General features: G+C 40.8%; 43 protein-coding genes, 1 pseudogene and 2 other annotated features. Of the genes and pseudogenes, 39 read left to right on the top strand and 5 right to left on the bottom strand.

Going from position 1 to position 44,607, the window contains the following annotated elements:
* Positions 1 to 180 precede the first annotated feature (180 nt).
* The 4 genes from V7266_RS17630 to V7266_RS17645 all read left to right on the top strand — a co-directional run bounded on the left by V7266_RS17630 (position 181) and on the right by V7266_RS17645 (position 5,921).
* Positions 181 to 492, top strand: coding sequence for a hypothetical protein (locus V7266_RS17630; RefSeq protein WP_335469529.1), 312 nt, complete (start codon positions 181 to 183; stop codon positions 490 to 492).
* Positions 493 to 536: 44 nt separating this feature from the next.
* Complete coding sequence (locus tag V7266_RS17635; RefSeq protein WP_335469530.1) at positions 537 to 1,490, top strand: O-antigen ligase family protein; 954 nt, start codon at positions 537 to 539, stop codon at positions 1,488 to 1,490.
* Between the two features lie 116 nt (positions 1,491 to 1,606).
* Positions 1,607 to 1,842: a binding site (T-box leader), on the top strand.
* Between the two features lie 52 nt (positions 1,843 to 1,894).
* Positions 1,895 to 4,537, top strand: coding sequence for a valine--tRNA ligase (locus tag V7266_RS17640; protein ID WP_335469532.1), 2,643 nt, complete (start codon positions 1,895 to 1,897; stop codon positions 4,535 to 4,537).
* 64 nt (positions 4,538 to 4,601) lie between these two features.
* Complete coding sequence (locus V7266_RS17645) at positions 4,602 to 5,921, top strand: bifunctional folylpolyglutamate synthase/dihydrofolate synthase (protein WP_335469535.1); 1,320 nt, start codon at positions 4,602 to 4,604, stop codon at positions 5,919 to 5,921.
* A gap of 62 nt (positions 5,922 to 5,983) precedes the next feature.
* On the opposite strand, the gene V7266_RS17650 is transcribed toward V7266_RS17645, so the two are convergent.
* The 3 genes from V7266_RS17650 to V7266_RS17660 are packed head-to-tail and all read right to left on the bottom strand — an operon-like array spanning position 5,984 to position 8,160.
* Positions 5,984 to 7,219, bottom strand: a complete 1,236-nt coding sequence (locus V7266_RS17650) for a hypothetical protein (protein ID WP_335469537.1) — start codon at positions 7,217 to 7,219, stop codon at positions 5,984 to 5,986.
* Positions 7,219 to 7,683, bottom strand: coding sequence for a PulJ/GspJ family protein (locus tag V7266_RS17655; RefSeq protein WP_335469538.1), 465 nt, complete (start codon positions 7,681 to 7,683; stop codon positions 7,219 to 7,221). Before V7266_RS17655 ends, V7266_RS17650 begins: the two co-directional genes overlap by 1 nt.
* Positions 7,684 to 7,695: 12 nt before the next feature.
* On the bottom strand, positions 7,696 to 8,160 hold the full coding sequence (locus V7266_RS17660) for a type IV pilus modification PilV family protein (protein ID WP_335469539.1): 465 nt from the start codon (positions 8,158 to 8,160) through the stop codon (positions 7,696 to 7,698).
* 256 nt (positions 8,161 to 8,416) lie between these two features.
* Between V7266_RS17660 and V7266_RS17665 the strand changes: the two genes are divergently transcribed.
* From V7266_RS17665 to pheA, 28 genes are all read left to right on the top strand, one after another.
* Positions 8,417 to 9,220 (top strand): hypothetical protein, encoded by an 804-nt coding sequence (locus V7266_RS17665; RefSeq protein ID WP_335469540.1) that lies wholly within the window; start codon positions 8,417 to 8,419, stop codon positions 9,218 to 9,220.
* A 24-nt stretch (positions 9,221 to 9,244) separates the two neighbouring features.
* A complete protein-coding gene (locus tag V7266_RS17670) occupies positions 9,245 to 10,612 on the top strand; it encodes a VanW family protein (protein WP_335469542.1) in 1,368 nt (455 codons plus the stop codon).
* Positions 10,596 to 12,287, top strand: a complete 1,692-nt coding sequence (locus V7266_RS17675; protein WP_335469543.1) for a GspE/PulE family protein — start codon at positions 10,596 to 10,598, stop codon at positions 12,285 to 12,287. Before V7266_RS17670 ends, V7266_RS17675 begins: the two co-directional genes overlap by 17 nt.
* An 11-nt stretch (positions 12,288 to 12,298) precedes the next feature.
* The gene (locus V7266_RS17680; protein WP_335469544.1) at positions 12,299 to 13,348 is read left to right on the top strand and encodes a type IV pilus twitching motility protein PilT; all 1,050 of its coding nucleotides are present in this window, start codon (positions 12,299 to 12,301) and stop codon (positions 13,346 to 13,348) included.
* Positions 13,341 to 14,546: a type II secretion system F family protein gene (locus V7266_RS17685; protein WP_335469545.1), complete on the top strand. Its 1,206-nt coding sequence runs from the start codon at positions 13,341 to 13,343 to the stop codon at positions 14,544 to 14,546. The genes V7266_RS17680 and V7266_RS17685 overlap by 8 nt, the downstream gene beginning before the upstream one ends.
* Positions 14,547 to 14,700: 154 nt before the next feature.
* Complete coding sequence (locus V7266_RS17690; protein WP_335469546.1) at positions 14,701 to 15,129, top strand: type II secretion system protein; 429 nt, start codon at positions 14,701 to 14,703, stop codon at positions 15,127 to 15,129.
* On the top strand, positions 15,129 to 15,875 hold the full coding sequence (locus V7266_RS17695) for a prepilin peptidase (protein WP_335469547.1): 747 nt from the start codon (positions 15,129 to 15,131) through the stop codon (positions 15,873 to 15,875). Before V7266_RS17690 ends, V7266_RS17695 begins: the two co-directional genes overlap by 1 nt.
* Positions 15,876 to 15,902: 27 nt before the next feature.
* Complete coding sequence (gene pilM / locus V7266_RS17700) at positions 15,903 to 16,901, top strand: type IV pilus biogenesis protein PilM (protein WP_335469549.1); 999 nt, start codon at positions 15,903 to 15,905, stop codon at positions 16,899 to 16,901.
* Complete coding sequence (locus V7266_RS17705; RefSeq protein WP_335469550.1) at positions 16,901 to 17,749, top strand: PilN domain-containing protein; 849 nt, start codon at positions 16,901 to 16,903, stop codon at positions 17,747 to 17,749. The genes pilM and V7266_RS17705 overlap by 1 nt, the downstream gene beginning before the upstream one ends.
* Positions 17,746 to 18,561, top strand: coding sequence for a type 4a pilus biogenesis protein PilO (gene pilO, locus V7266_RS17710; protein WP_335469551.1), 816 nt, complete (start codon positions 17,746 to 17,748; stop codon positions 18,559 to 18,561). Before V7266_RS17705 ends, pilO begins: the two co-directional genes overlap by 4 nt.
* A gap of 134 nt (positions 18,562 to 18,695) precedes the next feature.
* On the top strand, positions 18,696 to 19,778 hold the full coding sequence (locus V7266_RS17715; RefSeq protein WP_335469552.1) for a hypothetical protein: 1,083 nt from the start codon (positions 18,696 to 18,698) through the stop codon (positions 19,776 to 19,778).
* A 353-nt stretch (positions 19,779 to 20,131) separates the two neighbouring features.
* A complete protein-coding gene (locus V7266_RS17720; protein ID WP_335469554.1) occupies positions 20,132 to 20,704 on the top strand; it encodes a Maf family protein in 573 nt (190 codons plus the stop codon).
* Positions 20,705 to 20,736: 32 nt separating this feature from the next.
* Positions 20,737 to 21,426, top strand: a complete 690-nt coding sequence (gene radC, locus V7266_RS17725; RefSeq protein ID WP_335469555.1) for a RadC family protein — start codon at positions 20,737 to 20,739, stop codon at positions 21,424 to 21,426.
* Positions 21,427 to 21,589: 163 nt separating this feature from the next.
* On the top strand, positions 21,590 to 22,612 hold the full coding sequence (locus V7266_RS17730; RefSeq protein ID WP_335469556.1) for a rod shape-determining protein: 1,023 nt from the start codon (positions 21,590 to 21,592) through the stop codon (positions 22,610 to 22,612).
* A 254-nt stretch (positions 22,613 to 22,866) separates the two neighbouring features.
* On the top strand, positions 22,867 to 23,736 hold the full coding sequence (gene mreC / locus V7266_RS17735) for a rod shape-determining protein MreC (protein WP_335469558.1): 870 nt from the start codon (positions 22,867 to 22,869) through the stop codon (positions 23,734 to 23,736).
* A 2-nt stretch (positions 23,737 to 23,738) separates the two neighbouring features.
* Positions 23,739 to 24,257 (top strand): rod shape-determining protein MreD, encoded by a 519-nt coding sequence (mreD, locus tag V7266_RS17740; protein WP_335469559.1) that lies wholly within the window; start codon positions 23,739 to 23,741, stop codon positions 24,255 to 24,257.
* A gap of 299 nt (positions 24,258 to 24,556) precedes the next feature.
* Positions 24,557 to 25,237, top strand: coding sequence for a septum site-determining protein MinC (minC, locus tag V7266_RS17745; protein ID WP_335469560.1), 681 nt, complete (start codon positions 24,557 to 24,559; stop codon positions 25,235 to 25,237).
* Between the two features lies 1 nt (position 25,238).
* The gene (gene minD, locus V7266_RS17750; RefSeq protein ID WP_335469561.1) at positions 25,239 to 26,042 is read left to right on the top strand and encodes a septum site-determining protein MinD; all 804 of its coding nucleotides are present in this window, start codon (positions 25,239 to 25,241) and stop codon (positions 26,040 to 26,042) included.
* Between the two features lie 105 nt (positions 26,043 to 26,147).
* Entirely contained in the window at positions 26,148 to 26,972 is an 825-nt protein-coding gene (locus tag V7266_RS17755) for a peptidoglycan DD-metalloendopeptidase family protein (protein ID WP_420491442.1), read from the top strand.
* Positions 26,965 to 27,831 carry a M50 family metallopeptidase gene (locus V7266_RS17760; RefSeq protein ID WP_335469563.1) on the top strand — a complete coding sequence of 289 codons (867 nt, stop codon included), beginning with the start codon at positions 26,965 to 26,967 and terminating at the stop codon, positions 27,829 to 27,831. Before V7266_RS17755 ends, V7266_RS17760 begins: the two co-directional genes overlap by 8 nt.
* A 91-nt stretch (positions 27,832 to 27,922) precedes the next feature.
* Positions 27,923 to 29,380, top strand: a complete 1,458-nt coding sequence (locus tag V7266_RS17765) for an Rne/Rng family ribonuclease (RefSeq protein ID WP_335469564.1) — start codon at positions 27,923 to 27,925, stop codon at positions 29,378 to 29,380.
* A gap of 74 nt (positions 29,381 to 29,454) precedes the next feature.
* Positions 29,455 to 29,537 (top strand) — a sequence feature (ribosomal protein L21 leader region).
* Positions 29,538 to 29,550: 13 nt separating this feature from the next.
* A complete protein-coding gene (rplU, locus tag V7266_RS17770; protein ID WP_098529848.1) occupies positions 29,551 to 29,859 on the top strand; it encodes a 50S ribosomal protein L21 in 309 nt (102 codons plus the stop codon).
* 15 nt (positions 29,860 to 29,874) lie between these two features.
* Complete coding sequence (locus V7266_RS17775; RefSeq protein WP_335469565.1) at positions 29,875 to 30,216, top strand: ribosomal-processing cysteine protease Prp; 342 nt, start codon at positions 29,875 to 29,877, stop codon at positions 30,214 to 30,216.
* Position 30,217: 1 nt separating this feature from the next.
* Entirely contained in the window at positions 30,218 to 30,514 is a 297-nt protein-coding gene (gene rpmA, locus V7266_RS17780; RefSeq protein WP_098529850.1) for a 50S ribosomal protein L27, read from the top strand.
* A gap of 347 nt (positions 30,515 to 30,861) precedes the next feature.
* A complete protein-coding gene (locus tag V7266_RS17785) occupies positions 30,862 to 31,407 on the top strand; it encodes a Spo0B C-terminal domain-containing protein (protein WP_335469566.1) in 546 nt (181 codons plus the stop codon).
* Between the two features lie 41 nt (positions 31,408 to 31,448).
* Positions 31,449 to 32,741 (top strand): GTPase ObgE, encoded by a 1,293-nt coding sequence (gene obgE, locus V7266_RS17790; protein WP_335469567.1) that lies wholly within the window; start codon positions 31,449 to 31,451, stop codon positions 32,739 to 32,741.
* A gap of 28 nt (positions 32,742 to 32,769) precedes the next feature.
* Complete coding sequence (locus tag V7266_RS17795) at positions 32,770 to 33,219, top strand: ACT domain-containing protein (protein ID WP_335469568.1); 450 nt, start codon at positions 32,770 to 32,772, stop codon at positions 33,217 to 33,219.
* Positions 33,220 to 33,451: 232 nt separating this feature from the next.
* A complete protein-coding gene (gene pheA, locus V7266_RS17800; RefSeq protein ID WP_335469569.1) occupies positions 33,452 to 34,306 on the top strand; it encodes a prephenate dehydratase in 855 nt (284 codons plus the stop codon).
* 43 nt (positions 34,307 to 34,349) lie between these two features.
* Here the strand turns inward: pheA and V7266_RS17805 are convergent, their stop codons facing one another.
* Positions 34,350 to 34,886, bottom strand: a complete 537-nt coding sequence (locus tag V7266_RS17805; protein WP_335469571.1) for a transcription repressor NadR — start codon at positions 34,884 to 34,886, stop codon at positions 34,350 to 34,352.
* A gap of 59 nt (positions 34,887 to 34,945) precedes the next feature.
* A complete protein-coding gene (locus tag V7266_RS17810) occupies positions 34,946 to 36,088 on the bottom strand; it encodes an IscS subfamily cysteine desulfurase (RefSeq protein WP_335469573.1) in 1,143 nt (380 codons plus the stop codon).
* A gap of 99 nt (positions 36,089 to 36,187) precedes the next feature.
* Here V7266_RS17810 and nadB point away from each other — a divergent pair, with 99 nt between their 5' ends.
* The 7 genes and pseudogenes from nadB (at position 36,188) to V7266_RS17845 (ending at position 44,433) form a co-directional block, all read left to right on the top strand.
* Positions 36,188 to 37,765 (top strand): L-aspartate oxidase, encoded by a 1,578-nt coding sequence (nadB, locus tag V7266_RS17815; protein WP_335469575.1) that lies wholly within the window; start codon positions 36,188 to 36,190, stop codon positions 37,763 to 37,765.
* Positions 37,734 to 38,582 carry a carboxylating nicotinate-nucleotide diphosphorylase gene (nadC, locus tag V7266_RS17820; protein WP_335469578.1) on the top strand — a complete coding sequence of 283 codons (849 nt, stop codon included), beginning with the start codon at positions 37,734 to 37,736 and terminating at the stop codon, positions 38,580 to 38,582. Before nadB ends, nadC begins: the two co-directional genes overlap by 32 nt.
* Before the next feature lies 1 nt (position 38,583).
* Entirely contained in the window at positions 38,584 to 39,681 is a 1,098-nt protein-coding gene (nadA, locus tag V7266_RS17825; protein ID WP_335469580.1) for a quinolinate synthase NadA, read from the top strand.
* Positions 39,682 to 39,989: 308 nt separating this feature from the next.
* Positions 39,990 to 40,136 (top strand): annotated as a pseudogene (gene safA, locus V7266_RS30780) (SafA/ExsA family spore coat assembly protein); the annotation flags it as partial.
* A 1,621-nt stretch (positions 40,137 to 41,757) separates the two neighbouring features.
* Entirely contained in the window at positions 41,758 to 42,783 is a 1,026-nt protein-coding gene (locus V7266_RS17835) for an aminoglycoside phosphotransferase family protein (protein WP_335469582.1), read from the top strand.
* Positions 42,784 to 42,870: 87 nt separating this feature from the next.
* The gene (locus tag V7266_RS17840; protein ID WP_335469583.1) at positions 42,871 to 43,557 is read left to right on the top strand and encodes a YhcN/YlaJ family sporulation lipoprotein; all 687 of its coding nucleotides are present in this window, start codon (positions 42,871 to 42,873) and stop codon (positions 43,555 to 43,557) included.
* A gap of 327 nt (positions 43,558 to 43,884) precedes the next feature.
* Positions 43,885 to 44,433: an intercompartmental signaling factor BofC gene (locus V7266_RS17845; protein ID WP_335469585.1), complete on the top strand. Its 549-nt coding sequence runs from the start codon at positions 43,885 to 43,887 to the stop codon at positions 44,431 to 44,433.
* The last annotated feature ends 174 nt before the right edge of the window (positions 44,434 to 44,607 follow it).

Genomic DNA, 44,607 nt, shown 5'->3' on the forward strand with positions numbered 1-44,607 from the left:
TAAACATTTTATTTATTTATATTCAAAACACCCAGTTTGTTCCTCATTAATTTTTAAAAAATTCTCCGTCGTATCCTCCAATCATCTAAAATAACCAGTTGAAATGTCCTAGTAGAAATGGAATAATAATTAGGAATTCATTTACCAGTTCTTTATACATAATCGAGGGAGTTATTTGGGATGTATTGGTTTATCATACTGTTTCCGCTATTAATCTATCCATGGGGATATGATCCGTATTATACAACAACAAAAACCAACTACTTATATTTATTTGTAGGTGCGGTCTGGCTTTATCTTATTTTTAAGAAAAAGTATCGTGTGCTCCTTCCGGAAAAGCGGGATTCTGCCGTTGAATTAATTCTATTAATCCTATTAAGTTTAATAGAAATATCGACCGCATTGTCCAAGTATACCTATACAGCAATCCATGGTTCTTTAGACCGGTGTGAAGGCCTGATTACTTTCTTTTGTTATTTTCCTACAGATTAATAGATAAAAATAAATTAAACAGGGTAGTCTTTGGCATTTCATTGGTGTCCATCTTTGTTTCTATCTATGGGATTTTGCAGCATTACTCATTGGACTTCTTCCCTCGGAACAGTGCGATGCGTTATTATTCAGGAACCTATACCTTTTTTGATAACCCCAACTTCTTTGGATCGTATCTAGTGTTGGTATTATTACTCTCATTAACAATCTATTTAACTGTTGAAAAGAAAAAAGCAGTCTCTTTATACTTTCTTACAGCATCTCTAGTGTTTATTTCACTTATTTTTTCTAGTACGAGAAGTGCTTATCTTGGCGTATTTTTTGGGACTGTTTTTTTAACAGTCTTTGTCGTATTAAAGAGAAAATACCTGTGGAAGAGATGGGTTTCATTGTTGCTTACGTTTGGCCTGCTGTTGTTCGCCATCAACCTCACTGAAAATGGTTTTTACTTTCAACGGATTAACTCGGTTGTCACGGATTCCATGAGTGTTGCCACCGAACAAGCTACCGGTCACGAAGGGTCTTCACGATTTTTTATTTGGAAGAAGTCGTTGCCGCTTGTAAAAGACTATTTTTGGATTGGGTCTGGACCTGATACTTTTGAATTTATTTTTAAGGCGAGTCCAAAAGAAATGCTGGAATTCCTCGGAAGCACGGATACTAAGGTTGATAAAGCTCATAATGAATATTTGCAGATTGCCATTACCTTAGGCACCCCGGTGCTGGTCATTTATTTATTACTGATATTTGTCGTATTAAGGAAAGCTTTTCTGGCTGTAAAAAAAGTACAAGGAAACGAAAAAATTATTATCTATGGACTTATTGCAACCATCTTTGGTTATCTAATTCAGGCATTTTTTAATATCAGCACTGTCCCGGTCGCGCCTATTTTTTGGTCAGTCCTCGGAATTTCTCTGGCAAAATCGAGCCCATATCTTCAAAAGTCGAACAACCAAATTCGTACAGAGAAAAGGGAAGACACAATAAAAAGTGCATAATTCATAATCGGGCTTGCAATCCAAAGCAAACTGCCATATAGTATAAAAAATAAAAAATCTGGTCATCCTGTTGACGTCACTCCCCTTTTTTGGGTAGTATAACAATATAATTTAAAATGAGAGCTATGACAGGGAAGAGTACAATGCACTCCTGCTTTAAGAGAGGGAAATCACTAGCTGGAAGATTTCCTAGGCGGAACATTGGAAAGTCGCCCATGAGCTTCTTCTGCGAACGGAGAAATCCAATTAGTGGAAGACGGATAAAATCCGTTATCTAAGTTAAGAGCCAATCATGTTTTTTTTCGATTGGAAAAAAGGTGGTACCGCGAAGCATACTCCATTCGTCCTTTTATAAGACGAATGGAGTTTTTTGTGTTAACCGGAATTTTAAAAGGAGGATTTACATGGAAACAAAAGAATTAACAATGCCGACCAAATACGATCCGCAGACAATTGAAAAGGGTCGTTATGAATGGTGGCTGGAGGGTAAATTTTTTGAAGCAAAGGATGACGAAGGCAAACAGCCATACACAATCGTTATCCCGCCCCCAAACGTTACGGGAAAGCTTCACTTAGGTCATGCTTGGGATACAACGCTGCAAGATATTTTGACACGAATGAAACGGATGCAGGGTTATGATGTTCTTTGGCTGCCTGGTATGGACCATGCGGGTATCGCAACTCAAGCAAAAGTAGAAGAAAAACTTCGTAACGAAGGCAAAAGCCGCTATGATTTAGGCCGAGAAAAATTCGTTGAAGAAACATGGAAGTGGAAAGAAGAATATGCGTCTCATATCCGCCAGCAGTGGTCGAAATTAGGCTTAGGTCTTGATTACAGCCGCGAACGCTTCACCCTAGATGAGGGTTTATCTGATGCAGTTAAAGAAGTATTTGTCACCCTTTATAAAAAAGGTTTAATCTACCGCGGTGAGTACATTATTAACTGGGACCCATCTACAAAAACCGCTTTATCTGATATCGAAGTTATCTACAAAGATGTTCAAGGTGCGTTTTATCATATGAACTATCCACTTGCAGATGGTTCCGGCTCCATCGAAGTAGCCACTACTCGTCCGGAAACGATGCTAGGTGATACCGCAGTAGCCGTTCACCCGGAAGATGAGCGTTACAAGCATTTAATCGGCAAAACCGTTATCCTGCCAATCGTTGGCCGTGAAATTCCGATTGTTGGTGATGATTATGTGGATATGGAATTTGGTTCAGGGGCTGTAAAAATTACACCTGCCCACGACCCAAATGACTTTGAAGTAGGTAACCGCCACAACTTAGAGCGTGTCCTTGTTATGAACGAAGATGGTTCTATGAATGACAAAGCTGGCAAATACCAAGGCATGGATCGTTTCGAATGCCGTAAGCAAATTGTGAAGGACTTACAAGAGCAAGGGGTTCTTTTCAAAATTGAGGAGCACATGCATTCCGTTGGTCACTCTGAGCGCAGCGGTGCAGTTGTTGAACCATACCTTTCAACCCAGTGGTTCGTTAAAATGCAGCCGCTCGCAGACGAAGCGATTGCACTGCAGGAAAAAGAAAATAAAGTAAACTTTGTTCCAGACCGTTTTGAAAAAACATATCTTCGCTGGATGGAAAATATCCGCGACTGGTGTATTTCCAGACAGCTTTGGTGGGGCCATCGTATTCCAGCTTGGTATCACAAACAAACAGGTGAAGTTTACGTAGGAACGGAAGCACCTGCAGATGCTGAAAACTGGGAACAGGATAAAGACGTATTAGATACTTGGTTTAGCTCTGCCCTATGGCCTTTCTCCACAATGGGCTGGCCAAACACGGAAGCGGCAGATTATAAGCGTTACTTCCCAACAGATGCACTGGTAACTGGTTACGATATCATCTTCTTCTGGGTATCCCGGATGATTTTCCAAAGCATCGAGTTCACAGGAGATCGTCCATTCAAAGATGTTCTTATTCATGGACTCGTACGTGACGAGCAGGGCCGTAAGATGAGTAAGTCACTTGGCAACGGTGTTGATCCAATGGATGTTATTGAAAAATATGGTGCCGATGCCTTACGTTATTTCCTATCTACTGGCAGTTCACCAGGACAGGATTTACGTTTCAGCTTTGAAAAGGTGGAGTCCACTTGGAACTTTGCCAATAAGATTTGGAATGCTTCCCGTTTTGCCTTGATGAATATGGATGGATTAACATATGAAGAAATTGATTTCAGCGGCGAAAAATCGGTTGCCGATAAGTGGATTTTAACACGCTTAAATGAAACGATTGAACATGTAACAAGACTGTCTGAACGCTATGAATTTGGTGAAGTCGGCCGTGCTTTATATAACTTTATCTGGGATGACTTCTGTGATTGGTATATTGAAATGGCGAAGCTTCCATTATACGGTGAAGATGAAGCAGCTAAGAAAACAACGCGTTCAATCCTTGCGTATGTTTTAGACAATACAATGCGTTTGTTACATCCATTCATGCCATTTATCACGGAAGAGATTTGGCAGAACCTTCCGCATGCAGGTGAATCCATCACAACAGCAGCATGGCCAGTTGTCAAACCAGAGCTAACAGACGACCAGGCTGCTCAAGAAATGAAGCTGCTTGTAGAAATGATTCGCTCTGTACGAAATATCCGTGCTGAAGTAAATACACCATTAAGCAAGAAGATCAAGATGCTTGTCAAAGCAAAAGATGAAGCCGTTCTGAAAGCAGTGGAAAGCAACCGCAGCTATATTGAACGCTTCTGTAATCCAGAAGAATTGCAAATGGGCGTAGACATCGAAGTACCTGAAAAAGCAATGACAGCTGTTGTGACCGGCTTGGAAATTATCCTTCCGCTTGAAGGCTTAATTAATATTGACGAAGAAATTGCTCGTCTAAATAAAGAATTAGACCGGTTAAATAAAGAAGTGGACCGCGTTCAGAAGAAATTAAGCAACGAAGGCTTTATGAAAAAAGCACCTGAAAGTGTTGTAGCCGAGGAACGTGCGAAAGAAAAGGATTACATCGAAAAGAGAGATACGGTCGAAGCCCGTATCAAAGAGTTAAGAGGATAACAAGTTGTGCGAGACGAATTCAGTACTGAGTTCGTCTCGCTTACATAGAAGGGGTGTACCAAAATTGTTTACTACTTATCAAGAAGCCCTCGACTGGATTCACGGGAGACTAAGACTTGGGATTAAACCTGGCTTAACCCGAATGGAATGGATGATGGACAAGCTTGGCTTTCCCGAAAAGAAAATCAAGGCGGTCCATGTAGGCGGAACGAATGGAAAGGGCTCCACTGTCACCTTTTTACGTTCAATCCTACAAGCGGGAGGATATACGGTTGGTACCTTTACATCACCGTATATTGAACAATTTAATGAACGAATCAGTGTGAATGGAAAACCAATTAATGATGAGGAAATATTAGAGCTGACCAATGTCATTAAGCCGCTCGCAGATGAATTAGAAGGAACGGAACTAGGCGGCCCAACTGAGTTTGAAGTGATCACGGCAATGGCCTTTTACTATTTCGCTAATACAAGTAATATTGACATCGTCATTTTTGAAGTAGGATTAGGCGGGCGATTTGACTCCACCAATATTATTCAACCATTAGCTTCAATTATTACAAACATCGGATTAGACCATACCAATATCCTCGGCGATACTTATGAGGAGATTGCCTTTGAAAAAGCAGGGATTATCAAGAATAACACACCGATCTTTACCGCGGTAAAACATCCAGGTGCCCTGCACGTGATTGAGGAAATGGCTGAAAAGAAGTCTGCCCCAATCTATAGATTGAATCAAGAATTTCAGATTTCCGGGCAAAATTCATTAGCCAAGGGTGAAATGTTTTCCCTGAAATCTAAATCTCTATCCTTTGAGGAACTTGAGATTAGTATGATTGGACAGCATCAAACGGAAAATGCCGCCCTGGCGGTTCTTGCCGCTGACTATGTTAACCAAACGGGATTTCAAGTAACAGAACAAGCTATTCGTAAGGGACTAAAAGACGCATACTGGCCTGGGCGATTTGAAATCCTTTCGGAAAAACCGCTTGTTATTATTGATGGAGCCCATAATCAGGAAGGAATTACTTCCTTAGTCCATGAGCTGTCTAGCAGATACAGTGATCGAAATATTCATATTGTATTTGCTGCTTTAAGGGATAAGAAGCTGGATGAAATGATTGCCATGTTAGATGGGATTGCGGATCAAATTTCGTTTGTCAGCTTTGATTTTCCTCGCGCTGCCAAAGCAGAAGATTTGTACAAAATAAGTAGTTCAACAAACAAGCTGGCAGTGGATGATTGGCAGTCCTGTCTGCTGGAAAAAATAAAAAGGCTAGGATCTGACGATATATTAGTTGTTACGGGTTCGCTTTATTTTATTTCAGAAGCGAAACCAGTTTTAGCTAAGAATTTAAAGGATAACCCGATCTCCCTATAAAAATAAAAAGGTGTGTACGTGATTGTATGATACAACTATGTACACACCTTTTTAATTAATTGTTAATAGACAACATTACTAATGACAGTACTTAAATTTTCTCCCCAGTAAATCTGAAATTCAGGTGGTACATAGGTTCCACATTTACTCGAAAATGTATTGTAATCTACCTTGTATGGTGAGTTTGTTACTGCCTGATAAACTCCATTTACTAATTTATTTACCGTTCCATAAACTAATAATGCACTTGGCGTTTCTCCGTTTTTTGTTGTAACAGTTGGGGCATTAGAATATTTTAAATCACCATAGACACACATTTTGGACGATGAAGAAATATCTAAATAATTAACAGTTGCCGTCTCACCAACGTAAACAAAAGATTCATTAGAAATATCCAAATGTTGTTTCACAGTCAAGCTTTTTCGAACTAAAACGCTTGATGTGGTATCGACTTTTAAATTTTGTTCAAAGGTGGCACTATCATTTGTTTCGATCTGTAAATTTGTTTGGCTATTCATATTTTTTCCAATGGTTATAGGACCATCTGCATGTATCTTGACAACACGTGTATTGTTTTCATTTCCTTGTCCAGTTAACGTTAATGAACCTTTTGTGTAAATGGTTTGGTTACTACTCAATAAGTTATTTCCATCAAATATTCCAGGTCCGTTAATATATACGGGATTACAACTTAACGTACTGCATAAAACTGTTGGTTCAATTATATTGTTGTAATTTGGTAGTACATAATTATTGGATTGACCACTTGTTGGGAGATTGAGGATTGAATCTAAATCAATATACATTTCTGTAAAAAGAGTAGTCTCTTTTCCGTTTTCATTACCAATAATATTAAAACTGATTTTGACTTTTTTTGAGTTACCAGCGGTATCTGCTACCGCGGTAAAATTCCTAATAGCAAAGGAAGCATTCGATCGTCCATCGATTGGAATTGCTGCTGGCGAACTGCCAGGTGGGAACTCATGTTGAAGTGCCGCTGCCATTTCCTCTGCTGCTTTACTCTTAAAATTCCCAGATGGATTCGTCTTCATAAATCCACTAACTGCCGTGTTTACCGATGATTGTTTGCTTTCAAAAAGTTTTTGTATTTGAACTTGATAGTAGGAAATACCCATTTCCGCAGCCGAGACAGATTGAGTCCGCTTTTCAACTATTTGATTTTGTTTTGTACTTGAAAAGGCTTGTCCCATGAAAGAAAGAGAAAGAATCATAAAGACAGTTACAACAAACAGCACAACCAAAAGGGCATAGCCTTGTTCGTTTTTTATACTTTTCATTAATATTTTATACCCTCCTTCATACGATAGAGAAAAGTATCTATCGTTATATTATTATTGGAATCATTCTTATCACTTGTGGTTAACTTTAATTGGACAATGTTCCCTTCTAGCCTAGGTTGAATAGGTTGTGTAACGGTATTCTTTATCTCAAACTTAAAACACATATAAGTATGTTTAAAAATCTCCGTTTTAGTTGTATTATCTGTATTTGTAATATTAACCGTTATTTCACAATTCGAGCTCGTATTTGTAATGGTATAATTTTTAGCTGATCGGTGAATTTTTAATAGATTTGTTATTAAAAGATTCGTTTCTTGCTGCATTTGGTTTTTGGTAATGGCTTTTTCGGATAAATTATAACCTTGAAAAAATACGCTCCAAATAATCACACTTATTATTGAAAAGATTGTTAGTGTGGCTAATACTTCGACCAAAGTTAAACCACTTTCATCGTGATTCACTCTCATCCTCTCCTATCTAATGACATAACCATATGTTTCAGCTACCATATTTCCTTTGCTATTAAACAATTGAACATCAATTTGGTTAACAAAAGAATTATTAGAATTATTATCAGGGGTCCTTTTTATTTTTATTTGCACTTTATATTCGTCTTTCGTGGTTTCAAAATAGTAATAATTCGTAAATTTAGTTAAAGAAAATAATGTATAATTTATGTTTTCATCTACATATGCAGGAGTAAAGCCAGTTGTTTGATTTGAGCTCTGGAGAAAAGTCTTGACTACTTGTGATTCTTTCCAATTTATAAGCACTTCTTTTGCGGTGTTAATAGCTTGGGTCTTTTGTTCATTTTGATTATTTAGCAGGCTCATTTGAGGAAAAATACTCATGAGTGAAATGAGGACTATTGACAATATAACAATTGAAACTACAACCTCTATCAAAGTTAAACCTTTTTCGTTTTTTAATATTTCCATTAGAAACCATTCCTTTATAGGAGAAAATATAGTTATATAGATATACCTTACCAAATTCGTAGAAAACTAGGTACACAAATCAGTAATTAATACCTAGAAAAAGTTTTCCAGCTTCTTTCAAAAAACATAATAGTATTATACAATATTTAATAGGCGAATTTTGTCTATTTTTTGTATAAAAGCTAAAAACATTAGTGATTTTAAGATAAATTGTAGTTTAATAGGATAAAAGTTCACACGGAAAAGGAGTATTTAAATGCTGTCACTTGTATGGGCCTTTGGTGCTACGTTAACTTTATTGTTAATTCTTTCATTATTACGAATTGGATTCTCTTTCAAAGGGAAGCTAATTGTCGCTTTAACCGGTTTTGTGCTGGCCCTTGCAGGACTGGCAGCAGTTTCTTCCTTTCCATTATGGCAAACGGGGTTAATCTTGGTGTTACTAGTTTTGGCTGCGGCCTATGTAATGGATAGCCGATTTGCCGCCTTGATCTTTGAACAGGGAACGGATTTGTTCAAACTTGAGACAGAGGAAGAAATGGAAGAGGATATTCTCCAGCTGAAAAAAGAAAAACAAGCGGATCTAGAATTACTGGATTTAAACACAGATGGGGATGAATTAGCTCCGTTAATGACTCTAGAAGATATACAAGAGCCTTCCTTACAAGAACTGTCACAAGCCAATTTAGAGACAGAAGCATTTTTACAAGAATCAGATGAGCTTTTACAAGAGAATGATTTTCTAATTGATGAAAATCCTATCCCAGATGATGAAAATACAGAAATCGTTGGAGAGAAATACCCAGAAGAAGGTTATTTAGCAGATATCGAAAGCTTACTACTCGAAGAATCAGATGTTATTGATCATTCTGAAGATGAAGGATGGCTTGAAGAAATAAACGATATTGAGATTTTAACCGATGAGGAAGACATCTTGGAAGAGATAAAAGATGAGAATCTACTTGAAGAATTGTTCCTTGCTGCCGAAGAAGCTGCAGCCGGAACTGAAGAACTCAAAAAAGATCGCGATATGGAGAGGGAAGTCAAATTACAAAAGTAGTTTGATGAAGTGGGGGGCTAGTATATGAAAAAAAACACTCAGTTTATAAAATTATTTATTGTACTAGTTTTTAGTACAGCTTTTATCTTTAGTTCCTCTCACTTTGGCGCAAAAGCCTATGAAAAATTGGCTAATCTAGATGGGAAATACTCCGATGGGACCCAAATCGGTACGATCGATATTTCGGGGAAAACCGCTGCAGAAGCAGTCAGTTTACTTGAAAACCAGTATGTTGATTGGATGAAAAAGACAAAATTCACTTTGCAATATAGTGAAAAGAGCGTTGCGTTTGACTTAAACGGTTTTTACCTCGATAAACAAACAACTATCGAATCAATAAAGGATGGACAGTCTAATCCTGTTTTTATTTCACTTGACCTTACCCAGCTTGAGGACCAAGTTAGTATCCTGTTCCCTGAGATTAATAGTAAAGAAGTAGATTTTACAAAGCTGAAAACAAATTTAGAATCGTCAGCATCCAAGCTTCAGAATGGGGAACAAATTTTTAATCTGACAAATGATTTCATGCTGGCAAACGCCGCTGATAAGAACTTTGTGATTAATGAAGCCATGCTCACATTAAAGGAGATTCCTTATGGGCTTCCAGCCTTCATTAAGAAAAATCCAGAGATAAAAATAGACCAAGGAGCAACCTTCTCAGTAGTTGACTTTGCGAAGATTCAAAAAATAACCGACTCCTCTTTATTAAGTGTGCTTGGAACTGGGATTTATCAAGCAGTATTACCTTCCAACTTTACGATTGTGGACAGAAATATTAGCAATACACTTCCTGATTATGCGGGCTTAGGATTTGAAGCGCGCGTCAATGCGGATAAAAACATCGATTTAATCATTACAAATCCTAATAAAACCAGCTATACAATAGAACTGGCATTAAAAGATAATCGATTAACTGTAAAATTAAAGGGAGAAAAACTCCTTTACAGCTACAAAATCATAAAAAAAGACGAGCAGAAAATAAAACCGAAAACCATTGTGCAATATAGCCCCTTGATAACAGCGGGCAAGACAATAGTTAAAACTGCAGGTGCTGATGGCCAGTTCGTGAAGGTTAATCGCGAGGTTTACCAAGCTGATCAGCTTTTAAAGACGGAAGCTATTTCTGAGGATTATTATTCGCCATCCTATCGAATTGAGATTCATGCCTTAACTGGTACAGCTCAAGGAACAACGGCGGCAGAAAGTCAAACAACAACTAATACGACAACAACAACCGGAAGTCAAACAATAACTAATGCGACAACAACAACTGCTACTCCTTCAACTGTAACTAATCCTGATGGAAGTCAAACTACTTCAACATCTGGGACAACACAACAAGATTCCAATGTTGATGACCTTTGGGGGAAACCGAATGAACAGCCAAAATAAGGTTGATAACAATAGAAAACAATCAAGGAAACGTCTTGGGGAATTGTTGATTGTACAAGGACTTATTTCAAAGGAACAACTTGCTTCGACCTTAGATGACAAAGGGTCTAGTCAGAAACTTGGCGAGGCCTTGCTCCAAAAAGGTTTTATTACGGACCAGCAATTAGCTGAAGTGTTAGAAAATCAGCTGGGGATTCCTCATGTCAATCTTGTTCAATACCCTTTTGACACCAGCCTTTTTTCCTTGATATCAAAGGATATGGCGAAAAGAAATTTGATTGTCCCGCTAAAAAAAGAGGGGAACAAGCTGTTTGTAGCAATGGTCAATCCAATGGACTTTATTGTCATGGATGATTTACGTCTTGCCACTGGATTTCAAATTGAGGCAGGGATTGCTACGAAAGAGGAGATCCTCCGCACCATCAACAAGTATTACGAAGAAGATGATGGATTTGAGGAACTTTTTGATGACCTAGCGGCGAATGACCGGGCCAGGGATGAAGATGTAACCAACCAGGATTCACCTATTGTTCGGCTGGTTAATCAACTTCTTACCAATGCGGTTATTCAAAAAGCCAGCGATATTCATATCGACCCGCAAGAAACAAAAATCGTGATCCGCTACCGTGTCGATGGAGTTCTTAGAGTAGAACGGACACTGCCACGACACATGCAAAGTGTATTAACAGCGAGAATCAAGATTATGTCCAATCTGGATATTACCGAACACAGGATACCACAAGATGGCCGGATAAAATTACATCTTGATTTTTATCCGATTGATTTGCGTGTATCGACACTGCCCACCGTCTACGGCGAAAAAATCGTTATGCGTTTATTAGATATGGGGGCCGCCTTAAATGATTTAAATAAAATTGGCTTTAATGCCCTTAATTTTAAACGGTTTAATTCCTTAATTGAACAGCCGACCGGGATCGTTCTGATTACCGGGCCGACAGGATCAGGGAAATCCTCGACTCTTTATGCGGCACTCAATCAATTAAACAGCGAAGAGGTCAATATCATTACTATTGAGGATCCGGTTGAATATCAATTGGAAGGGATTAATCAAATCCAAGTCAATCCAAATGTGGGGATGACATTTGCGGCCGGACTGCGTTCAATTCTTCGGCAGGATCCGAATATTATCATGGTCGGAGAGATTCGTGATAAAGAGACCGCGGAAATTGCCATACGTGCTTCCTTAACGGGGCATTTAGTTTTGAGTACACTTCATACTAACGATTCACTCGGTACTATTACCCGTTTGAATGATATGGGTGTAGAGCCGTTTATGATTGCCTCATCTGTCAGCGGCATTGTCGCCCAACGACTTGTCCGAAAGGTTTGCCGCGATTGTGCAGAGGCACAGGAACCTTCTTTAAGAGAAAAAGAAATCTTCGCCAGACGCGGTTTGAAGATTGATAAGATCATTAGAGGAAAAGGATGTCCTTCTTGTAATATGACAGGTTACAAAGGAAGGATTGCCCTTCATGAGGTACTCGTCATTGACGATATCATGCGCAGAATTATCATGAATGATAATTCGTTCCAAAAATTAAAAGAACAAGCGATTAAAAATAAAACCATCTTTCTTATTGACGATGGGTTACTAAAAGTGAAACAAGGTTTGACAACAACAGAAGAAGTACTACGTGTTGCCATTCTAGAGTAGGAGTATGAGACATGACGGAGAGAATTGACAATATACTTAGGGCCGCAATTGAATTTAAAGCGTCTGATATTCACTTAACCGTTGGGGTACCGCCGATTTTTCGTATTAACGGAGATATTAAACGCTACGGGAAAGAGATGCTCTTACCACCTGATACTGAGGCGATAGCTAAACAAATTATTCCTGAAAACCTCTGGGAGCAATTTAAAGAAAAAGGGGAGCTTGATTTCTCCTATGGGATCCCAGGTGTATCCCGCTTCCGTGTGAATGCCTATCATCAACGCAAAAGTGTCTCTCTTGCGCTAAGGGTAGTAGCATCAAAAACGCCAACACTTGAAGACTTAGACTTGCCGGAAATCATCCCGAGGCTTGTTGAAAAACCACAAGGACTCATTCTCGTGACCGGACCAACAGGAAGCGGGAAATCAACAACGCTTGCTTCCATGATCGATTACATGAACCGGACGATGAGAAAACATATCATTACCCTAGAAGACCCGATTGAATATCTTCATAAACACGGAAATTCCATAATTGATCAGCGTGAAGTAGGTTTTGATACCCAAAATTATGCGAGTGGTTTAAAAGCGGCCCTTCGTCAAGACCCTGATGTCATTCTTGTAGGGGAGATGCGTGACTTAGAAACGATTGGTATTGCAATTACAGCAGCTGAAACAGGCCACCTTGTTTTCGGGACGCTTCATACATCAAGTGCACCAGCAACCATCAACCGTATCATTGACGTTTTCCCGCCAGCGCAGCAGCCGCAGATTCGTGTTCAGCTTGCTTCGGTATTAGTGGGGGTTATTTCTCAGCGTTTATTCCCAACTGTTGATAAAAAGGGGCGTAGAGCTGCGACGGAGATATTAGTAAATAATCCTGCGATAGCCAACTTGATTCGTAATGAGAAGATCCACCAAATTCAAAGTACAATGCAAACCTCTCGAGCACAAGGTATGCACACGTTAGAAATGAGTATTCGAGATTTGCTTGACCGCAACGTCATTCAGAAAGAAGCTGCAACCAAATATCTACAAGAAAAGATGATGATGGATGCCTAGATTTAAGTATTCCGGACGAGATAAACGCGGAAAAAAGCAGGGTGTGATTACGGCCGCTTCCCGCCGTGAAGCCATGGTAAAGCTAAAGGATGATGGGGTTCGGGTTGTCGAAATGACGGAAGTCCCCGAGACGTTAATGACAATGGAACTATCCTTTGGGAATCCCGTCAAAATGCAGGATTTTGTCATTTATTTACGGCAATTTGCGACCCTGCTAAAGGCAGGTGTCACCATTGTAGAGGCAACAGCGGTTCTCGCGGCTCAAACAGAAAGTAAGGGACTAAAGCGTGCACTACTTGATGTCGAACAAGAACTCCGTGAAGGAAATCCCTTTTCTGACGCTGTTTCAAAACATCCTAAAATCTTTAATTCTATGTTTGTCAATATGGTTAGGGCAGGGGAAGTCAGCGGTAATATGGATGGAACACTTGAACGTCTAGCGGAGGATTTCGAAAAACAGCATCACACAAGAGAAAAAGTCAAATCAGCTCTTACGTATCCAATAGCGATAGGAATTATTGCTATATTCGCTGTCATCTTTTTACTTGTTGGAGTTGTCCCTAAATTTGTAACAATGTTCTCCGATATGGATCTCGAGCTTCCGGTGATTACCAAATTTGTTTTATCCGTTAGTAAATTTATGCAATCCTTTTGGTGGCTGGTTGCGATTATTTTTGTTGCTATCTATGTATTTTTCGTGTTCATGAAAAAAAATAAACAGGCAAAATACTATTTGGATCTTGCAACATTAAAAATGCCGATATTTGGGAGAATGGTACAAAAAGCACAGTTAGCAAGAATGATGAGAACACTTAGTACTTTATTCTCGAGTTCAGTTCCAATTCTCCAAGCAATGTCGATTGTGGAAAAGGTCGTTGAAAATGAGGTTATTTCTAAAGTTATTCGTGAATCCCGAGATTCGTTAGAAAAGGGAAGATCGATGACCGAGCCAATGATTGCCCACTGGGCGTTTCCTCCATTAGTTACGCAAATGATTACGATTGGAGAAGGGACAGGAGCACTTGATGTTATGCTGTCAAAAATCGCGGAGTTCTATGAAAAAGAAGTAGAGGCAGGCACAGACCGACTAAAGTCCTTAATTGAGCCAATCATGATTGTCTTTTTGGCAGGAGTAGTTGGCGTTATTGTTATGTCGATTATGATGCCAATGTTCTCCATGTATGACCAAATGAGCTAATAAAATACAGTTTTATTTCAAAATTCTATCAAATATTACAAGTATCTAATATTTGTGACAGAAAATGATAAAAAACATCTTTTACAATGATGTCATTTATTGTATACTCATAGAGAAATATTACTAGGTTCATAGAACCAGAAGGAGTGGAAAAATGGTACAAGCTTTAAAAGCAAAAATGAAAGAACAGAAGGGTTTTACTTTAATTGAATTACTAGCAGTAATCGTTATTTTGGGGATTATTGCGGCGATTGCTATTCCTGCGATAGGGAATGTAATTAATAAATCTGACAAAAAGGCAGAAGCTCAAACGGGATTACAAATTATTAATGCAGCAAAGTTGTATGTTGCTAACAATAATGTTGATGCAACTTCACCTGTTACCTTAGATTATGACAAATTATCTGAATATCTAGACCATGTGAATGTAAAAGATGATAATGGTGATGCATATACGGATTACTCAGTAGTAGTTGAGAAGGTTGCAACAACAACAAGTGGTAAATATAAATATACCTTAAATGATTATCCTGCAACCGGTACTAATAAAGATGAAAGTACTTTAATCGAAGAAGCTAAATAATGATTTACTTTTTATTATTTAGCTATGGTCTCGTCCTAGGCTCCTTCTTTAACGTAGTAGGCCTTAGAGTTCCATTAAAGCAATCAATTGTCACACCAAGATCTGCATGTCCAAATTGCGGGCATCAGTTAACACCATTTGAACTAATTCCGGTTTTATCATATATGCTTCAAAAAGGGAAATGCCGCGGCTGTCAGTCGCGGATTTCTCCTATCTATCCCTTTTTTGAATTATTAACTGGAATCCTCTTTGCGCTAGCACCATACGTAATTGGATGGTCTGGAGAATTAGTCATTGCCTTGACGTTTATCTCAATGTTTATGATTATCACTGTGTCCGATATTCATTATATGATCATCCCTGATAAAATTTTGCTCTGGTTTGCAGGGATTTTTTTATTGGAACGAATTATTTGGCCGCTACACCCATGGTGGGACAGCCTCTTAGGTGCCGTTACCGGATTTCTTCTCCTGCTTATCATCGCTGTTGTCAGTAAGGGCGGAATGGGCTTTGGTGATGTAAAGCTATATGCCTTAATTGGTTTCGTGGTAGGATTTAAAATGGTATTATTATCTTTCTTCCTGTCAACCTTATTTGGCGCCGTGATTGGCGGTTTAGCTCTTTTGCTGAGAATCGTTAAAAAACGACAGCCAATACCATTTGGTCCGTTCATTGCGGCTGGCACCTTGACAGCTTATTTTTGGGGTACGGAGCTTATTGACTTATACTTTAAAATCCTCTATTAAGGATATATTACTAAGGGGTTTATAAATATGGCATTTTCCCTCTTTTCAACGAAAAACAGAATAATCAATCTGGTGATAAATGACCATTCGATTCGCTTTTTGGAATTAAAACAAGAGAGTCCGCCGGCACCACAAAGATGGTTAGAACGATTCTTACCGCCTGGAATTATTACAGACGGGAAGATTGTCGATTTCGATTCGTTGTCAAGCATTCTGGAAGAATGTATTGATGATTGGAAGATTCGCAGGCGTTCCATTCGTTTTATTGTTCCAGATCCACTTGTGATAATCCGAAAGGTCACGATACCAGCCGATGTTCAAGAGGATGAAATCAAGGGTTATCTATATTTAGAACTCGGCTCCAGTATCCATTTACCATTTGAAGAGCCAGTCTTTGACTATTTCTCACTGAATGATAATGGGAAGACGAAGGAATTACTTTTATTTGCTGCACCAGAGCAGAATGTAATGGAATATGTTGACCTGCTTAACCGTTTGAAACTGAATCCGGTGGCAGCGGATATTTCCCCGCTTTCACTCTACCGGTTGTATCATAAATTAGACCGGGCAGCAGTTGATGAAGTGTTGTTTACGGTTCAGTTCGATTTAACAGGTGTGAATTTGTGTATCTTTGATGAAACCGTTCCGTTAGTGATGCGCCATTTCTCCTTGTCATTTGATATCGATCAATGGGAAGTATCCCGCGATACACTCGGCTTAATGGTTTGTAAGTTTAACGGAGAACCTGAAGAATTGGTCGTCCAATTTGAAGATATATTTAGAGAAATTAATAAGTTATTAGATTTTTACCGTTATTCACAAGGTAATAATGAAAAACAGGATATCACTAAGTTTTTATTAAATGGGGACCATCCGATGGTGATGGCCATTTATGATGAGATGAAGGAAAGGTACGATATTCCTGTTGATTTAATCACGATTGATAACGAAACAAAGAGCAAACATATGAGCATACCGTCTAATCTTTTCCTACCTTTAGGTCTTGCTTTAAAAGAGGTGCAATGATGCTAGTAGAAATTAACCTGCTCCCTCAAAAAGAACCTAAAAAATTTAATATTATTTATTTATCAGCCATTGTGGCTGTGCTTATCTTAATCGGCGGCGTTTATTTTTGGCAGATTAATTCTGTCAAAAGTGATGTGGCTTCAGTAGATCACCAAATCGCGACAACCAAAAAAGTCACCGAAACCACTGAAAAAAATGCAAGCCAGAATGAGGCTTCCAATTCCGCCAGCATATTAAAAACGGCGGTTGACTGGGCAAAGGATTACCCGATTCAAACCGTCCCAGTGATGAGACATCTCACTGCGCTTTTACCAGAACGAGGATTTATCCAATCATTCGCATATACCGAGGCAGCGACGGTTACAATTAGTGTTCAATTTGATAGCTCTCGTGAAGCAGCCTATTTTTTAGAAAGTCTAAAAGATTCAGACTGGATTGAAGATGTGAGTCTGACTTCCTTAACGGCGACTGAAGCAAAAGCAGCTGCTAATACTGCCACGCAGTCAACCGGACAAACCACGGCAGCAGCAACTACGGGAACGGCCGCTAGTACAACAACTGCCGCTAGCACCACAACAAACTCGACAGCTTCAGCCCAAGCCACTGCTAATGGTCAAAGTGCTACTGCTGCGGGGCAAACGAGTCAAACGAATACAACAATTACAACAACAACTAATTCAAATCCGACAAATACAGGCGTTGTATCCAATGGAACGACAACAACTCAGCCTGCTAATAATAATATTGTGCCAAGATACATTGGGCAATTTGAGATTAAGTTCAATAAAGATGTAATCAAAAAAGCAACAGACAAGAGTAAGACAGAGGAAGGAGTGACGGCATCATGAAACTCCCCCTATCAAAAATAGATAAAATCATCATGGGTTCTGGAGTACTATTAATCTTGATCGTCATTGTTTATTCTCAGTTCTTCTCACTAAGTCCATTAAAGTCAGATTTATCTTTAAAAGAACAAGCCCTAGAGACAGAACAAAAGCTATTAGATACTGTAACCCAGAAAAATGCAGAAACGGCTAGCACAGAACCGGAAGATACTTCCGAGCTTCAGAAGAAAGTGCCTGTAGAGCCACTTCAGGAACAATTTATCCTTGATTTAGAAAAGGCAGAAAATGTCTCGAATAGTGAAATTAAAACAATGAGTTTCTCTAAGGATGCTGATGTAACAGTTGCCACCGATCAAACAAACGCGCAATCTGCAGCAGCGGGTCAAACAACTACACAAACTACAACAACAGATCAATCTGGCACTGCTGCTACTCAAAGTACAACCAGCCAAACAACGACAGATCAATCAGGAACCCAGCAACAAGCGGCTGCTCCTTACAGTGGGTTGAAAAAGTTAACCGTTCAACTTTCAGTAGAGTCAGCAACCTATCAGAATTTGGAAAAATTTATTGAAACAGTAGAATCTCTTCCAAGGATCGTTTCTGTGGAAGCGATCAATTATACAGGTGATAAAGAGGTAACCAGTCTCGGAACCGAGACTCAGCCGCTAACCTATTCGCTCACGGTTTCGACTTTTTACATGCCTGGTTTGACCGATTTAAAAACAGATCTTCCGAAAATTGATACACCTGCACCAGCCGGTAAAGATAACCCATTAAGCCAATTTCCGGCTGCTGCGACAACTCAGCCATAGTAATAACGATGGCGAACTACCAAATAATTTGGCGAAAGACAACCATAACAAGACGACAAAAGTCTTGTTATTTTTTTTTACCCTTATGTTAGGATGAAACCAATGACCCTTCGGAAGAGAGAGGAGTACAAGCAGTGGACAAGCCTAACAAAGGCAATACAATCAAGATTAAATTAAATGGAGAAACCAAAACCTTTGAGGAAGAACCAAAGAAAGTCGACCGCGAACCAGCCATCGAACCTATTCCGGGAGTGTTAGAAATAGATTCGAATAAAGTAGAAAATGATGTATTCTTCGAAACTGCCGCAGCCAAGGAATCTGTCGATGAAAGCTTTGACTGGATCATTCCGGAATCCTCCGATCAAGATATTGAGGAATTTACAATTGCAGGCAACAAAAAAACAAAAAAGCCAAGCCTCCCCAAAATAGCAACCATTTCAGCCAATCCAAAAAAGAAAAAGGACCGTAACATCGTTACAATTGTTACTTCAGCCGCCTTTGCCATCCTTATCGGTACAACAATTGGATTTGTTATGTTGAAATTAGTGATCACAGGGCCAACGGATAAGCCGAGAACTGCTTCAGTCCCAACAGTGGCCGAAGAAACTGGAAATACGACAGTCGGCCAAACTGAAGAAAATTCTTCGAAGGCTACTATCTTGGAGCAAATGACAACTTATGTGATACAGGGCGGTGTGTTCACTTCGAAGGATGGTGCGAAGGAAACATCAACCCAGGTAACTTCGAAGGGTGTTCCATCCAAACTAGTTGAAATGAGTGGAAAGCAATTTTTATTCCTTGGGGTAGCCGATTCCATTGAAACAGCCAAATCACTCGGCAATCAATATAAAGCAGATGGTGTCGGAGATGTTTTTGCCAAGCCGCTTTTACTTGATGAAAAACAAGTATCCGGTCTTAATGACAAAGAGAAGAGCTTCCTAGAGAATGTGCCTGCTATCTATCAAACGTTATCACAAGCAACCTCAACGGCTCTATTAAATAATAAACTGTCTGTTGAATCGACTAAGGCGATCACCGGTCTTGAGGAACAATTAAAGACGAGCGGTTTAAAGAATGAGAAGGTAAATACGATAAAAACAGAATTAACGACCGCGGCTGATAAGTTAAAAACTTATCAAAAGTCGAAAAGTAAAAAGAGCCTCAGTCAAGCCCAGCAGCATCTATTAAACTTTTTAAGTGCCTATTATTCCTTGTAATCGACAATAGATGATATTTTCCGGGAAATAAGTCCTGCCATTTGGGTTGGACTTATTTCTTTTTAAAAGTAACAATTGAGAATTGTCCAGCTGCAGCGCCTAGGGACTCGGGGGCATAAGCCAATCCGTCACGAAGGCTAAAAAGAAGTCTTCTCGCCGGCTCGTCTAATGCCTGTCGCCCCTAGGAAAAAATGAACTACTTTTTTCCCTGACCAAGGCGCTTCCGCTTTTCTTTGCATAATTTGACAATAATCATCAAAATTTAATGATATTAAAATTGTTTGCTTCTTTAATTTCTGATAGGATTAACATGTATCTCCCTATTACAAAATGTCAAAAGGACAGGTGATTGAATGCAAAACCTCATTTTAGCCTCTTCTTCTCCACGGCGAAAAGAACTTCTAGAAAATCTCCACTTATCATTCGCGATTTCAAGCAGTGATGTTGATGAAAGCTTTGACCCATCACTTTCTCCTGAGGAAGTAGTTATGGAGTTAGCCGAGCGGAAAGCACAGGTCGTTTTTCAAAAAAATCAAGATTCCTTTGTGCTTGGCTCTGACACAGTTGTGGTTATCGATCATCAAATTTTAGGAAAGCCAGCTGACGAAGCAGAAGCCATCAGTATGTTAAAAAGATTATCAGGACGAAAGCACGAAGTTTTCACAGGTGTTGCGATTGTAACTCCAACGGGTGCAAAGAAATTTTATGAAAGAACGGAAGTATGGTTTTGGGAGTTAACAGAAGATGAGATTTACGCCTATGTGCAAAGCGGCGAACCGTTTGATAAAGCAGGTGCCTACGGGATTCAGCAGCTGGGCAGTATGCTTGTCAAAAAAATAAATGGAGACTATTTTGCGGTTGTTGGTCTGCCTGTTGCGAGGACCATAAGGGAACTGAGGAAGGCAGGCTGCCCTTTGCCATATTAGAGAAAACTCCCACTCAAAAGGGAGGAAATGAAATGTCCACAAATTCATTAATGATAAGGGATTTTCCCCAGGATGAACGGCCAAGAGAGCGGTTTGTTAACCATGGGCCGCAAAGCATATCCAATCATGAATTGATTGCGATTTTGCTTCGAACCGGAACAAAAGATGAATCAGTACTGCAATTATCCAATCGCCTTTTAACGCATTTTGAAGGTTTGCGCATGTTAAAAAGTGCGACGTTAGAAGAAATGACGGAAATCAAAGGGATTGGGGCAGCTAAGGCGATTCAGATTCTTGCGGCGGTTGAGATTGGCCGAAGAATTGCCAATCTTAATTACACAGACCGTTATGTGATCCGTTCACCGGAAGACGGGGCGAAGTATGTCATGAATGATATGCGCTTCTTGACCCAGGAACATTTCGTCTGTTTGTTTTTAAATACGAAAAATCAAGTCATCCATAAACAGACTGTGTTTATCGGCAGCTTAAATGCCTCGATCGTGCATCCGAGGGAAGTCTTCCGCGAAGCATTAAAGCGCTCCGCAGCTTCTATTATCGCTCTGCATAATCACCCCAGTGGAGACCCCACGCCAAGCCGCGAAGATATTGAAGTAACTAAGCGTTTGGTAGAGTGCGGGAAAATCATCGGCATCGATTTGCTCGATCATTTGATTATCGGCGAAAACAAGTTTGTGAGTTTAAAGGAAAAAGGATATTTATAACACTAGGATATTATTTGACGTTAGGATATAATATTGGGTATGATTTTTTAGGACTGTTTTTTAAAGTAACCAGTAAAATAGTACGATAAAAGACATGATAATTAGGGTGATTACCTGCCTATAGAATTTGTGCATTTCGTAACAGAAAGGGAGATACAACAGTATGTTTGGAATTAGACCTAGAGATCTTGGAATTGACTTGGGAACCGCCAACACCCTCGTCTATGTAAAAGGAAAAGGCATTGTCTTACGTGAGCCATCAGTAGTAGCCATGCAGACCGATACAAAAAGTATTGTGGCAGTTGGGAACGACGCAAAAAATATGATTGGACGGACACCGGGGAACGTTGTTGCCATGCGGCCGATGAAGGACGGCGTCATCGCGGATTTTGAAACGACCGCAACCATGATGAAATACCATATTCGTCAAGCGCAGAAAAGTAATAATCTTTTTTCCGGTAAGCCATATGTCATGGTATGTGTACCATCAGGGATAACGGCTGTAGAAGAAAGAGCCGTGATTGACGCAACAAGACAAGCTGGGGCAAAAGATGCTTATACGATTGAAGAGCCATTTGCTGCGGCCATTGGTGCTAACCTGCCTGTTTGGGAGCCTACCGGCAGCATGGTCGTTGACATTGGCGGAGGGACAACGGAAGTAGCGATTATCTCTCTAGGCGGGATTGTGACAAGTCAGTCGATCCGTGTGGCTGGCGATGAAATGGACGACTCGGTTATTTCTTATATCCGTAAAAATTATAATTTGATGATTGGGGAACGTACCGCTGAACAAATTAAAATGGAAATCGGTTCTGCAGGCACGCCTGAAGGAATCGATAATATGGAGATTCGCGGCCGTGATTTATTAACCGGTCTGCCAAAAACGATTGAAATCACAGCTAAGGAAATTGCTTCTGCCCTTAATGATACCGTTTCTGCCATTGTAGAAGCGGTCAAAAATACGTTAGAAAAAACACCGCCTGAACTGGCTGCTGATATTATGGACCGCGGCATTGTTCTAACAGGCGGAGGTGCGTTGCTTCGCAATTTGGACAGGGTCATTAGTGAAGAAACGAAAATGCCTGTTTTAATTGCAGAAAATCCACTTGATTGCGTGGCCATTGGTACGGGGAAAGCACTTGACCATATTCACCTGTTTAAAAACAAAGCAAGGGATTCTCGTTAACTAAGCACTTTTTAAAAGAAGGCTCTGTTAAACGACATTATTATTTTTTAATATTTTGTTGATAGGAGCGGAAGGCGCTCGACTCCTGCGGGAGTATGGGGCAGGGGAGACCCCGCAGGCGCAAACGCGCCGAGGAGGCTCCCCGGCACGCCCACGGAAAGCGAGCGTCTGGAGCGGAAATCAACAATCAACTTTAACAGAGTTTAAAAAGAAAAATACTTTCTTATCTATATCGAAAAATGAGGTGTATAATCATGCCACAGTTCTTTATGAATAAACGACTGATTATTTTGCTTGTCAGCATTATTGTGCTCGTGGCATTGATTGGGTTTTCTTTAAGGGAGAGAAGCAAACTAACCTGGCCGGAGCAATTTGTCAAAGATACCACCGGCTGGGTTCAATCCTTGGTTTCAAAGCCTACTAATTATGTAGCAGGCTTTTTTGAAAATCTCCAGGACCTTACCAATACATACGAAGAGAATAAAGAATTAAAATCACGAGTTGAAGATCTTGCGAGCCTTGAAGCACAGGTTCAAGAGCTGAAGAATGACAACGCAGAATTACGTGATGTTCTTGGTGAGAAGAAGACCCTGAGAGATTATGAACCACTTCCAGCTACTGTGATTGGAAGAAACCCTGATCGTTGGCATGAAATGATTATAATCGACAAAGGTAAATTAAGCGGTGTTAAGAAAAACATGGCGGTTGTCACAGCCAACGGCCTAATTGGAAAAGTAAAGAGTGTAACGCAATTTAGCTCAACTGTTCAGCTGTTGAGTTCAATGGATCCTAAGAACCGAATTTCTGCGATTGTTCAAGGGAAAACCAATGTATATGGATTAGTAGAAGGCTATGATAGCGAGAAAAAATTACTCCAGGTAAAGGCCATTCCGTCTGGTGCGGAAATTCAAAAAGGGCAAACCGTTATTACTTCAGGACTAGGGGATGTTTTTCCTAAAGGATTAATGATCGGGAAAGTGGTCGAAGTAAAACAGGACCAATATGGATTAAACCTAACGGCTTTGGTAAAACCAGGAGCTGATTTTTATGATATTAAGACGGTCATTGTTACGAAAAGAGTTATGGCGCAAGCTGCTGATACAACGACCGGGACGGGGGAGTAATCGTGAAAAAGTTACTTCTCCCTCTTTTGTTTCTGTGTCTATTTATTTTAGAAAGCTTATTTGTTCAATATACCCCTACTGAACTATTTGGTCATAGTAAAATCATTGCCCCTCACTTTCTGTTTGCTGGATTATTATTTTTAACGATTTTTGTAGGCCAAAAACAAGGACTTATTTATGCAGCCATTTTTGGGCTGTTATTTGATATTGTCTATATCGAAATTATTGGGATTTACCTTTTCCTTTTTCCGTTTGTTGCCTATCTTGTATCCAAGATTTTGAATATCCTGCAAAATAATTTTTTTGTTGCCATTGTGATAACAATTGTAGGGATTGCTTTGTTAGAAGTGGGCGTCTATGAAATGGACTATCTAATTCATGTTACAGATATGAATTTTGTGAGTTTTCTTAAGCTGCGCTTTTACCCGACGGTGATCTTAAATGCGGTATTTGTTATCATTGCTGGATATCCTTTAAAAAGATTGTTTGAGAAACATACAGAAGCAATGCGGGCTGAATAGTCTGTAACAGGTTTTCTTTTTGAAAGGCTCTTTTCGTACATTTTGTTGCTTTGGACCTTGATAGGTCATTTACTACGTTCGGATGGTTTTTCGAAAATGGACCCGCGAAAAGATGCCTCGGAGCATTCTTTTATATGGGTGATCGAAAAACAACTATCTATGCGAAATTAGCCTTTTGAAAAGAGGAGAATAGAGCGCTCATGTCGAATTTTTATTAAATGTCTGTATTTTTTGATTTGGAATAGCCTTTGAGATGTTATTTCAAAATTGTTTTCTTATTATGAGGTGAAAAATTCTCCATGAAAAAGCGGCAAAATGTTACAATAAAGGGTACGAAGGAAGGTCTTGTCCTTCATCTTGACGATACATGTTCCTATGAGGAACTAAAAAAGGAACTGGACCAAAAACTATCAGCAAACTCCCGGACACAGGATGAACGCAATTTAATTTCTGTCAAAGTAAATGTAGGCAACCGCTATTTATCCTTAGAGCAGCATGAAGAATTAAAAGAGTTAATTCTTCAAAAAAGAAACCTGGCTGTTGATGAAATTGTTTCGAATGTTTTGACGCTTGAAGAAGCCAAGCAGCAAAAGATTGAAAATGAGGTCATGACGGTTTCAAGTATTATTCGTTCCGGGCAAGTGTTAGAAGCTCCTGGAGATTTATTATTAGTCGGCGATGTGAACCCTGGCGGGACCGTCATTGCCGGTGGAAATATTTTTATAATGGGTGCTTTAAAAGGAGTTGCTCATGCCGGCTGTTTTGGCAATGATGAAGCTGTAATTGTCGCCTCAAGCATGAAACCATCGCAGCTCCGGATTAGTGATCAAATAAATAGTGCACCGGATCATGATGAAAACAATGAGCCGCGGGAAATGGAATGTGCTTACATAGATGAAGACCGGAAGATTATTGTTGATAGATTACAAGTTTTAGTTAAATTAAGGCCTAATTTAAACAGATTCGAAGGGGGACATTAAGGTGGGAGAGGCAATCGTAATTACATCCGGTAAGGGCGGAGTGGGTAAAACCACTACTTCTGCTAATATTGGGACTTCTTTGGCCCTTCAAGGAAAAAAGGTATGCTTAGTAGATACAGACATCGGTCTTCGAAATTTGGATGTAGTAATGGGTTTAGAAAACAGGATTATTTATGACCTCGTGGATGTAGTAGAAAAAAGATGTAAAATCCATCAGGCCTTGGTCAAAGATAAACGTTTTGATGGCTTATTATATTTACTTCCGGCTGCACAAACGGTTGATAAATCAGCCGTAACGCCGGAACAAATGAAAGAATTGATGATCGAATTAAAGCAAGACTATGATTATATTATTATTGACTGCCCAGCCGGGATTGAACAGGGCTTTCAAAATGCAGTGGCCGGTGCTGATAAAGCAATCGTCGTGACCACACCTGAGGTATCCGCCGTCCGCGATGCTGACCGGATTATCGGACTTTTAGAAAAGCAGAAAAATATGGAAGCGCCTAAATTAGTCGTTAACCGAATTCGCAATCATATGATGAAGACAGGGGATATGCTCGATATTGATGAAATCACCCAGCATTTATCGATTGAGTTGATTGGAATTGTGGCCGACGATGAAGAGGTCATTAAAGCCTCCAATCACGGTGAACCGATTGCCTTAAATCCAAATAGCAAAGCATCGATTGCTTACCGGAATATTGCCAGAAGAATTCTTGGTGAATCCATACCTCTTCAGCCGCTTGAGGATGCAAACAAAGGTGTCTTTACGAAACTTAAAAAATTCTTTGGTGTTAGATAATTGAGAGCCTGTCTGCTTTTATGCAGACAGGCTTTTTAATATTGTCATACTCATTCTTCTTCCCACATAAACTTGTACAAAAAAGCAGGAAAAGGGTTGATGGGTATGGCGCGGTCTACACCGGAAGAAATACGGCGGCGAATCGCCAAGAGAAAAAAAGAACAAGGTTCCAATTCAAATGCAAATTCAAATTCAAATTCAAATTCAAATGCAAAAAGTCCTGAGCACCAAATTACTTGGCCTGGTGATGATGACCATTATGATTTTAAGTATATGAGTCCCTCTATAAGCGGGGGCGAAGACCCAGGACATCCCCTCTTTAAAAAAGAAGTTTTCTTTTTTAAGATCTTGGCCTCAGCGCTTCTTTTCTTGGCCGTTGCCATTTTATTCCGGAATCATACGGTAAAACTCGAGCCGGCCAGGGACTTTGTCACAAGTCAAATGGACAAGGATTTTAAGTTTGCGGTTGTTTCTAATTGGTATGAGGAGAAGTTCGGCAAACCATTAGCACTGCTGCCTTTTACAGACGATAAAACCTCCGATCAAAAAACGGTGGCAGAGAATCAAAATCTTTCCGTTCCTGCAATGGGAAAAATTCTTGAAAATTTTCAAAAAAACGGTCAGGGGATCATGATTGAAACCGGAAAAGGGGCAGCCGTTCAGGCCATTAATGATGGACTGGTTACGTTTGCGGGAGTAAAAGAAGGGTTAGGCAAAACAGTCATTATCCAACACGCCGATAAATCCGAAACCTGGTACGGTAACTTGGACGACGTTAAGGTGAATTTGTATGAGTATGTCGAAAAAAGGACCGTTGTCGGTACCGTTTCTGCTTCTACAGGGATAGATAAGACAAAAGGCCAATATTATTTCGCGATTAAAAAAGACGATAACTTTATCGACCCGATTCAGGTGATCCGCTTTGAATAAGGCTATTACTCTCCTAAGACTGATTTCAATCCATCCGTTGTTGTGGATTGTGATTGCATTATCCATTGCGACAGCCCATTTCCTTGAGGTCTCCATGCTGCTTGGGATTATTTTTATACACGAGATGGGGCATGCAGCTGCGGCTTCTTTTTTTTCCTGGAGGATTAAAAAGATCTCGCTGCTTCCATTTGGCGGGGTAGCTGAAATGGATGAACACGGAAATCGTCCTTTAAAGGAAGAGACGATTGTGGTGTTAGCCGGGCCGCTGCAGCATGTCTGGATGGTCGGGCTTGCTTACGTTTTATATTCATTGCAACTGTTCCCGGAGGATTTATTTCATCTTTTTATCAATTATAATGTGATGATCTTTGTGTTTAATCTATTCCCAGTTTGGCCGCTTGATGGGGGGAAGCTGGTATTTTTGCTGCTCTCCTTAAAGGATTCTTTTCCTAGAGCCCATCAATTGACCATATTAATTTCTTTATTCTGTTTAAGCCTGTTTTCCGTGATTATTTTATTAACCGCTCCTTTGCATTTGAATGTGTGGGTAGTCATCATCTTCTTGTTTTTCTCGCTTTACCATGAGTGGAAGCAGCGTCGCTATATTTTTATGAGATTTTTACTTGAGCGCTATTACGGGAAAAAAGCGACTCCTGATAACTTGAAGCCGATTCAGGCGAGTGAAGAGGATTTAGTCATCCATGTCCTCGAAAAATTTCAGCGCGGCTGTAAGCATCCGATAATTGTGGAAGCAGATGGCAGAGAAACGGGTACTCTTGATGAAAACGAGCTCTTACATGCCTATTTTACGGAAAAACGTCTGACGGATAAAATCAGCGACCTTCTTTTTTCCTACTAATAGGGTATAATAAGAAAAATGAGAGAAGCGCCCGGATTAGGAGCGCTTCTTCTGTGATTTGAAGAAAGTTTGTAAAGTGAGGACGCCTCAATTGGAAACATTAATTGTAAACTACCAGTCACGGGAAAAGCGATTTGCTTATCTAAGAGATAACCGTGTTGAAAATATTGTGATAGACCGGCCTGAACACCGCTCGCTGGTCGGTAATATTTATTGGGGGACCATCACCAAAGTCTTACCCGGTATGAACGCTGCCTTCATCGATATTGGCGAGGAGAAAAATGCTTATTTGAACCGGAATGCTCTCCCATCGTACGTTCAATCAACAGAAAAACAAAAAAACGTCACTTCCTTCGTCCATCAAGGTGAAAAAATGCTTGTGCAGGTCGAGAAGGATGCAACAGGCACCAAGGGTCCAAAGGTCAATGGAATCATCGAGATTGAGGGAAATCACCTCGTTTTTATGCCGCAGGGGCGTTATGTGGCGGTATCTAAGAAAATTGCCAATGAATCTAAGCAAATCGGATTGCGGCAAATGGGAAACAAGCTAAAAACGGAAGAAGAAGGGATGATCTTCCGGACCTCGGCCATCTATAGTTCCGAAGATGAAATCTCAGCCGAACTTCATAACCTAAGAGAAAAATACCAAGAATTAGTACTAAATGCTTCAGCCTTAAAAAAGCCAGGATTACTTTTTCAAAAAGACACCTTTACTGAAATGATCAAGAACCAAGCTGGCAGGATGAAGTCGGGAGAAATCATCGTTGACGATCTCGCTATAAAAAAATTACTCGAACCCGTAAAGGATCCTATTCATCTTATCTATTACAATGACAAGGAAAATATTTTTTCAAGCCGCAAAGTGGAGCATGAAATTGATAAAGCTCTAAAGAGAATTGTTTGGCTTGATCACGGGGCATATCTGATCTTTGATGAGACCGAGGCGTTAACGATTATCGATGTTAACACAGGGAAATTTTCCGGCAAGCAGGACTACCAGGAAACGGTCCTCAAAACCAATCAACTCGCAGCAAAAGAAATAGTCAGACAGCTTCGTCTCCGCGATATTGGCGGTATGGTTCTCATCGATTTTATTGATATGAAAAGCGAACAGGACAAGCAGTCCATTATCAAAACAGTGGAGAACGAGGTAAATAAAGAGGAAAAAAGAACAAAAATCATTGGGTTTACAGAACTTGGCGTCCTGCAGCTGACAAGGAAAAAGACAAAGGTTGCCTTATCAGAGGCACTTAAGGTTAAATGTCCAGTCTGCGAGGGCACAGGACGTATTCTTAGTCCTGAAACGGTTTCCTTCCGGCTTGAAAGAGAGCTGTTAGAGCACCGAAGTGCAGATTATGAGGCAATTCTCATAGAGACAACTCCAGAGGTAAAGGAGGCGCTCCTTGGGACAAATGAGACCCACAAACAGGTGTTAGAGGAGCTTCTTCATCTCAAACTATATTTTATACTTCAGGAGTCTTTACCTTATTATTATCAACTTAAGCAGTTTGGAACTGCAGAGGAACTCGCTCAAAAGGAAAATTCGTGACAGATGAAGTACCCAAATTCGTATTGACACATTCAAGGAAACTATGTTAATATCTTAATGTTATGTTTGTAGCACCCGTGCTACAACCGCACAGTGCAGGTAGTAAGCCTTTTGCTTTACGCATTAGCGCCTGTATTTGGCGAGTCTGAGTTTATAAGGAGGTGCAGTTCATGTACGCAATTATCGAAACTGGCGGTAAGCAATTGAAAGTCGAAGAAGGCCAAGCTATCTACATTGAAAAATTAGATGTTGAAGCTGGTGAAACAGTTACTTTTGACAAGGTTCTTTTCGTTGGCGGTGAAACTGTGAAAGTTGGCAGCCCTGTTGTTGCTGGCGCTACAGTTACAGCTAAAGTTGAAAAGCAAGGCCGTCAAAAGAAAATCATCGTTTTCAAATACAAAGCGAAGAAAAACAACCGTAAGAAACAAGGTCATCGTCAACCTTACACTAAAGTAGTCATCGAAAAAATCAACGCATAAGGTGTTGGGAATTAGATGATTAACATTACGATTACTCGTACTGAATCCGGCACGATTCAATCGTTTGAAATAAGCGGTCATGCTTTTTTTGCCAATCGGGGACAAGACATTGTCTGTGCAGGTGCCTCTGCAGTTTCCGTTGGTGCAATTAATGCGGTGCATGCCATAACGGGTGTCACTCCAGAGATTGAACAAGGAGATGGCTTTCTCCGCTGTGTCATTTCGGAAAACCTTCCGGAAGACATCAATGAGAAAGTTCAGCTTCTTCTTGAGGGAATGGCTGTTTCATTACGAACGATAGAAGAAGAGTACGGAGAGCACATTAAAATAACCTTCAAAAAGCAGGAGGTGGAATGAAATGTTATTAAAATTAGATCTTCAGTTGTTTGCATCTAAAAAGGGAGTAGGTTCTACAAAGAACGGACGTGACTCTATCGCAAAGCGCCTTGGTGCGAAGCGTGCAGACGGTCAATTTGTAACTGGTGGTTCTATCCTTTACCGTCAACGCGGTACAAAGATTTACCCAGGTGAAAACGTTGGCCGCGGTGGTGACGATACTCTTTTTGCAAAGATCGACGGCGTTGTTAAATTCGAACGTTTAGGTCGTGACCGCAAACAAGTAAGTGTATACCCAGCAGCTGCTCAAGAAGCGTAAGAAATACATCAGAAAACTCTAACCTGATTGGTTAGAGTTTTCTTTTTGCATAAGGCTGTGTTAAACGATATGGTTGTTTATTATACTTTGTTGATTGTAGCGGAAGACGATCGACTCCTGCGGGAGTACGGGGCAGGGGAGACCCCGCAGGTTCGCTGAGCGTCTGGAGAGAAATCAACAACACAATTTAACACAGCCTTGCATAAAAGAACCTCATCCATAAATCTTCTTGAAAGCTCTTTTTTGCCTCTAAAAAAACTTTTCTTATACAAAAAAGTCTACTCATGTATGTTTTTTTGATATACTAACAGCAAACAGTGTCAACACTTAAATGTGGGAGTGTACATATGGGGAAAGAATGGGATATCGTGGAGGTGCTAAGGCACTCACGACATGATTGGTTAAATAAACTGCAATTGATAAAGGGGAACCTGGACCTTAATCGGATAGACCGGGTCAAACAAGTCATTGACGAAATCGTGATTGAAGCCCAGCATGAAACAAAATTATCAAATTTACATATGCCGTTATTTGCTGCGCTGCTCTTAAAATCGAACTGGGAAAATCCTTCCTTTAGATTAGAATATGAGGTGCTGTTTGATCACGAGGCATCAAAAATTAATGATCTGGCCATGACGAATTGGACTACTGCCTTTTTTGGAAGTTTGAACCAAGCGATTGAGCCATTTCAAGAAAATAATCTATCGATTACAATTGAACCGCAGGCAGACGGTGTTCGTTTCTTTTTTGATTTTAGCGGGATAATAAGTAATAGAGAACGAATGGAGATTTTCCTATCTGATAAATCACTTGAGTTGTCTGTCAGGGAATTTACTGATACCGAACTCTCTTTCGAGTTATTCATGCCAATGCTGAAAAATAATTCAGTGTGATAGTCATTAATTTATTTATTGTGCAAGACTGGAGGAATTAGATGTTTGTCGATCAAGTTAAGATATATGTAAAAGGCGGAGACGGCGGTAATGGAATGGTAGCCTTTCGCCGTGAGAAATATGTACCAAATGGCGGACCGGCCGGTGGTGATGGCGGTAAAGGAGCAAATGTTGTCTTTGAGGTTAATGAGGGTTTACGTACCTTAATGGATTTCCGTTATAAGCGTCATTTTAAAGCAGAGCGCGGGGAACATGGCATGTCCAAGGGAATGCACGGAAGAGGCTCTCAAGATATGATCGTCAAGGTTCCACCTGGAACGGTGGTCATCGATGCCGAAACAAAAGAGGTCATTGCTGATTTAGTGGAACATGGTCAACAAGCCATTATTGCCAAGGGCGGCCGCGGCGGACGGGGAAACACTCGGTTTGCCACCCCACAAAATCCTGCTCCGGAGATTGCTGAGAATGGCGAGCCTGGGCAAGAGCGCGATGTCATTCTTGAATTAAAACTGCTTGCTGATGTGGGGCTTGTTGGATTCCCAAGTGTAGGGAAGTCGACATTATTATCTGTCGTGTCATCGGCAAAACCAAAGATTGCTGAATATCACTTCACAACAATCGTACCTAATCTTGGGATGGTAGAAACAGAAGATGGCCGGAGCTTTGTTATGGCCGACCTTCCGGGATTAATTGAAGGGGCAAGTGAAGGGGTTGGACTTGGTCATCAGTTCCTGCGGCATATTGAACGGACTAGAGTCATTGTCCACGTCATTGACATGGCCGCAACAGAAGGCAGAGATCCATTTGAGGATTATGTAACCATCAATAAAGAATTAAAAGAATATAACCTAAGATTAACCGAGCGTCCGCAAATCATTGTAGCGAATAAGATGGATATGCCGGATGCCGAGGAAAACTTGGAAATGTTTAAAGAGCAGTTAGAAGAGGATTATCCAATTTTCCCTATTTCGGCCCTAACACGAAAAGGTCTGCGTGACCTATTATTTGCGGTTGCCGATAAGATTGAAGAAACACCTGAATTCCCACTTGAGCATGAAGAGGAAGAGGTAACTGGCGTACATCGTGTATTATATAAACATGAGGCAGATCCGGATGCCTTTACGATTACAAGAGATCCGGACGGCTCATATGTTCTCTCAGGGGAAAAGCTCGAACGATTATTTAAGATGACCGACTTTTCAAGAGAAGAATCGGTTCGCCGTTTTGCGCGTCAGCTGCGAGGCTTTGGGGTTGATGATGCCTTAAGGCAAAGAGGAGCAAAAGATGGGGATATTGTGAAGCTGTTAGAATTTGAATTTGAGTTTATTGAGTAGTTTTCCGTAAAAGAACGAGGTAGAGGAAATGGATAATTTTGATAAAAAGTATTACCTGGTCCGTGAGGATGTCTTGCCCGAAGCGATGAAGAAAACTATAGAAGTAAAAGAAATGCTTGAAAGAGGCAAAGCAGAATCGATTGCGGAAGCGGTCCATAGAGTGGATTTGAGCAGAAGTGCCTTTTATAAATATAGGGACACTGTTTTTCCTTTTTCTTCAATTCAGAAGGAGAAAATCATTACCCTCTTCTTTCATTTAGAGGACCGTTCAGGTACATTGTCTAACTTGTTAAGTGCCGTTGCCACATCAGGCTGTAATGTCCTGACCATTCACCAAACGATACCGCTTCAAGGCAGGGCCAATGTGACATTGTCATTAAATACTTCGAACATCATAACAAAGCTGGACGATTTATTGACGGAACTAAGAAAACTTGAATTTGTTGAAAAAGTGGAAGTGCTGGGAACAGGTGCGTAGTGGACAAGGTCCGCTATGGGCTGGGTCTCAGCCTTCTTTTTAAAAAGTTTTAAAGGTTGTTGATTGGAGCGGAAGGCGCGCAGACTCCTGCGGGAGTACGGGGCAGGGGAGACCCCGCAGGCGCTCAAGCGCCGAGGAGGCTCCCCGGACCGCCCGCGAACCGTTCGCGCCTGGAGCGGAGATCAACACTTAATTTAACCCAGGCAAAAAATACAGAGGAGTGGGGAAAGTCATGAAGGTTGGTTATTTGGGACCAAAGGCAACATTTACAGAATTAGCAGTCAGTAAGGTTTTTCGAGGATTTGAACTGGAACCGTATAATACAATCCCAGAAAGTATAGATGCCATCGTTGACCAAAAAGTCGATCTAGCAGTCGTCCCGGTTGAAAATGCCCTTGAAGGTTCAGTAAACATCACACTAGATTATCTGACACATGTAGTGGATATTCCGATTGTGGGGGAAATCACACTGCCAATTAAACAGCATTTAATGGTTCATCCTGATAATAAGGACGATTGGCAGTCGGTTACAAAAGTATTTAGCCATTCCCATGCCATCGCCCAGTGTCATAAGTTTTTACATACCCATTTTAAAGGTGTACCCATCGAAAGTATCTCGTCGACAGCGGCAGCTGCGAAGATGGTTATGGAACAGCCTGAGCTGAAAGCGGCTGCGATTGCGAATGAACTTGCAGCTAAAGAGTATGGACTAGCCATTGTCCAAAAAGATATTCATGATTTTCATTTTAATCATACCAGCTTTTTTGTTTTATCAGAGACTGGTTTGGCTTTTGAGGAAATTAGCGGATCATCGCACTATAAAACAACCCTAATGGTTACCCTGCCATCTGACCAAGCAGGTGCCCTCCATCAGGTATTATCAGCGTTTGCCTGGAGAAAATTGAATCTTTCCAAAATTGAATCAAGACCAATGAAAACGGGAATTGGCAATTATTTCTTTATCATTGACCTTGAAATGAAACTTGACGATGTGCTAATTCCAGGAGCGGTAGCCGAGCTTGAAGCACTTGGCTGTGGTGTTAAAGTGTTAGGAAGCTATCCATCCGTAATGGTAAATCTAGATTAATAAACGAAGAGACCCGTGCCATCTGCATCGGGTCTCTAAATTTTTATTCAATAATATATCCCTCTGCTTTGAGGGCTAGTTCCGCTTGATCTAAGATTTGATTACTTGAAGCTGAAATCGTATGAAGATGGAAGCCGCCGGTTAATTCGGATAATAAGGCTGCCTTCGAGTTTTTAATATTTTCCATAAACTGCTTCACTTCATGGCGGTTAGAAACCATAATAGATGCGGTTAAATCGCCGTAGACGGAGTGCTCAATTTTCACATCTTTTACGAGTACACCATGGTCTACAAGTAAATTTAATTCTTTCTCTGTGTTTTCCGGTGTATGCTTGCAAGCAATCGTTCTTTCAAATATCGGATTGCCCGTGCTGGACTTTAAATAAATATAGCCTTGGCTCGTGGCAATAATCGGTTCATTCTTAGCCTTAAGAAGGGTAATATCCCCCACAATTACTTGTCTGCTCACATTGGTTCTAGCCGCTAGTTCACTGCCGGTGAGCGGTTCAGGGCTGTCTTTCAGCTGCTGGAGAATGTAGGACCTTCTTTCCTCTCCCAAAATTTTCTTTTGTTCAGCCATAAAAGCTCTCCTTTAAATTTAATCTATCTCCTTATTCTAGCACAGTTCGTTTCTTTCTATCACGGAAGCCGTTTGAACGATTTCACAATGCTGACCATCGTTTCCCCAAGCTTAATGACTTCTTCCATTGTCGAGGTCGAACCTAAAGAGATCCGAATAAATTGCTTTGCCTCGTCTTTTTCTAATCCTAATGCTTCTGTAACTTTTGCAGGAGTTTGCATACCGATTTGGCAGGCACTTCCTGTTGAAATCGCAAATCCTTCTCTGTTACATTCAAGCATCATCCATTGACCTTCAATACCTGGAATCCGCAGCCCAATAATATTGGCAAGCTGGCGATCACGATCAGCTTGATAAACGTCGACCCATTCTTTTATAGGCTGCAGAGTTTCCATAAACGTCTTTCGAAGCAATTGAAATTTAGTTTGATCTTCTTCCAGTCGTCCGATTATTTTTTGGGCTGCTGCTGTCATGGCCGCGACCGCCGGAACATTGACTGTTCCAGGCCGAAAGCCGCTCTCATGTGACCCCCCTGGGAAAAAGGGCTCCCAAGTAAGACTTGGGTTCAAATAGACTCCACCGATTCCTTTTGGCCCATATATTTTGTGCCCGGAAAAAGAAAAACTGCTAACTAAAGGGGCAAGTTTTTTTACATTTATTTTTCCAAACGACTGGACAAAGTCGCTATGGAAATGAATTTTGTTTGCACTGGCTATTTTCGCTATTTCCTCGATAGGCTGAATCGTCCCGATTTCCGAGTTAACATGCTGCACTGTAATTAAAACCGTTTCTGGTCTAATCGAACTGAGAACGAGATCCATGTCAATCAACCCATTTGGTGTAAACGGAATGAGGGTGACCTCGTAGCCAGCCTTTTGGAGCCGTTTTAAAACCCCGTGAACAGACGAATGTTCTGCCATGCCAGCTAGAATATGCTTGCCTTTTTTTAGTGGGGCAGATAAAAGGGTCTCAATGGCCAAGAAATTTCCTTCTGATCCGCCGCTTGTAAAGTACAATCCCTTTTTATTGATGCCTAAAATAGCTGCCAATTCATCCCGGCAATTTTCCAGTAATTGTTGAGCTTGCCCGCCGATATCATGCAAACTTTGGGTGTTTCCGAAGTATTCAGTTGCAACTTTTACATAAACCTCAGCGGCATCCTGATCTAATGGAGTTGTCGCAGCAAAATCAAAATATCTCATCCTATTTCTCCAATAATCTATTTTTTTAGTACTTGTTTTTAGTTTAATTCTGTGTAAATATATATGTCAAGACACCTGTTAATGCCAGGAGGGTCATCCATGACAAATGATGATGTAGTAATTATTGGTAGTGGAATAGCCGCGTTACAGCTGGCTGTTCAATTAAATAATCATTTAAATGTGAGGATACTCACAAAGGGGAAATTAAGAACGGCAAACTCCTATCTTGCCCAAGGCGGCATCGCTGCCGCTATAGGAGCGAATGACCACCCATCCAAACATATCGGGGATACACTTGAGGCGGGAAGATTTCATAATAACCTTGATACTGTCCGGGAAATTATTAATGCGGCCCCATCGTTGATCCGAAATCTGTCTCTGCAGGGAGATGTATTTGATAAAGATTCGAATGATGAATTATTTTTAGGAATGGAAGGAGCCCATTGCGAAAAGCGAATTGTCCATGGCGGCGGAGATGCGACCGGTAAAAACGTGATGGAACATCTAATCAGCAGGCTCCCTAATAATGTAACCATTGAAGAAGATGTTTTTGCATACGAATTACTTTTAAACGCCGAAAAAACTCGCTGTATGGGTGTTAAAGCAAAACAAGCAGATGGTACGATTCTTAAGTTCTATGGCAGCCATATTATCATTGCTTCCGGTGGCTGTGGGCAGTTGTTCACCTATACATCCAATGCGGAAACCGTATGTGGAGATGGTATCGCGATGGCCTACTTAGCAGGTGCAGAAATTGTCGATATGGAATTTATTCAATTTCATCCGACCCTTTTGTATATCAATGGTGAAACGAAAGGATTAATCTCTGAAGCTGTTAGAGGTGATGGGGCAATCCTTGTGACCGAGGACGGCACCCCTATTATGGAAGGGATTCATCCCATGAAGGACCTTGGGCCAAGGCATGTGGTATCACAGAGAATCTATGAATTTCTAAAAAAAGGGAAACAAGTATATTTAGATATTAGCAGCATAAAAGGATTTAGCAAAAGATTCCCTACGATAACGGCTATTTGCGAAGAAAACGGAATTTGTTTAGCGGACGGGAAAATCCCGGTAGCGCCGGGCAGCCATTTTTTAATGGGGGGTATTAAAACGGACCTAATAGGCCGATCTTCCATTAATGGTCTGTATGCAATCGGAGAGGCCGCCTGTACAGGTTTACATGGTGCCAACCGCTTGGCTAGCAATTCTTTATTAGAGGGGCTCTACCAAGGGGACCAACTATCAAAATGGATAAATGGCACGAGAACAAAGCATTTAGAATTAGACTTTAGTGCTCCTATAGCAGCTGTCATTTCTAAAAAGGTGGATTTACCAGATATTCAGCCGATTAAAGATTCCATGATGGAACGGGTTGGGATTGTCAGGAATGAGGCCAATTTGAAAAAGCAGCAAGCATGGCTCGCTCAATTCCATGCCGAACATATTCAGTTAGATACCTGTACGAAAGAAGACTTAGCAAAGATTTTTATGGTGATCACGGCGAGTCTCATTACCAAGGCAGCCTTACAAAGGACAGAAAGCCGCGGCGGTCATTATCGAAGTGATTATCCGATAGAAGACAATCAAAATTGGTTACGCAAATCAATTACACATAAAAAGAATCGGGGATTGGAGAAAAATAATGAACTCATTAAAACTGCGCTCGCAACTTGAGGAATTTTTTATTGAAGATATTGGCGAACAAGATTTAACAACCGATTTCATTTTTTCGGATGATACCTCAGGAAAAATTGTTTTTCTGTCAAAAGACGAGGGCGTCTTTTGTGGAGAGGAAATTATTAAAACCGGATTTCATCTATTAAATCATGAACTATCTGTTGAACTGTTTGTTCACGATGGTCAAGCCATCGTGAAAGGTCAAGAGCTTGCCCGTGTTTCTGGGAAAATTGCTGATTTACTAAAAGGGGAGCGGGTGGTCCTTAATTTAGTTCAAAGGATGAGCGGCATCGCCACCTTAACGCAAAAAACGGTTCATACTCTAGATAGTGGCCATACGAAGGTGTGTGATACCCGAAAAACCACACCAGGCCTAAGAATGTTTGAAAAATATGCTGTTCGCTGCGGAGGCGGCTTTAATCATCGTTTTGGTTTATATGATGCAGTCATGATTAAGGATAACCATATCTCGTTTGCTGGCTCGATTTCAAAGGCAGTGGAAGCGGTCCGAAAAAAGGCGGGTCATATGGTAAAAGTGGAGGTTGAGGTAGAAACGGAAGAGCAAGTGCTTGAAGCAGTGAATGCTCGTGCAGATGTGATTATGTTTGATAACCGAACACCTGATGAAATAAAGGAGTTTATTAAACTGGTCCCGGCTGGAATCATTACCGAGGCTTCCGGCGGTATCCAACTAACGAACATCGCTGACTATCGTGATACGGGTGTAGATTATATTTCTCTTGGGCTTTTGACTCATTCCTATAAAGCTCTTGATATCAGTGTAAAAGTAATATGGGATAAAGGAGATGAATAGGATGAGCTTTTTAGAGACTTTACAAAAGAATGTCATGATTCCTGAAAAATACAAGCAAATGTCACGGGAAGAACTTGAAAATCGTGTAATCGAGGTAAAACAACAGCTCGGCTCACGACTATTTATTCCAGGCCATCATTATCAAAAAGACGAAGTAATCCAGTTTGCTGATGCAACCGGAGATTCTTTAAAGTTAGCGCAATTATCGGCTGAAAATAAGGAAGCAGAGTACATCGTATTTTGTGGTGTGCATTTTATGGCAGAGACAGCCGATATTTTAACAAGTGATCATCAAAAAGTATTACTTCCTGATATGCGGGCCGGCTGCTCTATGGCTGATATGGCGGATATCCAGCAAACAGAAAGAGCTTGGGAAAAGCTCCAGGAATTGTTCGGCGACACCATACTGCCGTTAACCTATATCAATTCAACCGCAGCCATTAAAGCGTTCGTTGGAGAAAATGGGGGCGCCACTGTTACCTCCTCCAATGCGGAAACCATGGTCAAATGGGCATTAGGAATCAAAGAGCGGATTTTATTTTTACCTGATCAGCATTTAGGACGGAATACGGCAGCTGATTTAGGAATTGGATTAGATGAGATGGCCATTTGGAATCCAATCTCAAACGCGCTTGAATATGAGGGAGATGTTTCAAACATAAGAGTGATTCTATGGAAAGGGCATTGCTCTGTTCATGAAAACTTTACCGTCCAAAACGTCGCCGATACACGTGTTCAATATCCTGATATGAAAATTATCGTTCATCCCGAGTGCCGCCGGGAGGTCGTGGAATTAGCTGATATGGCGGGCTCTACAAGTTATATCATTAATGCGATTGAAAAGGCAGAGCCTGGTTCAGCCTGGGCGATTGGAACCGAGATGAATCTTGTCAACCGCATTATCAATGATAATCCAGATAAACAGATAATTTCCTTAAATCCGCATATGTGTCCTTGCTTGACCATGAATCGAATTGACTTGCCGCATTTAGTTTGGAGCTTGGAGTCATTAGAAGAAACTCACAATAGCATTAAAGTGGGACCAGAAATCACTGAAAATGCAAAATTAGCCTTAGATAGGATGTTAAAAAATTCATAAACAGGGGAAAAAGATGTAATTTAACTAATTGCATCTTTTTTTTCTTATTATTAAAAGGTTAATTTCTATCCATTGATGATATATCGGCGGTTTTTTCTAATATATCGGCGGTAAGTCTCAACATATCGGCGGTTTTTTCTAACATATCGGCGATACATGAGCTTTTATCGGCGAAATGAAACTCGCCATATCTTTGGGGACTTATTCATAAATTTATAAAAGGAAGCATAAGTTTTTTTGAACAATGTTAGCACTTTGCCCATTTTCACATACACTATATGGACTTATGCCATAGGAGGGAAATCAGAGTGAAGATCCATATCGTACAGAAAGGGGATACTCTTTGGAAAATCGCCAAGAAGTACGGCGTGAATTTTGAAGAGCTGAAAAAGATGAATTCACAGCTCAGCAACCCTGATATGATTATGCCCGGTATGAAAATTAAAGTTCCAACCACAGGTGGATCCATAAAGAAAGAAGCACCGATTGGGAAGAAACCGGAAACGTCATTCAAAATAGGCGCTAAAAAGGAAATGCCGATTGCTGAGCATCCGTTTGCCAAAGAAAAGCCAGTTCCGCAGCCAATTAAGGAAGCACCAATTGTCAAAGAACAACCAATCGTAAAAGAAAAACCAATTGTGAAAGAAAAACCAATTGTGAAAGAACAACCGATTGTCAAAGAAAAACCGATTATAAAAGAACAACCGATTGTCAAAGAAAAACCGATTATAAAAGAACAGCCGATTGTCAAAGAACAACCGATTGTCAAAGAACAACCAATTGTAAAAGAACAGCCAATAATAAAAGAAGCACCGAAAGCACCATTTACTCCAAAAATGCCTCTGCAAGTCATTCCAGAAATTGATATTAACAACTATTATATGACCAACATGACAAACATGGCCGTCCAGCCACAGCTTCCTCCTAAACCTGCCAATATACTTCCTGAGGTCAAAGAAGAACCAAAGAAAGAAATACCAGTTCTGCCACCAGCACCAGTACAAGAGATGCCGATTCAGACACAGCCGCTGCAAGATTATTGTGTACCGATGACACCTGTCATGCCAGGGCCTGGCTTCTGCCCTCCATTTGGAGGGATGCCGGTGCCGCCTATTATGCCTTATCCGGCGGTCCAAGGAGCAGCGTATGGGCCATACCCTGAAATGGTTCATGGAACACCTGGATTTAATCCGGCTGTTGCTGGTACATCCGTCATGCCAGGGCAATTTTACCATGACGAGTCATCATCCTTTATGCCGCAGATGCCTGTAAACCCGGCTTATCATCCTGGAGCTGCAATGGGGCCTCAAACGCCAATGATGGATCCGGCTGCCTATGGTCAAACTCCAATAGGGTATAGTGGAGTACCGGCAGGAGGAGCCCAAATGCCAATGGGCTATGGAGGTATGCCAGCAGGAGGAGCCCAAATGCCAATGGGCTATGGAGGAGCACCTGCCGGACCATCCCAAATGCCAGGTGAATATGGGGGAATGCCGACGGGCTACGGAGAAGATCCAGCAGGATATGGTCAAATGCCAACTGGATACACTGGAACACCAGCCGGATATGGTCAAAACCCGATGGGCTACGGAGGAGTGCCTTCAGGGTACGGTCAAATGCCTTTAGGATATGGAGGTATGCCAGGGGGAAATCCTTCAGGCCCAATGACAGGGGCACAAGGGTATCCGGCTCCATACCAAGGAGGAATAACTCCAGCCGCTCCAGCCATGTATGGGAACCCTGGAATGGGAACAGTACCATACGGTTATCCAATGGGAGGACCTGGACCACAAGTAATGGGGGTACATGATTTCGAATCTTCCGATTTCCATGCACATGCTGGCCAAATGCCATATATGCCGACAGCTCCAGCACAAGGTCTGCCTGTAGGTACAGGAGCTCTAAATGACTGCGGCTGTGGTGGAGGAGGTATTCCGCCTGCTGGAATGGTTCCGCAAAGTGCACCTGCACCTGCGAGCTTTGTGCCGCCAACACCGCCTATTTACAGTGCGCCATATACAGGACCTATGAATGTTGCACACCCGCCATATATGAATCCTTACGGTGTGGGACCAGATGGAACAAATCCTTACGGTATGCCAGGTTACCGTGATGAAAGCAATTAATTCACCCGGCAGCCAAAAAGGAGACGATGATTACTTGAATCGTCTCCTCTCTTATTTTCAATCGAATTTTTATGAAAAAATCGTTCAGCTGGTTCTGGTCCGAAAATCTGTTTACTTATTAAAAACTAAAAAAAATACCTACATTATGAAAGGATATCATTCCGATAAAAAATTAAAGCTTCAAGAGGCCTTTACCGCAACATTAAGAAAAGAAGGTTTTTTGAAAACCTATATATTTTTAACCCAACCGATGAAAGAACAGCTCTGTTTTGAGGGGACCTATTTTGGCTGTATCGAATATATTCCTCCACATACAACAGCTTTTTCCTATCGAACCCAGCCTAATCGTCAAGAAGGGCTTGATTTGATAAAACAATTCCACCAGACTACCGCTTCAGTTGAAAACCGGTACAGGACTTTGCTTCCAAAAGGTCAATTAATTGATAAATGGACAGAAAGACTCCGAGTCTTTTCAGGCAATCTTCCCTACATCAAGTATTTTATAGATGATTACATGATTTCTGAACTACTATCATGGGCCAACTGGTCGCTAGAGGGGATGATAAAAAAACACCGCTTTTTTCAAAAGGAACCGGTTGTTATTCTTCATGGCGATGTCGCCCATCATAACTTTCTCCGTGATCAAAACGGCCAGTTGAATTTAATTGATTTTGACCTTATTAGTATTGGCCCGCCCTCACTTGATTATTTACAATATGCCAATCGAATTCTTCCCTTTATCGATTGGTCCTTGGGGAAACTGGGAAGTTTAAAGGAAATTGGAAAATATTTAGATGAGGAAGCCTTTTTGTATGCTTTAGCCTTCCCCGCCGATATTTTTCGAGAATGGAATCGGCTGATCCGGGAAAAAGCCTATCATGATCAGGCTAAAATCAGGCAGGTTATGGATTTAACGATAAATCAATTTCATTTAAGAAAAAAGTTTATCAGCCAATTACAGGAAAAAGTGAAATGATTTTATCAGAATGAATTACGACGGAAGATAACACCCTATAAATGAGCAGAATGCTATGCTCAGAATGTACTCTAGGGGGTTTATCGATTGAACAAAAAGCAGTGGATGATTCCTCTTTCTTTCTCCATATTATTAGGTGTAACAGGATGTACAAATGACAATAATCGTGCGGGCAGCGGCAATAATATAGCTAGACCAATCGGTTATTATTCCAATGAAAATCACGCCAATAACGATTATGAGATCTTAAGGGATAATGATGGTGCTGTAACGGAAATCATGGACCATAATTTGGGCGTGGAAGATCAGGCCGTCAATGAAAAAACAAGAAGTCAAATGCAAACTAGAGATGAAAACGGGAATCCCCAAAATCCAACGGTCCCTAGAGCTAAAACGGATCGCAACTTTTTTCAGCGTGATAACCGTTTTAGCACAAGTGATCTGAACTATCATGGTCACTTGAGTACAAAAAATGGTAACAACGGAGTGGTAACGAATCCAGAGTTCCAGGATCGTTTCACATCAAAAATTAGAGACAAAGTGGAAAATGTTGATAATGTTAGGAATGTAAGGTCTGTTGCGTATGGCAATACCGTCATTGTTTCGGTTTCACTGCATGACCATGATCGATCAGCTGAAACGAAACGGGCTATTAAAAACGCGGTTCAGCCTTACGCAAAAGGAAAAGACGTCCAGGTTATCGTGGACGAGGGAACAATGGGCCGCCAAAAGAACATTCATAATGATTTTCAACGGGAAAAGGGAGGAAATTAATACTCCCCCCAAGCAAAGAGGCAAAGCTTTCGGGCTAGCCTCTTTCTTTATTTACAGGCTTTATAAACAATATTGTTTTTTACTCTGTTGATTGGAGCGGAAGGTGCTCGACTCCTGCGGGAGTACGGGGCAGGGGAGACCCCGCAGGCGCGAATGCGCCGAGGAGGCTTCCCGGCACGCCCGCGGAAACCGAGCGCCTGGAGCGGAAATCAATAGCTAGTTAAAAGAAGAGCTAAAGCAAAATTTTTCTGCAGGATAAAAAGGCAAATTAAGGCTAAACTAGTACTGTAAAGTATGTTCAATTATTAACATTAAGAGGTGAGTAACATGAGGGTCATTTGGATGGCAACGTACCGTTACACATTAGCCGTATTTGCTGTTATTCTCTTCATGTTTATTGTTAGGGTTCCTGGGCTAATACCAACAAGCTTGGCTGCCCCACAAGATATCCAGACACCGAAAACAGAACCGCTAAACTTAACGGTAATCTTAGAAAGAGTCTATCTTGATGGGGAAGTAAGTCAGGAATTTGTGCACGAGACATGCTGGAAAATGGAGAATTTTTGGGCTAAATATGACCAATGGCAGCTTACCAATATAAACCAGTCAACCTATGTTTTTCGAAAAAAAGTGGATGATATCTCTCCATTATTAAAAGCAAATGGTTTTTTTGGCGTCACAGAGGATGGCGTTTTAACCATTTTTAATGGCCGTCCAGGACAATCACGCATTATTCAGTCATTCTTTCAAATAGATATCAAGAAACTTGAGAGTACAAAACAAGAAGAATTAATACAGGGTATCCCAATTATATCCAAAGATCATTATGTGGAAGTTTTAGAGACCTTCGAACCCTATTCATTAAAAAAAGAGTAAACATATCAAATTCAGACTGATTGAGTCAAATCAGCCTGTTTTTTTATGTATATGTATAGATCCTCCTTTAAATTTAACTCTTTAGTCATGCTGATTGGAGCGGAAGGCGCGCAGACTCGCTGCGGGAGTACGGGGCGGGGAGACCCCGCAGGAGTCTGCGCCGAGGAGGCTCCC

The organism is Neobacillus drentensis (genome assembly GCF_036965645.1).
GTDB classification, from domain to species: Bacteria; Bacillota; Bacilli; order Bacillales; family Cytobacillaceae; genus Neobacillus; species Neobacillus drentensis_D.

Coding starts and splice junctions, on each gene's coding strand:
- V7266_RS17630 (WP_335469529.1), top strand. CDS start 181: ATGTATTGGTTTATCATACTGTTTCCGCTATTAATCTATCCATGGGGA.
- V7266_RS17640 (WP_335469532.1), top strand. CDS start 1,895: ATGGAAACAAAAGAATTAACAATGCCGACCAAATACGATCCGCAGACA.
- V7266_RS17650 (WP_335469537.1), bottom strand. CDS start 7,219: ATGAAAAGTATAAAAAACGAACAAGGCTATGCCCTTTTGGTTGTGCTG.
- V7266_RS17660 (WP_335469539.1), bottom strand. CDS start 8,160: ATGGAAATATTAAAAAACGAAAAAGGTTTAACTTTGATAGAGGTTGTA.
- V7266_RS17665 (WP_335469540.1), top strand. CDS start 8,417: ATGCTGTCACTTGTATGGGCCTTTGGTGCTACGTTAACTTTATTGTTA.
- V7266_RS17670 (WP_335469542.1), top strand. CDS start 9,245: ATGAAAAAAAACACTCAGTTTATAAAATTATTTATTGTACTAGTTTTT.
- V7266_RS17675 (WP_335469543.1), top strand. CDS start 10,596: ATGAACAGCCAAAATAAGGTTGATAACAATAGAAAACAATCAAGGAAA.
- V7266_RS17680 (WP_335469544.1), top strand. CDS start 12,299: ATGACGGAGAGAATTGACAATATACTTAGGGCCGCAATTGAATTTAAA.
- V7266_RS17685 (WP_335469545.1), top strand. CDS start 13,341: ATGCCTAGATTTAAGTATTCCGGACGAGATAAACGCGGAAAAAAGCAG.
- V7266_RS17690 (WP_335469546.1), top strand. CDS start 14,701: ATGGTACAAGCTTTAAAAGCAAAAATGAAAGAACAGAAGGGTTTTACT.
- V7266_RS17695 (WP_335469547.1), top strand. CDS start 15,129: ATGATTTACTTTTTATTATTTAGCTATGGTCTCGTCCTAGGCTCCTTC.
- pilM (WP_335469549.1), top strand. CDS start 15,903: ATGGCATTTTCCCTCTTTTCAACGAAAAACAGAATAATCAATCTGGTG.
- V7266_RS17705 (WP_335469550.1), top strand. CDS start 16,901: ATGCTAGTAGAAATTAACCTGCTCCCTCAAAAAGAACCTAAAAAATTT.
- pilO (WP_335469551.1), top strand. CDS start 17,746: ATGAAACTCCCCCTATCAAAAATAGATAAAATCATCATGGGTTCTGGA.
- V7266_RS17720 (WP_335469554.1), top strand. CDS start 20,132: ATGCAAAACCTCATTTTAGCCTCTTCTTCTCCACGGCGAAAAGAACTT.
- radC (WP_335469555.1), top strand. CDS start 20,737: ATGTCCACAAATTCATTAATGATAAGGGATTTTCCCCAGGATGAACGG.
- V7266_RS17730 (WP_335469556.1), top strand. CDS start 21,590: ATGTTTGGAATTAGACCTAGAGATCTTGGAATTGACTTGGGAACCGCC.
- mreC (WP_335469558.1), top strand. CDS start 22,867: ATGCCACAGTTCTTTATGAATAAACGACTGATTATTTTGCTTGTCAGC.
- minC (WP_335469560.1), top strand. CDS start 24,557: ATGAAAAAGCGGCAAAATGTTACAATAAAGGGTACGAAGGAAGGTCTT.
- V7266_RS17755 (WP_420491442.1), top strand. CDS start 26,148: ATGGCGCGGTCTACACCGGAAGAAATACGGCGGCGAATCGCCAAGAGA.
- rplU (WP_098529848.1), top strand. CDS start 29,551: ATGTACGCAATTATCGAAACTGGCGGTAAGCAATTGAAAGTCGAAGAA.
- V7266_RS17775 (WP_335469565.1), top strand. CDS start 29,875: ATGATTAACATTACGATTACTCGTACTGAATCCGGCACGATTCAATCG.
- rpmA (WP_098529850.1), top strand. CDS start 30,218: ATGTTATTAAAATTAGATCTTCAGTTGTTTGCATCTAAAAAGGGAGTA.
- V7266_RS17785 (WP_335469566.1), top strand. CDS start 30,862: ATGGGGAAAGAATGGGATATCGTGGAGGTGCTAAGGCACTCACGACAT.
- obgE (WP_335469567.1), top strand. CDS start 31,449: ATGTTTGTCGATCAAGTTAAGATATATGTAAAAGGCGGAGACGGCGGT.
- V7266_RS17795 (WP_335469568.1), top strand. CDS start 32,770: ATGGATAATTTTGATAAAAAGTATTACCTGGTCCGTGAGGATGTCTTG.
- pheA (WP_335469569.1), top strand. CDS start 33,452: ATGAAGGTTGGTTATTTGGGACCAAAGGCAACATTTACAGAATTAGCA.
- V7266_RS17805 (WP_335469571.1), bottom strand. CDS start 34,886: ATGGCTGAACAAAAGAAAATTTTGGGAGAGGAAAGAAGGTCCTACATT.
- V7266_RS17810 (WP_335469573.1), bottom strand. CDS start 36,088: ATGAGATATTTTGATTTTGCTGCGACAACTCCATTAGATCAGGATGCC.
- nadB (WP_335469575.1), top strand. CDS start 36,188: ATGACAAATGATGATGTAGTAATTATTGGTAGTGGAATAGCCGCGTTA.
- nadC (WP_335469578.1), top strand. CDS start 37,734: ATGAACTCATTAAAACTGCGCTCGCAACTTGAGGAATTTTTTATTGAA.
- nadA (WP_335469580.1), top strand. CDS start 38,584: ATGAGCTTTTTAGAGACTTTACAAAAGAATGTCATGATTCCTGAAAAA.
- V7266_RS17835 (WP_335469582.1), top strand. CDS start 41,758: ATGGAACAAATCCTTACGGTATGCCAGGTTACCGTGATGAAAGCAATT.
- V7266_RS17845 (WP_335469585.1), top strand. CDS start 43,885: ATGAGGGTCATTTGGATGGCAACGTACCGTTACACATTAGCCGTATTT.